This window comes from uncultured Azonexus sp., from assembly GCF_937982035.1.
Taxonomy (GTDB): domain Bacteria; phylum Pseudomonadota; class Gammaproteobacteria; order Burkholderiales; family Rhodocyclaceae; genus Azonexus.
The window spans coordinates 1-42,779 of record NZ_CALJNI010000010.1; the positions used below are offsets into that span (position 1 = coordinate 1).

Below are 42,779 nucleotides of genomic sequence, written 5' to 3' on the forward strand. Positions count from 1 at the left end.
GAAGCCACCACCGATGACGAACCGGCCAGCCACCCCGCATCGCATCGGAAGCGGTAGCCTCGCCCCGATGAGCGCCCAGTACATCTACACCATGCACAAGGTCGGCCGGTTTCATCCGCCCGACCGTGAAGTCCTGAAGGACATCTCCCTCAGTTTCTTCCCCGGAGCCAAGATCGGTGTGCTCGGCGCCAACGGCGCCGGCAAGTCGACCTTCATGAAGATCCTGTGCGGGGCGCTCGAACCCTCGGCCGGGAACGTCTCCAAGGACGTGCACGAGCGCATGGCCTACCTGCGCCAGGACCAGTTCGCCTACGAGGACATGCGCGTCCTCGACGTGGTCATGATGGGCCACGAGGAGCTGTGGAGCGCGATCCAGGAACGCGACGCGATCTACGCCAACCCGGAAGCGACTGAAGACGACTACATGCGCGCCGCCGAGCTCGAAGGCAAGGTTGGCGAATACGACGGCTACACCGCTGAATCGCGCGCCGGCGAGCTGCTGCTCGGTGTCGGCATCCCGACCAGCCAGCACAACGGCCCGATGAGCGAAGTCGCACCGGGCTGGAAGCTGCGCGTGCTGCTCTGTCAGGCGCTGTTTGCCAACCCGGACATCCTGCTGCTCGACGAACCGACCAACAACCTCGACATCAACACCATCCGCTGGCTGGAAGAGGTTCTGAACAACCGCGATTCGACGATGATCATCATCTCCCACGATCGTCACTTCCTGAATCAGGTCTGCACCCACATGGCCGACCTCGACTACGGCAAGATCACCACCTATGCCGGCAACTACGACGACTTCATGGAAGCCGCACAGCAGGCCCGCGAGCGCCAGTCGCAGGCGAACGCCAAGGCCAAGGAACGGATCGCCGAACTGCAGACCTTCGTCCGCCGCTTCTCGGCCAACGCTTCCAAGGCCAAGCAGGCGACCAGCCGTCTGAAACTGATCGACAAGCTCAAGCCGGAAGACGTCAAGCCGTCGTCGCGCCAGTATCCGTGGATCCGCTTCGAGTACGACGAGAAGCAGAAGCTGCACCGCCAGGCGGTCGAGATCGAGAACCTGACCTTCGCCTACGAAGGCGGCGAGCGCAAGATCTTCGACAACCTGACGCTGACCATCAACGGCGGCGAGAAGATTGCCGTGATCGGCGAGAACGGCGTCGGCAAGACGACCTTCCTGAAGCTGCTGATGGGCGAACTGCAGCCGCAGTACGGCACGCTGAAGTGGGCGGAAAAGGCCAAGACCGGTTACTACGCCCAGGACCACAGCGCCGAGTTCGCCGGCACCCAGAGCCTGACCGAATGGATCGTCGGCTACGCCCGCGCCTCGGTCGAGGAAGGCGGCGACCTGGAAACCCTGGTCCGTGGCACCCTAGGCCGCCTGCTGTTCTCCGGCGACGAGCAGAAGAAAGCCGTCAACGTCATCTCCGGCGGCGAACAGGGCCGCATGCTGTTCGGCAAGCTGATGCTGCAGAAGCCGAACGTGCTGGTGCTCGACGAGCCGACCAACCACCTCGACATGGAATCGATCGAAGCGCTCAACAGCGGCCTGGAGAAATTCCCGGGTACCTTGATCTTCGTCTCGCACGACCGCGAATTCGTCTCCTCGCTCGCCACCCGCGTGCTCGAAGTCAAGGGCGACGGCCGCATCGTCGATTACCTCGGCGGCTACGAGGACTACCTGGCCTCGCAGGGCGTCGAGTAAGCCCGGCTAACGCCACTGACAAGCCGAAGCTCAGTCTTCGGCTTTTTTACGGGCATCCAGCCAGTGCAGCAGGCTGGCGAACAGTTGTTCCGGGATGACCGGCTTGCCGATGTGGTCGTTCATGCCGGCGTCGAGGCAGCGTTGCCGGTCTTCGGCGAAGGCATTGGCGGTCATGGCCAGGATCGGGGTGTCGCGGTTCAGGCTGTCGGCGCGGATGGCGCGGCTGGCTTCGATGCCGTTCATCAGCGGCATCTGCATGTCCATCAGGATCAATGCATACGGCGTCAGGCGGGCGAGATCGACGGCTTCCTGGCCGTTGTTGGCGAGATCGATGCGGAGGCCGGTTTCTTCCAGCAAACCGAGCGTGACTTCCTGGTTGATCGGCTCGTCTTCGGCGAGCAGGATGCGGCTGCCGCGGTAGCGGCGGGCGAGTTGTGCTTCGGCCGATTCTCCCGGTGCCACGGCGATGGTCGGCTGAGCATGGCTTGCCGCCTTGAACAGGCGGATGGTGAACCAGAAGCAGCTTCCCTGGCCGGGTGCGCTGTCTACCCCGATCTCACCGCCCATCAGGTGCACCAGCTTCTTGCTGATCGCCAGCCCGAGCCCGGTGCCGCCGTACTTGCGCGTGGTCGAGCTGTCGGCCTGCTCGAAGGCGTTGAACAGCCGGCGTACGTGTTCGGGGTCGATGCCGATGCCGGTGTCGCGGATGGCGAAACGCAGCAGGCTGTCGTCGGCGGTCGATTCGAGGACCGAGACGCTGACGACGACTTCGCCGCGTTCAGTGAATTTGACGGCATTGCCGACCAGGTTGGTGAGTACCTGGCCGAGCCGCAGGGCATCGCCGCTGAAGCTGCCGGCGGCGTCGGGCGGCAGAGGATCGATGCGGAACTCGAGGCGCTTTTCCGCAGCCTTGTGACGCAGCAGGTCGGCCAGGTTGTCGAGCACCTGATCGAGACGGAACTCCGTGTTTTCCAGGCCGAGGTGCTCGGCCTCGATCTTGGACAGGTCGAGGATGTCGTTGAGGATCAGCAGCAGGCGATTGGCGGCTTCCATGGCGCGATCCAGCTGATGCTGCATCTTCTGGTCGGCGACCCGGGCGCGGACCAGCGAGATCATGCCCATGATGCCGTGCATCGGGGTGCGCAGTTCGTGGCTCATGTTGGCGAGGAAGGCGGATTTCGCCTTGTTTGCCGACTCGGCGGCTTCCTTGGCCTGCTGCAGGGTCTGGTTGGCAATTTCCAGGTCGACGTTGAGTGCCTGGATGCGCGCTTCCGAACGCATCCGTTCGGCGATCTCGATTTCCATGCGTTCGTTGCCGCTGCGCAGTTCGGCGGCCTGCCGTTCGAGACTGTCGGTGTGCTCGCGCAGTTGCCGGGCCATGTCGTCGATGGCTTCGTAGAGGCTGGAGACTTCGCGCAGCGGGGTGCTGTCGCCGCCAGTGGGGCGCCAGTTGCCGCCGGCAATGCCGGCAGCGGCGCCGGAGAGCCGGATCAGCGGGCGCGAGATCCAGTCGCTGGCGAGCAGGCCGATGAAAATGCCGAAACCGGTGATCAGCAGGCCGAGATAGATGACGTTCTGCAGCATGCTGCTGGCCAGCGTGTCGAAATGCGATTGCGGCAGGATCAGGCCGATGCTCAGGGCTTGTCCCTGTTCCAGCTGGTGTCGGCGCCAATCGACCAGGTAACGCCGTTTGTCGACGACCACGAAGGCACTGCCTTCGGGTTTGCCGTCGTCGTTCATGACGTCGGCGGCGGCGCGCAACAGGGGATCGTCGCTGCCGGCCAGCGTGATCCGGGTCGTTCCCCCATTGCTCAGGTAGATCGGGTGCGGGCTGGAACTGGCCAGCAGCTTGCCGTTGTTTTCGGCGAGGAAGGCGATTCCCCCGGAGTCCTCGCTCATTTCGGCAAGCAGGGTCGACAGTTGGGACAGGGCGACATCGGCGGTGGTGACACCGATGAAGCGACCGGCCGGATCGTGGAGCGGCGACGACATGCCGATGCCCATGGTGTCGTAAGCGCCCTGGGCGTCGTTGATGGCGTAGCGGTAGGCGGGGTACCAGGCGATGCGGCCGCTTTCGCGGGCGGCGATGAACCATGGACGGGTGCGCGCATCGAAGGCGCTGTTGACCTGGGCAACCAGCGTGGTCGGGCGGGCCGCGTCGTCGACCCGGTAGATGTGCATGCTCCGGTTGTCGGCGATGCGGGCGTGCAGCAGGCGCAGGCCGCGGTCGACGCCGAGTGGCGGCCGGCTGCCGGCGTAGTATTCGCCGTCGGCCATGCCGGCGGAGATGAAGGTCAGCAAGGGTTGCTGGCGAATCTGCAGCAGGAAGTCGCGCATCATCCGCTCCGGTTGAGCGGGATCGAGCAAACCGGCCCGGGCCTGTTCGACATTGAAGGCGACGACCCGTCTGGGGACCTCGAAAAAGGCCGCGACCCGGTCATGGATGCGCTCGCCGAGGGCGTCGGCCATGTTCTGGGCGAAGCGGTCGGCGGCCTGGCGGGCATTGACGTAGGAAATCCAGCCGCTGACGACGACGATGGGCAGCAGCACGAGCAGCAGGGAGCCGATCAGGAAGGTGCGCAGCCCGATGCGGCCGACCCGGGTGACCGGATTGTCGTTGCGGTGGCGGAACAACTGGCGCAGCATCAGGGCCAGGGTCAGCAAGGCAATCACGCCACGGGTCAACCACTGGCGCAGGGTGTTGTAAGGGTCGCCGGCCAGCGGCTGGGCGGCCAGTCGCCATTCACCGCCGGGCAGATTGACGTCGATGGCGACATGCGCCTGCTTGAACAGCGCGGGATCGCCGTAAAACACCTCGCCGTTGGCACCGGAGCCGTCGCGGCCGCGAATGGCCAGGGCGAAGGCGCTGTCGCGACCGATCAAGCCGGCATCGCCGAGTGCGCCGTCAAGGTCGATGGCCGAGGAGACGACGCCCCGGAATTGCTCCGCCTCGCCTTCGCCGACGGAAAAATAGATCGGCGTACGGCTGACCAGGGCGGGGCGGCCGCTCTGCACCAGGTTGATCGGTCCGGTCAGCACCGTGTCGCGGACGGCCAGCATGCGCTCGATGCCGGTCATGATGTAGGGCCGGTTGGCGTAATTCATCCCGTGGACGGCTTCGTTGCCGGCGAAGGGATGGACGAAGACCACCTCGTAATGACGCGACAGCGTCAGGTTGATGACGTTGCGGTGTTCGCGGATCAGCTTGTCGGAGAGTTCGCGCAGGCGGGCTTCGTCGAAGTTGAGGTCGGCCGGTAGGGTGGCGGCGAAATCGTAGTGAATCTGTTTGTGATGCTGCAGGTCGCGTTCGAGGCGCAGCGCCGCCGAGCGTAGCTGCATCTCGGTCTGTTGCAGGTTGAGTGCTTCGACCTGCTGGCGATCGATATGGGTGAGCACAATGGCCAGCAGCCAGCCGCCGATGGCGATGGCCAGCAGTTGCAACCAGGTGCCGGCGGCAAGGTTGCGGAAGGGATTCACGGTTGCTGGCCCAGTCCTTTGCGTAGGCGGTCGAGCAGCCAGGCAAAGCCGACCAGCAGGACGAGGCGCTGCAGCGTGTTGAACAGCAGCGGGCCGCGTTCGAGGCCGCCGGCGCTCAGTTGCCGTTCGGCGAGGTACCACAGCACGGCAGCCAGCACGGCCAGCATGGCGGCGCGTGGCAGGTTGATGAACCAGGCGACGGCAGCGACCGGCAGCAGGAAGAACAGGTGGAATTCATGGCTGGCCGGGCTGTTCATGCGCAGGTAACCGATCAGGCCGGTGACGACGATGGCGGCCGCCCAGATGCCGATCTGGGCCAGGGGTTTGGGGCGTGCGCCGAGGAGGGAATTCAGGTTCATGGCGAGATGTTCGGGTATTCCCGCTCGGCAATCAAGCGCACCCAGGCCAGCGGGCTAAAACTGCTATCGGCGAACAGGGCGACGGCAACCGTCAGCGCGGCCGTGAACAGCGGCGGCAGAAGCAGCAGCCAGGCGGTTTCGCGACGGCCGACCGGGTGGATTTCCTCGTGCGGCCAGTCGGGCGGCGGCAATTTGAGCCAGGCGCGGTGGAGGATGGGCAGGAAATAGGCGGCGTTGAGCAGGCTCGACCCCCACAGCACCCAGATCGCCCAGTCCATGCCGGCGGCGCTGGCGCCGTCGGACAACCAGGCCTTGCTCACCGCACCGGCGGTCAGCGGGGCGCCCATCATGCCCAGGGCGCCGATGGTGAAGGCCAGCGTGGTCAGCGGCATGCGCCGGCCAACGCCGTCCATTTCGCTGACCTTGTGGATGCCCAGGGTCTCGGCGTAATTGCCGGCGCAGAAGAACAGGGTGATCTTCATGATGCCCTGATGGACTAGGTGGACGAGGCCGCCGATGGTGCCGAGCGGCCCGAACAGCGCGACACCGAGGACGATGTAGGAAACCTGGCTGACGGTCGAGAAAGCCAGGCGCTTCTTCAGATCGTTCTGGAACAGTGCCCGGCCGCTTCCCCAAAGAATGGTGACGGCGGCGATGACGGCCAGCGGCAGCAGCAGGCCGAGCGACTGGGCGAACTCGACGCCGTAGATTTCATAGACGATGCGGACGATGCCGAAGGCGCCGGCCTTGACCACCGCGACCGCATGCAGCAGCGCCGAGACCGGCGCAGGGGCGACCATCGCCTGCGGCAGCCAGCCGTGCAGCGGGACGATGGCGGCCTTGACGCCGACCCCGGCGATCAGCAGCGCGAAAATCAGCTGCAGGGTCAGCGGGTCGAGTCCCGGGATGGCGGCGAGCAGGCCGCCCTGGGTGAATTCGCCGGGGCCGGCCAGGTGGTCGAGCCAGACGATGCCGGCGAGCAGCGCGGCGCCGCCGGCCAGGGTGTAGGCGAGGTAGATGCTGCCGCCGCGCATGGCCTGCGGCGTGCCGCGATGGACGACCAGCGGGAAGGTGGCCAGCGTCAGCAACTCGTAGAAGACGAAGAAGGTAAACAGGTTGCCGGCCATGGCGATGCCCATGGTCGCGGTGACGCACAGGCTGAAGAAACCGAAGAAACGGCTGCGATGCGGCGCGTGTTCGAGGTAGCCGATGGCGTATAGGGTGGTGAACAGCCACAGCACCGCCGACAGTGTGACGAAGAGCAGGGCCAGGGCGTCGGCCTTGAAGACGATTTCGATGCCGGGGGCGATGGCATGGCGCAGGCCGTATTCCTCACCGGCGGCGACGCCGGCAATGAGCAGCCCGACCAGCCCGGCCTTGGCCAGCGCCCCGGCGAGGTTGAGCGCAGTGCGCAGGGCGACGCGCTTTTCCGGCAGGGCGAAGATGATCAGCCCCGGTAACAGCGACGAGGCGATCACGGCCAGCGGCAGCCACTGGTTGCTGGTCATGGCTGGACTCCGGCGATCAGGGCGAGCAGCGGGGCCGCGCCTAGGCCGATCAGCACGCTGCCGGCGGCCAGCGCGAACGCCGTCCATTCGAGCAGCGCCGCCGGCCGCTGCGGCAGCGGCACATCGTCGTGCGCGGTCGGGCGGCGGAAAGCCAGGCGCAGCACGCGGAACACGTAGATGCCGGCAAGCAGGCCACCGCTGAGCGCGACGACGACAATCCACGGCTGACCGGCGACGAGCGCGGCGTCGATCAGCAGCCACTTGGCCAGGAAACCGCCCGACGGCGGCAGGCCCATCAGTGTCACTCCGGCCAGCGCGAAGGCGAACAAGGTCACCGGCAGATGCGCGGCCGCACCGGCGACGCCGAGCACCCGGTCGCTGCCGCTGACCTTGATCAGCGTGCCGGCGGCGACGAACATCGCCGCCTTCGCCAGACCGTGCGCCGTCGCTTGCAGGATACCGGCCTGCAGTGCCAGGGCGCCGGTGCCGAGCAGCGGGAAAATCAGGAACAGGTAGCCGAGCTGGGCGACCGTCGAATAGGCAACCAGCATCTTCAACCGGTCGGCGCGGATGGCTCGCCACGACCCCCAGAGGATGGCGGCGGCGCCGAGCGCGGCCGGCACCTGGGCGAGCGCCGGCAGGGCCTCGGTCAGCGCGGCGAAGGGGCCGAGCCAGAGACGCAGGAAGAGGTAGAACGAGGCCTTGACCACCAGCGCCGAGAGCAGCGCCGATACCGGCGCCGGGGCGCCGCCGTGGGCCGGCGGCAGCCAGAAGTGGAAGGGCAGCAGGGCGGTCTTCAGCAGCAGCCCGGTCAGCATCAGGCCGCCGGCCAGCCATACGGCGAGCGGTGCTTCGGCGGTGATCAGGGTTCCGAGCAGGCTGGCCGAGACGGTGCCGTAACTGCCGTAGATCAGCGCCACGCCGAACAGGTAGGCGCCCGAGCCGACCAGCGTCGCCAGCAGGTAGCGCAAGGCGGCGGCGATCTGCGCTGCGCCGCCGCCGGCGGCGACCAGCCCGACGGCGGCCAGGCCGACCAGTTCCAGCGTCACGTAGAGGTTGAACAGGTCGCCGGAGAGGAAGAGCGCATTCATGCCGGCCAAGAGGAAGCCGGTCAGCGGCCAGAAGGCCGGCGGCGTCGCCCGGCTGAAATAGCTGCGGGCGTAGAGCGCCAGCGCCAGCGCGACGCCCTGGGTGAGCAGCAGCATGACCAGCGACAGGCCGTCGGCGACCAGGCGGATACCCAGCGGCTCGGCCCAGCCGCCGGCCAGGTGGCCGCTGCTGCCGTGACTGGCAACGTCGCTGGCCAGCGCGATGACGCACAGCAGCTGGCCGCCGATGCCGGCCAGCGCCAGTATCGGTCCATGGCGGTCGGCGGCGACGAAAGCCAGCGTTGCCCACAACAATGGCAGCAGGATCAGCCAGGCGAGCGGATCGAGCAACGGGGTCATCGGCCGACCTTCCGTCTGTCGTTGGCCATGCGCCGCGCCCGGCTGCCGGCGTCGCCGACGCGAGCGATGTCCTCGCGCCCGGTCAGCGCATGCCAGCGCCGGGCCAGGGTCAGCGCCAGCGCGGTGGCGGCCACGGCGACGACGATGCCGGTCAGCACCATGGCTTGCGGCACCGGGTCCGGCGTGCCGTCGCGCTGGGCCAGCCCGACCAGCACCAGGAAGGCGCCGCTGCCCATCAGGTTGAAGGCGAGGATGCGGCGCAACAAGGCCTTGAGCAGCAGCACGCCGCCGAGCCCGAGGACGAACAGCAGGCAGCCGGTGGCGGCGTAGATCAGGCCGGCGCTCATGCCTTGTCCGTCCGGAGCAGGAAGAAGGCGGCCAGATTGACCGCCAGCGAGACGGTCAGCCCGCTCTCGATCAGCACGATCAGCAGGCCGGCGTGTTCCGGCGGGTAGCGCAGCAGGCCGCCGTTGGCCAGCAACGCGGCGGCAATGGCGAGAAAGAGCAGGAAGCCGCCGGCGATCGCCAGCCGGGGGCCGCGCCGGTCGCGTGGCCAGGGGGCGAGGATTTCGGCCAGGTGCAGCAGCACCGCCGCGGCGGCGAGCACGGCGGCGGCCTGGAAGGCACCGCCGGGGCGGAAGGCACCGGCCCACAGCAGATAGACGGCGGCCAGCACCATCAACGGTACGGCCAGGCGGGCCAGCGTCGGCAGCATGGCGTTGCGGCTGCCGGTCGGCGGTGGCGGCGGCAGGCCGGCGGCGAGCATGCCGAGCAGAGCGATGATCAGGACGGCGACTTCGAGGAAGGTGTCGTAGCCGCGGAAATTGAGCAGCACGGCGGTGACCGGGTGGCTGACGCCGCTGGCGCCGAGGTTGGCGGCGACTTCCCCGGCCAGCTTGACCGGTGCCGGCGGCAGGCCGAGCACGGCGACCAGCAGCGCGGCGGCGAGGCCGAGCAGGGCGACGACGGTCAGGCTGCGGATCGGCGGATTCATGATCGCGGTTCCTCGTCGTCCGGTCGGCGGGCGCGCAGCGCGGCGACCGCGTCGAGCAGCAGGGCGCCGGTCAGGCCGGCGCCGATGGCGGCTTCGGCGAGTGCGATGTCGGGGGCGTCGAGACGGGCCCAGACCAGTGTCAGCAAGAGGCCGAAAACGATGAACAGGATCACCGCCCGGCCGATCTGCGGCGTCGCCAGCGTACGCCAGGCGCTCCACAGCAGGGCGGCGGCGAGCAGCAGGTCGAAGGCGGTGCTCACGGCTGCCGCTCCTTTTGCGTCTCCTGCCAGGGCGCAACGCCCAGGCGTGCGGCGCGGCGGGCGATGCTGTAGCCGACGGCGGCGCTGGCGATCAGCGCCAGCGGCCAGATCGCCAGCAGTTTCAGTGCCACGGCCAGGCTGTCGGCCTGCAGCGCCAGGCCGGCGAGCACGCAGCCGAGCCCGAGGTTGTCGGCCTTGGCCAGCGCGTGCAGGCGGGTGTAGATGTCGGGAAAACGCAGCAGACCGACCGTGCCGGCGAAGAAGAAGGCGGCGCCGGCGAGCAGGAGCAGGGCGGAGAGCAGGTCAGGCAGCATCGTCTTCCTCCCCGGGTTTCTGCCAGGCGCGCTGGGCGAAGGCGATGCCGCTGATGGCGGCGAGCAGGGCCAGCGTCAGGGCGACGTCGACCAGCGCCGGGTGGCCGCCGGCAAAGGCCAGCAGGACGAGGATGCCGACGCCGGTGCTGCCGAACAGCAGCGCCGCCAGCATGCGGTCGGCCGGGCTCGGGCCGCGCGCCGCGCGCCACAGCGCGGCGATCAGGTTGAGCAGCAGGAAGATGGCCAGTCCCAGGCTGAGCGCAGCGATGTCGAGGTTCATCGTGCCTCCCCGAAGACGGCGGCGACGCGATTGGCCAGGCGGGCGGCATCGTCGGCGAGCGGTTGCCGCCGGTCGAGGACATGGACGAGCAGGGTGTCGCCCTGCAGGCGCACCCCGAGCGTGCCCGGCATCAGGCTCAGGGCGGCGGTGAACAGCAGGCGCGGCAGGCCCGGCGGCAAGGTCAGCGGCACTTCGATCAGCGCCGGTTGCCAGTCCGGCCGTCGCTGCAGCGCCAGCCAGGCGACCTGGACGCCGCCGGCCAGTGACTGGCGGACGAACCAGGCGAGGAAACGGAGCAGTCCGCCCGCCGAGATCGGCGGCAGGGTCTTCGCCGGCAGCAGCCACAGGCTGGCGGCGGTGGCGCCGGCAACGCCGGCCAGTGCCAGCGGCCAGGCGTTCAGGTTGCCTTCGGCCGCTACCAGCCAGAGCAGCGCGAAGAAGCCGGCCCGGCGCAGGGCGCTGCGGCTTGTCGCGGCGGAGCTGAACTGTTGGCGGGGTGTCATGAGCGGGCCGGTATCCGATGGGTTTCTACAACAGACCGGTGGCGGCTCAGCGCGTTCCCACCAGCCAGCGCTTTTCCATTTCCATGATCAGGAAGACGACGGCGCCGATCGCCAGCGGTACCAGCCAGTGGCGCAGCGCCAGCGGCGTCGTGCCGAAGGCGCTGTTCATCGGCGGCAGGTAGACGAAGGCCAGTTGCAGCAGGAACAGCACGCCGACGGCCAGCCAGACCGCCCGGTTGGTGAACAGCAGGTCGAGACGCAGGCTGGAGGTGGTCAGGAAGCGGGCGTTGAAGAGGTAGAAGGCCTGGGCGACGACCAGCGTGTTGACGGCCATGGTGCGGGCCAGGTCGATCGGCATGCCGAGTGCCAGCTCGACTTCGAACATGGCGATGGTGGCGCCGCCGATGAGCATCGAGACGATGGCCAGGCGGATGATGAAAGTGCGGTCGAGGATCGGCGTTCCCGGCTTGCGCGGCGGGCGCCGCATGATCCCCGGTTCGGCCGGTTCGAAGGCCAGGGCCATGGCCAGGGTGATGGCGACGACCATGTTCACCCACAGGATCTGCACCGGGGTCAGCGGCAGGGTCAGCCCGAACAGCACCGCCACCAGCATCACGAAGCCCTGGCCGCCGTTGGTCGGCAGGATGAACAGGATGGCTTTCTTCAGGTTGTCGTAGATGGTCCGGCCTTCCTCGACGGCACGTTCGATCGACGAGAAATTGTCGTCGGCGAGGACGATTTCGGCGGCTTCCTTGGTCGCTTCGGTGCCCTTGATGCCCATCGCCACGCCGACGTCGGCGCGTTTCAGTGCCGGCGCGTCGTTGACGCCGTCGCCGGTCATGGCGACGACCTCGCCATTGGCCTGCAGCGCGGTGACGATGCGCAGCTTGTGCTCGGGGCTGGTGCGGGCAAAGATGTCGCAGTCGCGGACGATGCGGCGCAGCGCTTCGTCGTCGGCGGCTTCCAGTTCGGCACCGGTGACGACCTTGAGCGTATCGGCCGTGCCGATGCCCATCTCGATGCCGATGGCGCGGGCGGTGCCGGCGTGGTCGCCGGTGATCATCTTGACCCGGATGCCGGCGCCGTGACACGAGGCGATGGCCTGGATGGCCTCCGGTCGCGGCGGGTCGATGATGCCGACCAGGCCGAGGAAAATCATGCCGCTGTCGAGGTCGTCGATGTCCAGATGCTGGCGACCGTCGTCCACGGGACGGGCAGCGGCGGCGAGCACGCGCAGGCCTTCCTGGCTGAGCCGGTCGATCTCGTGCTCCCAGTAGGCGCGGTCGAGCGCCTGCGGTGTGCCGTCGGCGCCCAGTTCTTCGGCGCAGCGGTCAAGCAGGCGGTCGGGCGCGCCCTTCAACAGGATACGGCGCAGGCCGGACGGGGTGTCGGCCAGCGTCGCCATGAATTTGTTGACCGACTCGAAGGGAATGGTCGCATGCCGGGTGTGCCGGTCGGCCGAGAATCCGGCCTTGTGCGCCAGCGTGCGCAGCGCGCCTTCGGTCGGTTCGCCGGTCACTCGCCACTGGCCGCCGTCCTCGGCGACGTGGGTGTCGTTGGCGACGGCGACGACTTCGATCAGCGCGTGCAGGTGCGCGTGCCCGGCCAGTTCGATCAGTTGCCCGTCGAGCGTGATCTGGCCTTGCGGCGCGTAGCCGGTGCCGCTGACCAGGTAGTTGCCGGCGCGGGTGATGACGTGGCGGGCGGTCATTTCGTTCTTGGTCAGCGTGCCGGTCTTGTCCGAGCAGACGACGGTCACCGAACCCAGCGTTTCGACCGCGGTCAGCTTGCGGGTGATCGCGTTGCAGCGGGCCATACGCTGCACGCCGAGGGCCAGCGTGATGGTCAGGATGGCCGGCAGGCCTTCGGGAATGGCGGCGACGGCGAAGCCGATGGCGGCGAGGAAGACTTCGCCGAGCGGGAAGGCATGCAGACCGATGCCGACCGCAACCATCAGTGCCGCGAGGCCGACGATGACCACCGACAACTGCTTGCTGAACTGCGCCATCTGCCGGGTCAGCGGCGTCTGCAGGGTTTCGACTTCGGCGATCAGGCGATTGATGCGGCCGATCTCGGTGTTCGGGCCGGTGGCAGTGACCACGCCCAGGCCCCGGCCGGCGGCGACCAGGGTGCCGGAATAGGCCATGCAGAAGCGGTCGCCGATGCCGGCGTCGGCGGCGACCGGGTCGGCGCTCTTGTCGCTGGGCACCGATTCGCCGGTCAGCGCCGATTCCTCGATGCGCAGGTTGGTCGCTTCGAGCAGGCGCAGGTCGGCCGGGACCCGGTCGCCCGATTTCAGGCGGACGATGTCGCCCGGCACCAGGCCGTCGGCGTCGATCTGCGTCCATTCGCCCTGGCGCCGGACCTGGGCGCTGGCCGACAGCATCTTGCGGATGCCGGCCAGGGCTTCCTCGGCCTTGCCTTCCTGGATGAAGCCGATGATCGCGTTGATGACGACGACGCCGACGATGACGCCGGTGTCGATCCAGTGACCGAGCAGCGCGGTGATGCCGGCGGCGATCAGCAGGATGTAGATGAGGATGTCGTGGAAGTGCTTGAAGAAGCGCTTGAACAGGCTGTCTCGCGGCGGCGCGGGGAGGCGGTTGGGACCGGTTTCGGCGAGACGGCGGGCGGCTTCCTGCGTACTCAGGCCGTTGGCGTCGGCGGTCAGGTCGGCGAGGACCCGGTCGGTGTTCAGGGCGTGGGGCGGGGTACGATGTGGCGGGGTCACGGGGCCTCCGGGAATGCTTACTGGCAGGTACCCTCGGCGGCAAGGGTGCGGATGATGCGGACGCAGTCGAGATCGGACTGGTGGTAGGCGGATTTGACGTACTCGATGTAGGCCGCCTCCTCGCTCCCGGCCTCGATCGCCAGTCCGGTGACGTAGCTGAAGCGCAGGAAGAGATGGCCGTCGTGCGGTTCCTCGATGCGGATGGTCAGGCTGCCGCCGGGTTGTACTTCGCTCGGTTCGATGTCGAAGCGGACCGCCTGTTCCTCGGTCAGGGTGACGCGGTCGCGGATGCGGGCGGCGCCGAAATCGAGTTCGCGCACGGCGCTGTCGGCTTGCCGCTCGAGCATGGTGAAATCGGCCAGCCCGGGCAGGAACAGCAGCGGATTGTCGACGCGCTGGAGCAGGCCGAGCCAAAGTTGGCGGCGCGTCAGTTGCATGACCAGCGGGTTGCCGGGGTCGTTTATGGCAATCAGATGTTCGAAGTTCATGCGCCGATGGTAGCATCCTCACATGCAACTTGAACGTATCCTCCAAAGCCACGGCTTCGGCACCCGCAAGGCCTGCCGCGCCATGATCCGGCGCGAACGGGTGAGCGTCGCCGGGCAGATTGTCGACGACCCCTTTGCCGATCTCGCCACCGACGGGCTGGTTTTTTCCGTCGACGGGACCGACTGGCCGTTCCGCGAGCAGGCCAGCCTGCTGCTCTACAAACCCGCCGGTTACGAATGCTCGCGCAAGCCGCAGCATCATCCCTCGGTGCTCGAACTGCTGCCCCTGCCGCTGCGTGAGCGCGGCGTCCAGCCGATCGGCCGGCTCGACGAAGACACCACCGGCCTGCTGCTGATCACCGACGACGGGCAACTCAATCATCAACTGTCCTCGGGCAAGCGCAAGGTGCCCAAGGTTTATCTGGCGACGGTCAAGCACGCGCTCGACGCTGCCCAGATCGAACAATTGCTCGCCGGCGTGCTGCTTCACGACGAGCCGGCGCCGATTGCCGCGGCTGCCGCCGAGATCGTCGACGATCATCGGTTGCGCCTGACGGTGACCGAAGGCAAATACCATCAGGTCAAGCGCATGGTCGCCGCCGTCGGTAACCGGGTCGAGTCACTGCATCGCGAGGCGCTGGCCGATCTGCGCCTGCCTGACGGCCTCAAGCCGGGCGAATGGCGCTGGCTGGACGCCGAGGACATGAAACAACTGGGGGTGTCGCCATGACCCTGACCGAAATGCGTTACATCGTCGCCCTGGCGCGCGAGCGCCATTTCGGGCGAGCGGCGGAAGCCTGCCATGTCAGCCAGCCGACGTTGTCGGTGGCCCTGAAGAAGGTTGAAGGACAGATCGGTACCGCGCTGTTCGAGCGCACCGCCAGCGACGTGCGCATCACCGCGCTCGGCGAACGCATCGTCGAGCAGGCCAAGCGCGTCCTCGACGAAGCGGTCAAGCTCGAGGAAATCGCCGAAGCCACCGGCGATCCGATGAGCGGTCAGTTGCGTGTCGGCATCATCTACACCATCGCGCCTTACCTGCTGCCGCAGCTGATTCCGGCGTTGAGCCGGCTGGCGCCGAAAATGCCGCTGTTCCTCAAGGAGGATTTCACGGCCAACCTGATCCCGGCGTTGAAGTCCGGCGAGCTCGACGTGATCGTCATCGCGCTGCCCTTTGCCGAACCGGGGCTGGTCGCCCAGCCGGTCTATGACGAGCCTTTCCGCGTCGTCGTCCCGGCCGGGCACGACTGGGTCGGACGCGAAGACATTCCGGCCGACGAACTCGACGGCCAGAACCTGTTGCTGCTCGGCCAGGGCAACTGCTTCCGCGATCAGGTGCTGGAATCCTGCCCGCGCCTGAGCGGTCAGGATGCGCTGGACCACTCGCTGGAAGGCAGTTCGCTGGAAACCATCCGCTACATGGTTGCCAGCGGCGCCGGCGTCGCCGTGATGCCGAGTACCGCCGCCGACCCGCTGATCGACAAGGAGCCGATGGTGCGCGTGCTACCGTTTGCCGGCCCGCCGCCGGCACGGACGGTCGGCCTGGTCTGGCGGGTGACCTATCCGCGACCCCAGGCCATCGACGTGTTGCGGGCCGCCGTCCTGTCCTGCCAGCTACCCGGCGCCACCCCGCACCGCTGAGGTTTCACGTGAAACGCCTGACTGTCCTCCTGCTGACGTTCCTGCTGGGGACGGTCCTGTCGGGCATGGTCCAGGCGACGCCGGAGCGCATTCGCGTGGTCGGCGACAGGAACTTCCCGCCTTATCTGTTTCTCAGCGCCGACGGTCACCCGGAGGGCTATACCGTCGATCTGTGGCGCCTGTGGGAGCGCAAGACCGGCATTCCCGTCGAACTCAAGGCGATGGACTGGGCCGATGCCCAGGCCAGCCTCCTGGGCGGCGAAGCCGATGTGATCGAGAACATCTACCGGACGCCGGGGCGCGAACCGCTGTATGAGTTTTCCCAGCCGTATTCGACCCAGCGCAGCTTCATTTACACGCACGAGAGCATCAGTGGCGTCGGTAGCCCGGCAACGCTCAAGGGTTTCCTGATCGGGGTCGAGGAGGGCGATGCCTGCGGCGAGGTGCTGGCGGCCCGGGGTATCACGACCTTGCAGCATTACCGCGATTATTCACAGATGATCCAGGCGGCGATCGACCAGGAAATCAAGCTGTTCTGCCTCGACGAAGCGCCGGCCGCCTATTACCTCTACCGCTTCAAGGTTCAGGATCAGTTCCGGCAGGCTTTCGAGTTGTATCGCGGGGAAATGCACCGGGGCGTGCGTAAGGGCGACGGCGAACTGCTGGCCTTGGTTGAAGCCGGCATGGCCTCGATCAGCAAGGAGGAACTGGCCGCGCTCAACGACAAATGGATGGGCAAGCGTTTGTCGCTGGCGCCGTACGCCCGTTTTGTCGGCTTCGGTCTGGCCGCGCTGTTGCTGCTTGGCGCTGTGCTGGCTCTCTGGATTTTCCTGTTGCGCCGGGTGGTCAGCCAGCGCACGGCGGAGCTGGAAATGCGGCGGGCGCAGCTGAATACCGTCGTCAGCACGATTCCCGACCTGGTCTGGCTGAAGGATGTCGAAGGGACCTACCTGGCCTGTAATCGTCGCTTCGAGCAGTTCTTCGGCGCGACCGAGGCCGAGATTGTGGGGCGGACCGATTACGATTTCGTCGACAAGGAACTGGCCGATTTCTTCCGCGAACATGACCGCAAGGCCATGGTTGCCGGCGAGCCCTCGGTCAACGAGGAATGGGTGACTTTCGCCGAGGGTGGCGAACGGGCGCTGCTGGAAACGATCAAGACGCCAATGCGCGATCGCGAGGGCAAACTGATTGGCGTGCTCGGCATTGCGCGCGATATCACCCGCCGCCGACAGGCGGAAAAAGGCTTGCGCGAAAGCGAGGAAAAGTTGCGCATGGCCCAGCTCAGCGCTGCCCTGGGTCTGTGGGAAACCGATCTGAAAAGCGATCTCACTCGCTGGTCGCCCGAAGTCGAAGAGATGTACGGGCTGCCACCGGGCGGCTTCGGCGGTCGTCAGAGCGACTGGATGGCGTTGGTACATCCGGACGACATGAGCGGGGTGCTGCAGGCGATCAGTGCGCATTTCAACAGCAGCGAGCCGTTCTCGATCGAGTTTCGTATTGTCCGGCCCGATGGTGAAATACGCTGGATCGCCTCGCGCGGCCAGGTGCATTTTGACGATCAAGGGCAGCCGGCCAGGATCATCGGGGTCAATTTCGACATCACCGATAAAAAGCGGCTCGACGATGAGTTGCGCCGCTACCGCGAGCAACTGGAAGAAATTGTCGACGAACGCACCCGGCAACTGGCGCAGGCCCGCGACGCGGCGGAGAGCGCCAATCGGGCCAAGAGCGCGTTCCTGGCCAACATGAGTCACGAAATCCGCACGCCGATGAATGCCATCATCGGCATGTCGCATGTGCTCCGCCGCAGGCTCGCCGAACCGGAACTGATCGACCGGCTGGACAAGATCGACGAGGCGGCACGACACCTGCTGGCGATCATCAACGACCTGCTCGACATCTCCAAGATCGATGCCGGCAAGCTGCAACTGGAGCAACGGCCGCTTGAACCAGCCGGCATCATGGACAACATCGTCTCCATGCTGGCGGTGCAGGCGAACGCCAAAGGCATCGAACTGCGGCACCGGGTCGGTGACATGCCGGCCGGCTTGCAGGGCGATGGCGGACGACTGATCCAGGCCTTCCTGAACCTGGCCAGCAATGCCGTCAAATTCACCGAGCGCGGCAGTGTCGAGCTGTCGATCGACTGCGAGCGCGTTGAGGACGGTGCCGCCGTCCTGCGATTCACGGTTGCCGACACCGGGATCGGGATCGTTCCGGAAGTACTGCCAGAGTTGTTCCAGTCCTTTCATCAGGCCGACAACTCGACCGCCCGGCGTTTCGGCGGCACCGGGCTGGGCCTGGCGATCACCCGGCGCCTGGCCCGCCTGATGGGCGGTGATGCCGGGGTCGAGAGCGAGGTCGGGCAGGGTAGCCGTTTCTGGTTTACTGCCCGTCTGGCTGTGGGCGAGGCGGCACAGCCGCTGCCCAAACCGACCGGCGGCGCCTTACGCGCCGACCAGGTGTTGCGGGCCGAATTCCTGGGTAGCCGTGTTCTGGTCGTCGAAGACGATCCGATCAATCAGGAAGTTGCCGTCGAATTGCTGCAGATGGCCGGGCTCGAGGTCGAGGTGGCCGACGACGGGTTGGTGGCAGTGGACAAGGTGGCCCAGGCCCGCCGGCCGTTTGCCCTGATCCTGATGGACCTGCAGATGCCGCGCCTGGGCGGCCTCGAAGCGCTGGCACGCCTGCAACAGATGCCGGAATTCACGACCCCGGTGGTGGCGATGACGGCCAACGCCTTTATCGAAGACCAGCAACGCTGCCGGGATGCCGGCATGGTCGATTTCATCGCCAAGCCGGTCGATCCGGTCCTGCTCTACGAAACCGTGCTCGAGTGGTTGCGTCGGGGGCGGGCGGCGGGCTGAGCGCTCAGGTGCTTTCCCGGATGTCGGCGTCGAGCCGGTTACGTCCCGCTGCCTTGGCCCGGTAAAGCGCCAGGTCGGCCTGTCTCAGCCAGGCTGCCGGATTGTCCGGCTGTTCGGGTATGCCATGCACCAGTCCGATGCTGATGGTGAAGGTGATCGGCTGTCCTTCCCAGGTGATCTGCAGGGCCGCAATATCGCTGCGCAAGGCTTCGAAATGGGCCAGGACTTCCTCTCGGGTGTCACCGCTCATGAAGGCGACGAATTCCTCGCCGCCGATCCGGGCGATGTTGTCGGTCTGGCGTCGCAGGTGCTGCTGCAGGCAGCGGGCCAGTTCGACCAGGCAGTGATCGCCGGCAGCGTGGCCGAGGCTGTCGTTGATCTTCTTGAAGTGATCGATGTCGATCATCGCCGTGGTAAAGGTCTGGGCGTTGCGCTGGCAACGCGAAAACTCGCGGGAAAACTCCTGCTCGAAGAACTGCCGGTTGCCGATCCCGGTCAGCGGGTCGGTGATGTTGAGTTGTGCCAGCTTCTGGTTGGCTTCGGCAAGTTGCCGGTTGAGGCTGCCAAGCTTGCGGTTCCACAGTATCAAAAGGGCCAGTGCGACGAAGATGATGCTGCCCCATCGCCACAACAGGGCGGTATCGATACCCGGTTCGATGCGTATGGTTTGCCAGCGGCTCTCGATGCGCTGGCGATCGGCATCACTCAGGCTGGCGACCATTTTTTCCGCAATCGAAAACAGTTCGGGCAGATCGTTGCGCGTGGCCAGCGACAGCTTGCTGTCGACGGGAATACGGCTGACTACCTTGATATCGGCAAAACCCAGTTCGCGCAGGTGGTAATTCACCGTGCCGAGCGTGCCGATGTACCCTTCCAGCCTGCCCCGCTGGAGTTCGCGCAAGCCCTCCTTTTCGTTGTCGACCTCGACCAGTTCCAGTTGCGGGTAACGACTGCGTAGTTGGTCGGCAATCGCGTGGCCGCGCACGATGCCGACCTGGCGTCCGGCAAAGGCATCAAGGCCTTCGACAAACGGCGTTTCGATCCGCGCGAGAAGGACGTTTGGCGTCGTGTAGTAGGGCGCGGTGAAATTGAGGTGGATGCTCTGCTGCGGGGTCTGCACGGCCATCGTCAGCAGGTCGCAGCGACGTTCCTGGACTGCCTGCAAGGATGTTGCCCAGGTGTTGGTCGGGACAATCTCGTAGGCGATGTCGAACTGCTGGCTCATCCGCTCGAGATAGTCCGCGGCAATGCCGGCGTGGCGGCCGCCATTGAGCGCTTCGATCGGCATCCAGTCGGGGTCGGTACATACTTTCAACGGGCCATGCTGGCGTAACCACGATTTCTCGCCTTCGCTGAGCGCTTGCGGGGCCCCCGAATTTTCGCGGTAGCTGGCACCCAGCCAGCGATTCTCGATGCTGCGTCGTTCAGTCGGCGTGATCGCCGCCAGCGCACTGTCGAAGATCCCGACCAGCGGGGCCAGCCCCGGGCGCATGCCGAAGCGCAGATCTTCGCCGGAGAAATCGGGCAGGATCAGTTCGCCGGCAATCGTGACGTTGGCCAGACCCAGTTCGCGTACCCAGTGATTGCCGTTGTGCAGCGAGGCGATCACGACATCGACGCTGCCGTCGGCCAGTGCCCGGAACATGGCATCCTGCGCACCGTAGGTGACGACTTGCTTGCCGAAGCGCTCGCGCAGGGCCTTTTCGTAAAAAATGCCTTCGCCGATGCCGATTTTCCGCTGACCGAAATCCGGCGGGTCGGTCAGCCGGAAGTTGCGGTCGCGGGTGAAGGCGACGTTGGGGATGACGTGGTAGGGATCGGTGAAACGGGTAAAGGCCAGTCGGTCCGGCTGCCGGGAGATATTGGTCAGGACATCGATTTCGCCGCGGCGAAGCAATTCGATCAGGACCGGCCAGCGGTCGACGACGGGGGTGACCGTCAGGCCGGTCAGATCCTGGATGCGTCCGAGGATGTCGATCGCCAGTCCCTGCGTCTTGCCGCCGTCGGCGAAGCTGAACGGGGCGTAGTCGCGCATGATGCCGACCCTTATCGGGCCGAGACGGCGGAGGTAATCGGTCTGTTCGCGGCTTAGCTGGAAATGCTGTATTTCCCGGTTGCGACGCCCGCCGAACTCCTGCCAGACGGCCAGCATTTCCTGCATGCGGGCCGGGGGAATGGCTGCCAGGCCGGCGGCGATGACCCGATGGGCCTCGGGCTTTTCGCGGCGCACACCGATGCGGAAGTCCTCCAGTTCGAAGCCGTCCATCGCCACGCGCCCGGCCACGCCGATCTGGTTGAAGCCCTCGCCGCGCGCCAGGTAAGCCAGGGTAACTTCCGGTCCGACAATGGCGTCTACCCAGCCGAAGGCCAGGGCGCGGATCAGATTGGGCAATGCATCGTATTCGCTCAGTTGCAGGCCATGGCGCTCAAGCGTGCTCTTGTAGAAGATGTTCTTGACGATGCCGACGCGATGGGGTTTCAGGTCCTCAAGGCTGGAGATCGGCGGCAGGCGGCGGTTCATGTCCTGCATCACGACGGTTTGCCGGTGGTGGTAGGGCTCGGTGAACAGCGTGAAGGGCTTGCGGTCCTCACGCAGCGAAATCTCGTCGATGGCGTCGATTTCGCCCCGGACGAAGGCCGCGTAGATTTCCGGCCAGCTACCGGCCTTGTAGTCGAAGCGCAGCCCGGTTCGTGCCGAAATCTCTTCGAGAACGTCAATCGAGAAACCTTCGAGCCGACCGGCGTGCACCGTCGAATAGGGCGCGTTGTCGGCAATGATGCCGATGCGGACGACGGGCTTTCCTGAAAGCCAGGCTTGCGCGGCTGGGTCTAGCGTGACTTCTGCTGCAGCCGAAGCGCAGCACAGGATCAGGAACAGGGCGCCGAGATGGCGAAGGAAGTTGCGCATCGGCCCAGCTTAGCCGAGCGGCATGCCGGCTGCAAGCAGCCGGCGCGGTGTATCAGGCTTCCGCCTTCTTCTTTGCCGCGGGCTTCTTGGCTGCCGGTGCCTTTTTCTCGAACTCGAAACCAACCTTGCCTTCGGCGACGACCAGATAAGCCGAGAACTTGCGCTTGGTCCGGTTGGAGACGAATTCCTTGAGCAGGTCGGTCTTGCCGGTTTCCAGCATCTTCTTCATCTGGGCGGCGTCGACCGGTTGCTGCAGGATGATCTTGCCCGAGCGGAAATCGCAGGTCTTGTCCGGACCGACCGATTTCTCGCAGACGTAGGAGGTGCCGTGGTCGTAGACATTGGCCGCGCACTTCGGACACTTGCCCAGGCTGTCCTGGCCGGAGAAATCGACCGGTTCGGCGTTGGCTTCGTCGGCTTTGTCCTGGCCGAAATCGAATTCGGGCAGATGCTCGTCGTTGAGTTTGATCGCTGCGGCAAAACTGCGGCCCATTTTGTTGCGGAAGCCGGTCAGCGGGCCGACGTGGCGTTCGGTCAGCAGCGTCTCGATTTCGGCCGGTTCGTACTGCCGGCCGGCGACGATCTTCCACAGCGAATAATCGCAGTCGCTGCACTGGAATTTCTTGTAAGTCTCGCGGATCAGGCCGCCGCACTTGGGGCAGGGGGCGCTGAGGATGCCGAAATCGCCGGGGATCGTGTCGCTGTCGTAGGTCTTGGCGCGTTCGACGATGTGGCGCGTCATCTCGGCGATCTCGCGCATGAATTCGTCGCGCGTGAAATCGCCCTTCTCGATGCGGCCGAGCTTCCATTCCCAGTCGCCGGTCAGTTCCGGCTGGGTCAGTTCCTTGATGCCCAGGCCATTCAACAGCGTCATCAGGTTGAAGGCCTTGGCCGTCGGGATCAGTTCACGGCCTTCGCGCAGCATGTACTGCTCGCCGATCAGGTTTTCGATGATCTGGGCGCGCGTTGCCGGGGTGCCGAGGCCGCGGCCGGCCATCGCCGCCTTCAGTTCCTCGTCGTCGACCATCTTGCCGGCGCCTTCCATGGCCGACAGCAGGGTGGCTTCCGAATAGCGCGGCGGCGGTTTGGTGGCGCTGGCCTTGACCGTGACTTCCTCGGTCTTGACCTTTTCGTCCTTGTCGACGGCGACCAGGTTGCCTTCGTCGCCGGTCTGGCCTTCCTTGCCATGGACGGCAAGCCAGCCCGGATTGACTAGGACCTTGCCTTCCGTCTTGAACGGATGGCCTTCGACCCGGGTGATACGGGTGGTCACCATGTACTCGGCGGCCGGGAAGAACACCGACAGGAAGCGGCGGACGACGAAGTCGTACAGTTTCTGCTCGGCTTCGTTGAGGTTCTTCGGCGCCTGCGGCGTGGGGATGATGGCGAAGTGATCGCTCACCTTCGTGTTATTGAAGATGCGCTTGTTCGGCATGACCCAGTTGCGCGCCAGGACCTGGTGCGCGAACGGCGCGTAGCGGGCGAGCAGGACCTCGTCGTGACCCTTGCCGGCACCTTCGCCGGTGAGCACGCGCATCGTTTCCTTGACCGTGGCGATGTAATCCTCGGGCAGGCAGCGCGAATCGGTCCGCGGGTAGGTCAGCACCTTGTGCTTTTCGTAGAGCGCCTGGGCCAGGCCGAGCGTTGTTTTGGCCGAGAACCCGAAACGGGCGTTGGCTTCGCGCTGCAGGCTGGTCAGGTCGAACAGCAGCGGCGACAGGCGGGTTTCCGGTTTGGCTTCCTCACTGACGATGCCGGGCTTGCCCGAAGTCGCCGCCTTGATCGCCTCGGCCCGGGCGACTTCCCAGAGGCGGTCGGCGCGGGCGTGCTCGTCGTCCTGCTTGCCCTTGAAGCCTTCGTCGAACCATTTGCCGGTGTAGCTGCCGGCCTTGGCAGCGAATTCGGCCTCGACTTCCCAGTAGTCGCGCGGCACGAAGTCGCGGATCTTGCGCTCGCGCTCGACGACGATGGCCAGCGTCGGTGTCTGCACGCGGCCGACCGTGGTCAGGTGGAAACCGCCGGTCTTCGAATTGAAGGCGGTCATTGCCCGGGTGCCGTTGATGCCGACCAGCCAGTCGGATTCGGAGCGGCAGACGGCGGCGTCGGCCAGCCCCTGCATCTCGCTGCCAGGGCGCAGCCGGGCGAAGCCGTCGCGGATGGCCTGCGGCGTCATCGACTGCAGCCACAGCCGCTGCACCGGCTTGCCGGCCTTGGCGTGCTGGGCGATGTAGTTGAAGATCAACTCGCCTTCGCGTCCCGCGTCACAGGCGTTGATCAGGCCGGTCACATCCTTGCGCTTGATCAGTTTGTTGAGCACGCGCAGTCGTGGCGCGCTCTTCTCGATCGGGTTCAGCGCGAAATGCGGCGGGATCACCGGCAGGTGGGCGAAGGACCACTTGCCGCGCTTGACCTCGAATTCTTCCGGACAGGCCAGTTCGAGCAGATGGCCGACGGCCGACGAGACGACGTATTCGTCGTTCTCGAAGTATTCGTCGTGCTTGGTGAAACCACCGAGCGCCTTGGCGATGTCGCTGGCGACGGAGGGTTTCTCGGCGATGATCAGTTTTTTGCTCATGGGGTCTGCCTGTCAGGTGCCGGGCATGATAAGTGGGCGCCCGACGGATTGGCAAGGGCGGACACAATTGATTTCCGGATCAATCGACGCGCTGGTAGCGATTGCCGGGTAGGACGGCGATCTTGCCGGCGAGTTCCAGGCTGAGCAATTCGGTCAGCAGGCTGTCGGCGCCCAGACCGCTGCGCTCGACCAGCTCGTCAAGGCCGCAGGGATCGTGGCCGAGCACGGCGAGCAGCGGATGCCCGGAGTCGCCTTCGGTTCCCCGGGGCTGCCGGCCAGCGGGGCGCCCGCCCAGTTCTTCGACGATGTCGTCGGCGGTCTCCACGAGTTTCGCCCCCTGACGGATCAGTTTGTGGCAGCCGCGGGACTGCGGCGAGTGGATCGAGCCGGGGATGGCAAAAACTTCGCGTCCCTGTTCGCCGGCCAGCCGGGCGGTGATCAGCGAGCCGCTTTCGGTGGCCGCTTCGACCACCAGCACGCCGCGCGACAAGCCGGCAATGAGGCGGTTGCGGCGGGGGAAATTGGCGGCATTTGCCGGGGTGCCGAGCGGAAATTCGGTAACGATGGCGCCGCGTTCGGCAATCGCCAGCGCCAGTTCGCGGTTGCCGGCCGGATAGATGCGGTCGGCGCCGGTGCCGATGACCGCGACGGTGGCCCCATCGGCGGCCAGGGCACCGCGATGCGCCGCCGCGTCGATGCCCAGCGCCAGGCCGCTGACGATGCACCAGCCCTGGCCGGCCAGGGCACGCGAAAATTGTTCGGCATTGCGCAGGCCTTGCGGGGTGGCGTTGCGGCTGCCGACGACGCCGATGGCAGGCCCTTGCAGCAGCGCCGGATTGCCGCGTACGTAGATGAGGCTGGGCGGGTCGGGGATTTCCAGCAGGCCGGCCGGGTAATTTGCATCGGCCAGGGTCAGGATGTGCTGCTCCGGCTGCTCGGCCCAGGCCATGGCCTGGGCGACTCGTTCACCGGGGTTGAAGTCGAGCAGCAGGTCGGCTTTGTTGCCGATCACGCTGCGCACGGCCGTGAGGCTGGCGCTGAAGATGTGGTCGGGCAATCCGAAGGCGGCGAGCAGCTTGCGCTGTGTCTCGCCGCCGATGCCCGGGGCCAGGGTCAGGTGCAGCCAGGCTGCAAGACCCCGGGGCGGGCTCACGGATTGCTGACGGCGTCTCCGATCAGCACCGATTTGGAAGCATCGATTACCAGTGCGTAGGAAACGCGGTTGAAGGTGCGGAAGACGAAGGCCAGTGCGTAGCGTTCATCGGGAATGGTGGTCGATTCGCGCTTCACGTCGTCGTCGAGGTGGACGGCAACGCGTTTGCGATAGAAGGCCACGACATGGCCGACTTCGACACCGTCGTCGGCGCCCTTGTTAAACGTCACCACCGAACTGGCACCGCCTTCGCTGACGCCGCCGTAGATCGACATGATGCGGGCGTTGATCTTCTGTTCCGGCGAGCGCGGGACATAGGCCATGATGGTCGGTTGCGGCGCCGGCTTCAGCCAGTCGCCCCGGGAAATTTCTTCCTTGGCCAGGGTGATGCGCAGGGTTGCCGGCTCGCCGGGACGGGTCAGCTGGGCGTTGCCGAGGAAGAAAGCCTCGTGGGCGAGAATTTCGCCGGTTTCGGGATCGGTCAGCGGTTTGCCGGGACGGAAGACATGCCACTTTTCGACGCTGGCATCCGGAATGCCGCTGGCGTAGGCCGTGTCGCCGCTGCCGAGCAGGATGCGTTCTTCCTGGGTGGCGACGATGCGCGCCGAGGTTTTCTCGACGCCGGCTTCGACAATCAGCGGCTGCGAAATGAAGGGTTCGATGACATTCGGCGGGATGCTCGGAATCACCTGATCGATGGCCGTGGCGTAGGCCTGCGGCTGCAGGCGGCTCTGTACCGGTTTGCCCAGGCGCAGGCGGGGGCTCCCGTCGGACAGGTCGAGCCAGACGATGTCGCCGGGATAGATCAGGTGGGGGTTCTTGATCTGGTCCTTGTTCAGGCGCCAGATTTCCGGCCAGCGCCAGGGTTTTTTCAGGAATTTCCCGGAGATGTCCCACAGCGTGTCGCCCTTGACGACGACGTGCCGGTCGGGTGGATTGCTGACCAGTTCAAGCGGCTCGGCCGCAGTGGCGCAGGCGGCTGTCGCAGCCAGGATGAGCGCGGATATAATGCGAACCATGGGTAACCCCTCACGTACCGGTGGAACGCGCAGCAGCTTGTGTGGTCTTACCGGCGTCTGCAATTCGCGTTCATATCTCGAGAATTGCTTTAGATTCTGCATGTAATCCTCTAAGCAAGCAAGCATTTATTCCCTATTTGCCATGGCCTTATTACCCATTTTGCGTTTTCCCGATCCCCGGCTGAAGAAAGTCGCCGCTCCCGTGACGAAAATTGACGATGGCATTCGTCGGTTGGCGGCCGATATGGCCGAGACCATGTACGAGGCGCCCGGGATCGGTCTGGCTGCGACCCAGGTCGATGTGCACAAGCGGGTGGTGGTGATCGACGTCTCCGAGGACAAGAGCGAACTGCGGGTCTTCGTCAATCCGGAACTCGACAACTGCCTCGGCCTGACCGTCGGTGAGGAAGGCTGCCTGTCGGTGCCCGGCATCTATGACAAGGTCGAGCGTGCCGAGCGCGTCACCGTCCGCTACCTCGACCTTGACGGCAAGCCCCGGGTACTCGAAGCCGACGGCCTGCTGGCCGTATGTATACAGCACGAGATCGATCACCTGAACGGCAAGGTCTTTGTCGATCACCTGTCGCAACTCAAACAGACGCGCATCCGCAGCAAGCTGGCCAAGCAGGCGCGAGTGACCGCATGAGGGTGATTTTCGCGGGCACGCCGGAATTCGCGGCGCAGGCGCTGTCGGCCATCGTCGCCGCCGGCCACGAGGTGGCGCTGGTGCTGACCCAGCCGGATCGTCCGGCGGGCCGCGGCATGAGCCTGCATCCGTCGGCGGTCAAGCAGGTGGCGTTGGCGCAGGGGATCGAGGTCTTCCAGCCGCTGACCTTGAAGGACGCCGAGGCGCAGGCAAAAGTGGCTGCCGTTGGCGCCGAGGTCATGGTCGTTGCCGCGTATGGGCTGATCCTGCCGCAGGCGGTGCTCGACCTGCCGCGTTTCGGCTGCCTGAACATCCATGCCTCGCTGCTGCCGCGCTGGCGCGGCGCGGCACCGATCCAGCGGGCGCTGCTCGCCGGCGACAGCGAAACCGGCGTCTGCATCATGCAGATGGAAGCCGGCCTCGATACCGGTCCGGTGCTGTTGCGCGAGGCCTTCCCGATTGCCGGCGGCGACACTACGGCGACGCTGCACGACAAGCTCGCTGCCTGCGGCGCGAAGCTGATCGTCGATGCCCTGGCGGGCCTGCCGTTACCGGCCGAAGTTCAGCCGGGCGAGGGCGTGACCTACGCCCACAAGATCGAGAAGGCGGAAGCCGCGATCGACTGGACGCGCAGCGCCGCCGAGCTCGATCGCCATATTCGTGCCTTCAATCCTTTCCCCGGTGCGCAGGCGCAGTTTGCCGGGCAGACCGTCAAGCTGTGGGCGGCGCGGCCGGTGGCCGGTCAGGGCGAGCCCGGCTGTGTGCTGACGGTCGACCGTCATTCGGTGGTCATCGCCTGCGGCGAGGGCGCATTGGCCGTGAGTGAGCTGCAGAAGGCCGGCGGCAAGCGTCTGCCGGTCCAGCAGTTCCTGGCCGGTCATCCGCTGCAGCCGGGCGATTGCTTCAGCGGTCGGGACTGACCGCCGGCGGCGTTTCACGTGAAACGCGCCGCCGGTGAATGTCTTCCAGCAGGCGGCCGAGCCGGTAGCCGGCTTCGGCAACCCGGCGTTCCCCGGTCGTCTGCGCCCATTGCCGGTAATCGTCGTCGATCAGCAGACTGACGCTGCCCATGGTTTTCGGATAGGCCCGCTGCAGCAACAGCCGGCTTTCATTGAGCCAGCGCCGGACATCGCCCTGCCGGGGCGCCCGGTGGTCGGTCAGCAATGTCTCGGCCCGCCGTTGCAGGCGTTTTCCGCGCAGGCCGCTCGGGCCGGGCAGGTCGTCCCACCAGGCGTGCAGCTTGACGAAGGGCTGGCGGGCCGACGGGTCTTCGATCAGTACCGTGTTGCCGCCACGGTCATCGCTGTATCCGGCATGGAAGGGCTGATGCAGGTCGGCGACCAGGTGGGCGAGCCAGGGCAAAGCCCAGGAAAGCTCGGCCGGCTGCGTGCTGGTGGCGAGCAGTTCGCTCAGTTCGACGATCTTGCGGTCGATCTGCCCCCGGCCGCGTTTGCCGTGGCGGTCGAAATCGACGTAATGCCAGTCGCCGTGGCGGCCCATGTCGGGAAAGCCGGGCAGGGGCGGGTTGTCTGTCGGCTGGTCGGCAAAGCGCGGATCGTGACGGATGGCATCCGGCCAGGTGCTGGCCTCGGCGAAGACCAGTGCCGGATCGTCGGCACCGGCTTTTTCCCGCCAGCGGCCATGGTCCGGGTGCCCGGCCAGTGCCAGGCGGACGAATTCGCGGGTATCCGGACTCATCTGCTGCCAGGCGATCAGGATGCCGAGCCGGTGGCCGGCGCCGTTCCAGGCCTGGGCGGCGGGGCTCGCGAACAGGAAAATGAGCAGGATGAGCAAAGGGCGCATGCCGGAATTATGCCCCGTGCGATAATCGCCACCTATGTCGCGATTGCCCTTCAATTCACTTGCCTACGCCCTGCGCGAGGCCGCCCGCATCGATGCGGCGGTATTCGCCGGGCAGAGCCTGGCCGACAACCTGCTCGGCCGCGTCGATGCCGGCGCCCGTCCGTCGGTCCAGGATCTCGTGTACGGCAGCCTGCGCGCCTTCGGTCGGGGCGATTTCTTCCTGTCGCGACTGCTGGAAAAACCGCTGGCGGTCGATGAAGTCCGGTCGTTGCTGCTGGTCGCGCTGTATCGCCTGGAAACCCGGCCGGACGCGGCGCATACCGTGGTCGACCAGGCTGTGTCGGCGGCCGGCGAAATCCTGCACGGCAAATTCCGCGGTCTGGTCAATGCGGTGTTGCGCGGTTTCTTGCGCCAGCAGGCCACTTTGACCGCCGATCTGGCCAGCGATCCGGTTGCCGCTACCCAGCATCCCGGCTGGTGGCTGGCGCAGTTGCAGGCCGCCTGGCCGGATGACTGGCAGCGCATCGTCGACGCCGGCAATCAGGCGCCGCCGATGGGTTTGCGCGTCAACCGGCGTCGGATCAGTCGCGATGACTATCTGCGGCAACTGACGGCAGTTGATATTGCGGCCCACCCGGTCGGCGAGGATGGACTGGCATTGGGCAAGCCGCAGCCGGTCGATCGTCTGCCCGGTTTCTTCGACGGCCTGGTCTCGGTCCAGGACCCAGGTGCCCAGCGGGCTGCGGAAATCCTCGCACCGGCAGCCGGCAGCCGGGTGCTCGACGCCTGCGCGGCGCCCGGTGGCAAGACCGCGCACCTGCTCGAACGCGCCGAACTCGACCTGCTCGCGCTCGATCTCAAGCCGGCGCGCTGCCGGCGGGTCGAGGAGGGGCTGGGGCGTCTGCACCTGTCGGCCCGTGTCGAGGCCGCCGATTGTGCCAAGCTGGACAGCTGGTGGGACGGTCGTCCTTTCGATGCGGTGCTGGCCGACGTGCCCTGTACCGCCAGCGGCGTCGTGCGCCGCAATCCCGACGCCAAATGGCTGCGCCGTCCCGAAGATGTCGCCAGCTTTGCCGGTGCCCAGGCGCGCATCCTGGACGCCCTGTGGCAGGTGCTGCGACCCGGCGGTAAACTGCTTTATGCAACCTGTTCGGTCTTCCCGACGGAAAACTCGGTGCAGGTCAGGAATTTCCTCGGGCGCCAGCCGGCGGCGGGGATCGTTCACGAGGAACAGCTTCTTCCCGATGCGGAGCGCGATGGCTTCTATTACTGCCTGCTCGAAAAGCGTGCTTGAGCGTCTGCGCGGCCTGTTGCTGCTGCTGGCTTTCCTGCCGGCGCTGGCCTGGGCGGCGGAAATCGAGGTGCGCAATCCCGGGCTGACGCTGACCGACGAAGGCTATGCGCTGTCGGCGGACTTCCGTTTCGAACTGAGTCCCAGCCTGGAAGAGGCCGTCAATCGCGGCGTCGTGCTGTATTTCGTGGCCGATTTCGAACTCACCCGCGAGCGCTGGTACTGGCTCGACGAGAAACTGCTCAGCCGCAGCCTGACCTATCGTCTTTCCTATCACGCGCTGACCCGCCAGTACCGGCTCAGTACCGGCGGCCTGCATCAGTCCTTCGATAGTCTCGGCGAGGCGCTCGCCGTGCTGCGCCGCCTGCGCAACTGGCTGGTCATTCCCCGTGACGATGCGCGCATCGTAGCTGGTGGCAGCTATCAGGCCGCCATGCGCCTGCAGCTTGATGTCCGTCAGTTGCCGCGTCCCTTCCAGATCAGCGCGCTCGGCAACAAGGACTGGACGCTCACCAGCGACTGGAAAAGCTGGGTGACCCAGTTGCCGTTGTCCCCTGCCGCGGAGGACAAGTGAAACGTTTTGTCGCTGCCGCCGGTGCCCTGGCTGCCGCCATCGGCGGGATACTCTGGTTCCTGTTGCTGATGGCGACGGCGGCCGACACCGTCGTCTTCTCGCGCAACTATCCGCTGCTGATCGCGCTCAATGTCGTCCTGGCGCTCGGCATGGTGGCATTGGTCGGCTGGCAGTTGCGCAGCCTGTGGCGGGATTACAAGGCCCAGGTCTTCGGCGCCCGCCTGAAGCTGCGCCTGATGCTGATGTTCGGTGTCATCGCGGTGTTGCCGGGGGCGCTGGTCTATGGCGTGTCGGTGCAGTTCATGACCCGTTCGATCGAGAGCTGGTTCGACGTGCGCGTCGAGAAGGCATTGGAGTCGGGCCTGCACCTCGGGCGCTCGGCGCTCGACTCGCTGCTGGCCGAACTGAACGCCAAGGCGCGCGACATGGCCGACGAACTGTCGGTGATTCCCGAACCATCCCGGCGTTCGGCCCTGTTCCGGTTGCGCGAGGAAAAAAGCGTGGAAACGGCCGCGCTGTTCGCGGTCAATGGCAGCTTGCTGACCAGCGCTACCGGCGATCTGGTCCTGCTGCCGGCATTGCCCGGTCAGGCCCAGCTCAAGCAGGCGCGTAATCCCCAGGGATTGAGCGGTATCGAGGGCGAGGAAGAATCGATGTTCCTGCGCGTGCTGCTGCCGGTTTCGCCGCGCGAGATGTTCGAGGAGCCGCGCATCCTGCAACTGACCCAGGCCGTGCCGGCCAATCTGGCCCTCGACGCCGAGGCCGTGCAGGCGGTTTATCGCGATTACCAGGAGCTGCAACTGGCCCGTCAGGGGTTGACCCGGATCTATGCCCTGACGCTGACCCTGACGGTGCTGGTCGCGCTGTTCAGCGCTTTTGCCCTGGCCTACTGGATGGCCCGGCGGCTGGTGGCGCCGCTGTACATCCTGGCCGAAGGCACGCAGGCCGTGGCCCAGGGTGATTTCTCGCAGCGCCAGGCGGTCTATAGCGGCGACGAACTCGGGGTGCTGACCCAGTCGTTCAACCGCATGACCCGGCAACTCGACGACGCTCGCCGGGAAACCGACCGGCACCGCGGTGAGCTGGAATCGGCGCGCGGCTACCTGGAATCGATCCTGGCCAACCTGTCGGCCGGGGTGATGGTATTCGACCGGGATTTCCGTCTGCGTACGGTCAACGAAGGGGCGTTGACCATTCTGGAAGACGATTTTTCCGGCCTGATCGGTCTGGCGCCGGAGAACTGGCCGCGCCAGCAAGCGCTGGGGGCCTTCATCCGTCAGAATTTCGCCGCGACCGGCGAACCGGAGTGGCAGGCCCAGCTTGAGCTGGAGCGGCCGAACGGCATGCCGCAGGTGCTGCTGCTGCGCGCCTCGCGCCTGCCGGAGACCAGCGGGGGCGGTGACGTGGTCGTGTTCGACGACGTCACCCGGCTGATCGCAGCCCAGCGCAGCGCGGCCTGGGGCGAAGTGGCCCGGCGCCTGGCGCACGAGATCAAGAACCCGCTGACGCCGATCCAGCTTTCGGCCGAGCGCCTGCAGCACAAGCTGGCCAGCAAGCTCAGCAACGGCGACGCCGAAATGCTGGCGCGCGGCACGCAGACCATCATCGGCCAGGTCCAGGCGATGAAGCGCATGGTCGACGATTTCCGCGACTACGCCCGCATGCCGGCGCCGGAAGTCGCGCCGCTTGACCTCAACGCCCTGCTCGGCGAGGTCATGGGCCTGTACGAAAGCTCGGCGGTGCAGTTCTCGGTCGTGCTGGGCGAGGGACTGCCGCCGGTGCTCGGCGACGCCACCCAGCTGCGCCAGATCATCCACAACCTGCTGCGCAACGCCGAAGATGCCCTCGAAGGCCGCGACGATGGCCGGGTCGAGATCGTCACCGAACCGGCCGGGCGCTGCGCACGCCTGCGCATCACCGACAACGGGCCGGGCTTTCCGGTCGAGCTGCTGCCGCGCATTTTCGAACCGTATGTCACCACCAAGGCCCGGGGAACAGGGCTGGGATTGCCCATCGTCAAGAAGATTGTCGATGAGCATCAAGGTAGTATAGAAATCAGCAATGCACCGGATGGCGGGGCGCGGATCGAGATCCGCCTGCCGCTGGTCCGGGACAAGGAGGCCAAGCATGGCAATCATTCTGGTCGTTGATGACGAAGTCGGCATCCGCGAACTGCTTTCCGAAATCCTCATCGACGAGGGCTACGACGTCCGCCTCGCCGAGAACGCCGGTGCCGCCCGCCGCGTGCGCAACGAGCTGCGTCCGGACCTGGTCCTGCTCGACATCTGGATGCCCGACACCGACGGCATTTCGCTGCTCAAGGAATGGCATGCCGGCGGTCATCTGAACATGCCGGTGGTCATGATGTCCGGTCACGGCACCATCGATACGGCTGTCGAGGCGACGCGTTTTGGCGCCTTCGATTTCCTGGAAAAGCCGATCGGCCTGCAGAAACTGCTGGCCACGGTGCAGAAGGCGCTCAAGCACGACGCGCCGCCGCAGCGTCCGCCGCTGACCCTGGAGGCGTTCGCCCGCCTGCCGTTCGTCAAGGAATTCCGCCGTCGCCTGGAGCAGGCCGCGGCCAAGGCTTCGGTGGTATTGATCAAGGGGGCGACCGGCGGCATGGGCGAAATCGCCGCGCGCACCCTGCTGGCGCCGCGTGCCCCCTGGCTTGACCTGTCCACGGTGAGCAGCGCGCTGACCCAGGAGGCACTGGAAAAGACCAGCGGCGGCATCCTGTTCGTGCCCGATCTGGCGGTACTGGGCAAGATGCAGCAGATGAACCTGGCGTTTGCGCTCGATCGTGCCGAGAAACTTCACCTGCAACTGGTGGTGGCCAGCACCACGCCGCTGTCGGCGCTGTCCGGTTGGGACGCCAAGCTGCTGGCCCGGCTGGGCGAGATCTGGGTGGCGTTGCCGGCGCTGTCGGCACATGCCGACGACCTGCCGGAAATTGCCGCATTGTTGCTGACCAATTTCGTCGAGCGCGGCGAAGTGCCGCCGCGCCGTTTCTCGACCGCTGCCCTCAATGCCTTGCGTACGCTGCCCTGGAAGAAACACCCGGAGGCGAGCTGGAACGTGCTCTACGGGTTGGTGCGCAACCTCGCGCTGACGGCGCTGGACGAGGAAATCGTCGGCGACGACGTGGCCCGGGTGATGCCCCAGGAAATCGAGGACGATGCCCCGGCGCAATCCTTCCTGCCACTGTTCGAGCAGCCCTTGCGCGAAGCGCGCGATGCGTTCGAGAAACTCTATTTCGAACACCACCTGCGCCAGGAGGGCGGCAACATGACGCGCCTGGCCGAGCGCTCCGGGCTGGAGCGGACCCATCTGTACCGCAAGCTGAAGCAGCTCGACATCCGGCTGGGCAAGCGCGGCGAGGAATAAGCATGAAAATCGTCATTCTCGGTGCCGGCCAGGTTGGCGCCAGCGTGGCCGAAGGCCTGGTTTCTGAGGAAAACGACATCACCGTCGTCGATCAGGACCCGACCCGGCTGGCCCAACTGCAGGATCGTCTCGACCTGCGTACCGTCGTCGGCGATGCGGCAACGCCGACGGTGCTGCGCAGCGCCGGCGCCGAAGACGCCGACATGGTCATCGCGGTGACCCAGAGCGACCAGGCCAATCTGGTGGCCTGCAAGCTGGCGCAGTCGGTGTTCAACATCCCGACCCGGATCGCGCGCCTGCGTTCGCGCGATTTCCTCGAAGATGAGTCGCTGCTGTCGGGGGACAATTTCGCGGTCGATTTCGCGCTTTGCCCGGAACAGGTCATCACCGATTACATCCGCCGCCTGATCGAGTTCCCACGTGCCTTGCAGGTGCTCAACTTCGCCCGCGGCCGCGTCTGCCTGGTTGCCGTGCGCGCCTACGAAGGCGGCCTGCTGGTCGGCAAGCCGATCAAGGCGATGCGCGAGCATCTGCCGCCGGAAATCGACGCCCGCATTGCCGCCATCTTCCGCGACAACCAGCCGGTGTTCCCCGAGGGCGACACCGTGGTCAAGGCCGGCGACGAGGTCTTCCTGCTGGCCGCTGCCGAGAACATCCATCCGGTGCTCAACCAGTTGCGCCGGCAGACGGCGCGGGTCGAGCGCATCATGATCGCCGGCGGCGGCAATATCGGCCTGCGCCTGGCCAAATCGCTCGAAGACCGTTACGAGGTCAAGCTGATCGAAGGCCGCCGGCCGCGCGCCGAACTGCTGGCCAACGAACTGAACGACACCCTGGTGCTGTACGGCGACGCCACCGACGAAGACCTGCTGGAACAGGAAAACATTGCCGAGATGGATCTGTTCCTGGCGATGACCAACGACGACGAAGACAACATCATGGCCGGCAGCCTGGCCAAGCGCCTGGGCTGCAAGCGCGTCGTCGCCCTGGTCAATCGTCGCGCCTACGCCGAGATGATCGAGGGCGGACCGATCGACATCGGCATCTCGCCGGCCCAGGTGTCGATCGGCACCTTGCTGGCCTACGTCCGCCAGGGCGATGTCGCCGAGGTGCACTCGCTGCGCCGGGGCGCCGCCGAAGCCCTGGAGATCGTTGCTCACGGCGACCGCAACACGTCCAAGGTGGTCGGTCGGCGCATCGACGAGGTGCAGTGGCCCAAGGGCGTCACCGTCGCCGCCCTGGTGCGCAATTTCGAAGTTCCCATCGTCGTCGGCCAGACCGACGACTGGACGGCAATCACCCGTTACGGCGAGGTGGTCATTGCGCACCACGACACGGTGATCGAGCCGGGTGACCACGTGATCATTTTCTGCACCCGCAAGAAACTGGTGAAGAAGGTCGAAAAGCTGTTCCAGGTCGGTTTCCACTTCGTCTGAGGCCGCATTCGTGACCCGTTTCGCTCCCGTCCATCGCGCGCTCGGCATGATCCTGATGCTGTTCGGCCTGGCCATGCTGGTACCGCTGACCGTCTCGCACATCATGGACGACGGGGCGCAGCGCGTCTACGACGAGGTTTTCCTGCTGACCATGCTGTGCGGCAGCTTCCTCTGGTACCGCTACCGCAATACCCCGCGCGATCTGAACGTGCGCGACGGCTTCCTGCTGGTTGTGCTGGTATGGACGGTGTTGCCGGCTTTCTCGGCCTTGCCGTTCATGCTGCATCTCGGCATGTCGCACACCGACGCCTATTTCGAGGCGGTGTCGGCGCTGACGGCGACCGGGGCGACGGTGATGTCCGGCCTCGACCGGCTGCCGGCGTCGATCAACCTGTGGCGTCACCTGATGCAATGGCTGGGCGGCATGGGCCTGATCGTTCTGGTGGTTGCCATTCTGCCGATGCTCGGCATCGGCGGCCGGCAGATGCTCGCCGCCGAGATTCCCGGTCCGATGAAGGACAACCGGATGACGCCGCGGGTGACCGAGACGGCCAAGGGCCTGTGGATGATCTACGTGTTCATCACTGTCGCCTGCGCGCTGGCCTACCGCTGGGCCGGCATGAGCTGGTTCGACGCCATCTGCCACAGTTTCTCGACCGTTTCGCTCGGCGGTTTCTCGACCCACGATGCCAGCCTCGGCTACTTCAATTCGCCGGCCATCGAGTGGATCTGCATCGCCTTCATGCTCTTTTCCGGGATCAACTACGCCACCCACTTCCTCGCCCTGACCGGGCGTTCGGTGTTCATCTACGGCCGTGACCCCGAAGCCGGCTGGTTTGTCGGCGTGTTGCTGGTCAGCGTCTTCGTGCTCGCCAATTACCTGTGGAAGGAGGGCACCTTCGACGACATGGACACGGCCTTCCGCTACGCCATGTTCAACGTCATCTCGGTGGCGACGACGACCGGCTATTCGACCATGGATTACGGCCAGTGGCCGATGTTCGTTGGCCTGTGGATGCTGTTCCTGTGCAGTTTCTCGACCAGCGCCGGGTCTACCGGTGGCGGCATCAAGATGATGCGGGCGCTGCTGCTGTACAAGCAGGTTTACCGCGAACTGGTCCGCGCCATGCACCCGGCGGCCGTGTACAACGTCCGTCTGGGCGGGGCGACGGCGCCGCAGTCGGTACTGTTCGCCGTGCTCGCCTTCGCCTTCGTGTATATGGTCAGCATCGTCTCGATGACGCTGTTGCTGGCGTTTACCGGGCTCGACATCGTCACCGCCTTCAGTGCCGTCGTGGCCAGCGTGAACAACACCGGTCCCGGCCTTGGCGCGGTCGGTCCGGCGACGACTTTTGCCGTGCTCGAGGACTTCCAGACCTGGGTCTGCATTTTTGCAATGCTCCTCGGTCGGCTTGAGATATTCACCTTGCTGGTCGTGTTGACGCCGGCTTTCTGGCGCAAGTGAAGGCGCCGCCGTCTGCTTTTGCGGAGTTGCGATGAGAATTCCCGTTATTTCCGGTCTCCTTCTGGTCTCGACGTTGCTCGCGGGCTGCGGTGAGCAGGCGGCCGAACCGGCGGCCGTGGCGCCGGCTCAGCCGGCGCTGACGCTGTCTCCGCTCGGCGAACTGGCTTTACGCCCCGAGCGCAACGCGCCGGCCGCCGTGATCGGACGCCACGAAGCCCGGATTTCGGCCGAGGTCGCCGCCACCATCCAGGCGCTGCCGGTCGAGGTCGGACAATCGGTCGCGGCCGGTGGGCTGATCGTCCGTCTCGATCCGCGCGATGCCGCGCTGGCGCTGGAACGTGCCGAGGCGGCGCTGGCCCAGGCCGAGGCCCGGCTGGCGCAGGCCGACGCGCAGTTGCAGCGGGCGCAGACGCTGCGCGAGCGCAATTTCTATTCTCCCGAAGCGCTGACGCTGCGCGAGACCGAGCGGACCGCAGCCGTGGCCGATGCGCGAGCGGCCCGGGCCAGCCGCGATACGGCCCGGCGGGTACTCGACAAGCACAGCCTGCGCGCGCCGTTTGCCGGTGTCGTGCGCGAGCGTCCGGCCCAGCTCGGCGAACTGGCTGCGCCGGGCAGCGTGCTGCTGACCCTGGTCGCCGCGGGCGATCCGGAGGTATCGGCGCAACTGCAGCCACAGGATGCCGAGGTGGTTGCGCAGGCCGGCGAGTGGCTGTTCGAAGCGGCCGGCGTCCGCCATCCCTTACGCCTGATCCGCGTGTCGCCGGCAATGAATCCCGAGTCGCGCAGCGTTGAGGCGCGCTTTGCCTTCGCGGCGGCGGCGCCGGCCGTCGGCCAGTCCGGCCGCCTGCTCTGGCGCGAGACCCGGCCGTGGCTGCCGGCTGACCTGCTGGTGCGCCGCGATGGCCGCTACGGGGTATTCATGGCGGTCGACGGCAAGGCGCGGTTCCACGTGCTGCCCGCGGCCAGCGAAGGGCGGCCGGCGCTGGTCGACCTGCCCGAGGACACCCGGATCGTCGTCCAGGGCCGTCATGCCCTGCAGGACGGAGCGGCGCTGCCGTGAGCCTGTACCGCAAGCTGCTGGAAAACCACCCGCTGGCGAACATCGCCTTCGCGGTGGTGCTGATGCTCGGGGTGTTCGCCTACCTGACCATGCCGCGCGAGCAGGATCCCGAGATCAATTTCAACTGGGTGGTGATCACCACGGTGCTGCCCGGTGCTTCGGCCGAGGACGTGGAAAAGCGCGTGACCGAGCCGCTCGAGGACGCAATCAAGGGCGTCGCCGACATCCGTTTCGTACTGTCGTCGTCGCGCGAGAACGTGTCCAACATCCTGGTCCGTTTCCGCGACATTCCCGCCAGCGTGTTCGACAAGCGCATCAACGACCTGCGCCGCGACATCCAGAACAAGGCCAGCAGCGAGTTGCCCGATGTGGCCAAGGATCCGCGGGTTCTCGAGGTCACCACTTCGAACGGTTTCCCGACGGCGCTGGTACTGGTCACCGGGCAGGCGGCCGACGAGGTGCTGCGCCAGCGCGCACGCCTGCTGAAGAACGAATTCGAGCGTATGAACGGGATCGACCAGGTGTTCGCCACCGGCCTGCAGGACCCGGAACTGCTGGTCGAATTCGACCCGGTGGCGCTGGCCAATCGGGGGCTTTCGGCAACCCAGGTGGCCGACGCGACTCAGGCCTGGTTCCGCGATGTTTTTGCCGGCAAGGTCGAGACGCAGTCCGGCGACGAGCGCAATGCCTGGCTGGTTCGCATCCTCGGCGAGCATGTCGATCCGGCGAAGCTGGCCGACATTCCGGTGGGCAGTGCCCAGGTGCCGCTCGCTTCGGTGGCCGAGGTGTCGCGCGGTCGGGCCAAGGCCGGCAGCCTGGCGACGCACGAGGGCAAGCCGGCGGTGATGCTGTCGATCACCAAGAAGAGCCGGGTCAATACCCTGGACATGATTGCCCGCATCAACGGCTTCATCGCCGAAAAGAACCCTTTGCTGGCCGCCGACGGCATCCGCCTCGAATTGCTCGACGACCAGACCATTCCGACCCGCGAGTCGATCGGCATCATGGAAGCCAACGCCGTTGTCGGCCTGGCGGTGGTGCTGATCATCTGCTGGCTGTTCCTCGGCACCCGCATCGCGCTGCTGGTCGGCATCGGTCTGCCGTTCTCGCTGGCCGGCACCTTCGCCGTGCTGGCGGCCCTCGGCTACACGGTGAATATCTCGGTGTTGCTCGGCGTGGTCATCGTGCTCGGCATGGTCGTCGACGACGCGGTGGTCGTGGTCGAGACCATCTATTACAAGATGCAGCGCGGACTGGCCGCCATCGATGCCTCGATCGAGGCGATGCGCGAGGTGGTGGCGCCGGTGACCTCATCCGTGCTGACGACGATGGCGGCCTTCCTGCCGTTGATGCTGCTGCCCGGCATCGTCGGCAAGTTCATGTTCGTGATTCCCTTCATCATCACGCTGGCGCTGGCGATCAGCCTGCTTGAGGCCTACTGGATGCTGCCCGTGCACGTGGCGGCAGTGGGCCGACGTCCGCCGGCCGACGACTGGCGGGCGCGCTTCAATCACCGCTTGCGGGTCAGGTATTCGCGCCTTCTGCTGGCGTTGCTGCGCCGGCCGCGCCTGTCGCTCGGCGCGGCCGGGCTGGTCTTCGTGCTGGCGGTCGGCGCCGTCGCCGGCGGCGCGGTGCGCATGCAGTTCTTCGCCTTCGATCCGCTGCGCCTGTTCTACGTCAACGTCGATATGCCGGCCGGTGCGCCGATCGAGGAAACCATGGCCCAGGCCAGCCGGGTCGAGGCCGAGGTGCGCAAATACCTGAAGGATGGTGAGGCGCGTAACGTTGCCGCCTACGCGGGGATCAAGTTCACCGATACCGAGCCGCTCTACGGCGACATCTACGGGCAGGTGATCGTTTCCCTGAACCCGCGCGACCAGTTGGGGGACGAGGCGCGCGACGTGCAGGAAATCGTCGCTGCCATGCGGCCGACGGTCGAGGCCCTGCCCGGGCCGGGCAAGATCAGCTTCACCATGATCTCGGGTGGGCCGCCGCTGGAGAAGCCGGTCAAGGTCCGCGTGCGCGGCGACGATCCGCTTGAACTGCGCGCCGCGGCCGATGCCGTGCTGGCGGTTGCCCGGGCCATTCCCGGCAGCAAGGACGTGGTCGACGACGACATTCCCGGCCGTCCGCAACTGGTGCTGACGCTCGACCGCGAGGCGCTGGCCGCCGCCGGTCTCGACGCCGGCCGGGTGGCGCGTCTGATGCGTCTGCATGTCGACGGCGAAATCATCGCCCAGACCCGCGACCAGGGCGAGAAGATCGAATTGCGCGTACGCGCCAATCACGGCGGTCTGGTCGGCCAGGATATCGGCGACCTGCTGGCGACGCCGATTGCCCTGGCCTTGCCCGACGGTCGTCGTCAGACCACCTCGCTGGGCGCGCTGGTGCAGGCCGAGACGCGCACCGGCAAGGGCGTCATCAAGCGCTACAACCTGATGCGCGCGATCACCGTCGAAGCCGACCTGGACAAGGAGATCACCGATACCGTCGCGGCCAACCGCATCCTGCGCGAGGAGTGGCAGAAGATCGCCGCCCAGTACCCAGGCGTCAATCTCGATTTCTCCGGCGAGCTTGACGACATCAACGAAAGCCTCGACGCCATGCTGGCGCTGTTCGCACTCGGTGTCGGCCTGATCTACCTGATCCTGGCCACCCAGTTCCGCAGCTATTTCCAGCCGCTGCTGATCCTGGTCACCGTGCCGCTGGCCTTCACCGGCGTCGTCCTCGGCCTGCTGGTGTCCGGCAATCCCTTATCCCTGTACACGCTCTACGGCGTGATCGCGCTGACCGGGATCGCCGTCAATTCGGCCATCGTCCTGATCGACGCCGCCAACCAGCGCCGGCAGGAGGGCATGGGCGTGCTGCATGCGGCCGTTTATGCCGCCCGGCGGCGTATCGTGCCCATCCTGATCACCTCGGTGACGACCATCGGCGGCCTGTTCTCGCTGGCCTTCGGACTGGCCGGCGAGTCGCTGCTGTGGGGGCCGGTGGCGCAATCCATCGTCTGGGGGCTGGCCTTCTCGACCTTGCTGACGGTGTTCGTCATTCCGTTGCTGTACTGGATGACGATGCGCCGCCGCGTGACCAGCCGGGCGTAAAGGCGGATAATCGCCGTTTCCTGATTTTCTGGCGGAGTAAAGCGTGAGCCGACCCAAGAACGATACCTTCCTGCGTGCCCTGTTGAAGGAGCCGACCGACTACACCCCGCTGTGGCTGATGCGCCAGGCCGGTCGCTACCTGCCGGAGTACTGCGCCACCCGCAAGCGGGCCGGTAACTTCCTGAACCTGTGCAAGACCCCGTCGCTGGCCTGCGAAGTGACGCTGCAGCCGCTGGCCCGCTACGACCTCGACGCCGCCATCCTGTTCTCCGACATCCTCACCGTGCCCGACGCGATGGGCCTGGGCCTGTATTTCGCCGAAGGCGAGGGCCCGAAGTTCGAGCGCCCGCTGCGCGAGGAATGGGCGATCAACAACCTGACCGCGCCCGATCCCTACGACCACCTCGGTTACGTCATGGACGCGGTCGCGGAAATCCGTTGCGCACTCGACAACTCGGTGCCGCTGATCGGCTTCTCCGGCAGCCCCTATACGCTCGCCTGCTACATGATCGAAGGCCAGGGCTCGTCCGACTTCCGCCACATCAAGGGCATGATGTACAGCCGCCCGGATCTGCTGCACAAGATCCTGTCGGTGACCGCCGATGCGGTGACCAGCTACCTGAACGCGCAGATCGATTCCGGCGCCCAGGCGGTGATGATTTTTGATACCTGGGGCGGTTCGTTGTCGGCGGCGGCCTACCAGGAATTCTCGCTGGCCTACATGCAGCGCATCGTCGCCGGCCTGAAGAAGGAAAAGGACGGCCAGCGCATTCCGAGCATCGTGTTCACCAAGAACGGTGGGCTGTGGCTGGAAAAGATCGCGGCCATCGGCTGCGACGGCGTCGGCCTGGACTGGACCATCGACATCGGCGAAGCCCGTCGTCGCGTCGGCGACCAGGTCGCGCTGCAGGGCAACATCGATCCGAACGTGCTGTTCGGCACCCCGGAAACCATCGCTGCCGAAACCCGCAAGGTGCTCGACAGCTACGGTCCGGGCAATACCGGGCACGTCTTCAACCTGGGTCACGGCATTTCCCAATACACCCCGCCGGAAAATGTTTCGGTGCTGGTCGATACGGTCCACAGCCACAGCCGTTCGCTGCGTAAGTGAGGACTCATTTTCCGGGGCGGGGCTTGACTTATTCACAGAATTTCCTGCCCCGGAATAAAAAAGTCCTGCAACCTGCTTGACAAGCGGGTTATTGTGTAAGTTGTTGTTATAAAAGCTTTTTGTGATTTGCACAATATTTCGGCAAGGTAACAAAATCCTTACGAAACGCCCACTTAGCTTTTTTCCCCCTTGGCAATCCACAAAGTTATCCACAGCTTTTGTGGATTCTCCCCGGAAGCCCTTGTTGCGACTGGCAATGCACGGCGGGTAGTGGCGATCGCTTGCCCTCACCGGCCGCGGGCGCTAGAGTCTCGCCTTTCAGCATTCGGGAGTACGGGCGCGTGTTTGCGATCATCCAGGCCGTGGGCTGGCCGATCTGGCCATTGTTGCTGGCATCCGTCATCGCCGTCGCGCTGATCATCGAACGCTCGCTGACCCTGCGCCGCGCGCGCGTGGTGCCCTACGATCTGCTCGAGAAGGTCATTGCCGACTACCGTGCGCACGGTGCCCCGCCCGAAATGATCACCCGCGTCGCCCGTCATTCCCCGCTTGGCCGTGTGCTTGCGGCAGGACTGCGCAACGTCGCCAGCTCGCGCGAGGTGATGAAGGAATCGATCGAGGACGCCGGTCGCGCGGTCCTGCACGAACTCGAACGCTTTCTTACCACCC

32 protein-coding genes and 1 pseudogene are annotated in these 42,779 nt (G+C 66.1%); 16 read left to right on the top strand and 17 right to left on the bottom strand.

Annotated elements, in window-relative coordinates; all coding sequences use genetic code 11:
- The first annotated feature begins 91 nt into the window (after nt 1-91).
- A complete protein-coding gene (locus Q0799_RS08235; RefSeq protein WP_298397016.1) occupies nt 92-1,708 on the top strand; it encodes an ABC-F family ATPase in 1,617 nt (538 codons plus the stop codon).
- 30 nt (nt 1,709-1,738) lie between these two features.
- On the opposite strand, the gene Q0799_RS08240 is transcribed toward Q0799_RS08235, so the two are convergent.
- From Q0799_RS08240 to Q0799_RS08295, 12 genes are read right to left on the bottom strand one after another with little or no spacing between them, the layout of a single operon-like run.
- The gene (locus Q0799_RS08240; protein WP_298396924.1) at nt 1,739-5,185 is read right to left on the bottom strand and encodes an ATP-binding protein; all 3,447 of its coding nucleotides are present in this window, start codon (nt 5,183-5,185) and stop codon (nt 1,739-1,741) included.
- Complete coding sequence (locus Q0799_RS08245; protein WP_298396927.1) at nt 5,182-5,544, bottom strand: hypothetical protein; 363 nt, start codon at nt 5,542-5,544, stop codon at nt 5,182-5,184. The genes Q0799_RS08240 and Q0799_RS08245 overlap by 4 nt, the downstream gene beginning before the upstream one ends.
- The gene (locus Q0799_RS08250) at nt 5,541-7,052 is read right to left on the bottom strand and encodes a proton-conducting transporter membrane subunit (protein WP_298396930.1); all 1,512 of its coding nucleotides are present in this window, start codon (nt 7,050-7,052) and stop codon (nt 5,541-5,543) included. The genes Q0799_RS08245 and Q0799_RS08250 overlap by 4 nt, the downstream gene beginning before the upstream one ends.
- Complete coding sequence (locus Q0799_RS08255; RefSeq protein ID WP_298396932.1) at nt 7,049-8,500, bottom strand: proton-conducting transporter membrane subunit; 1,452 nt, start codon at nt 8,498-8,500, stop codon at nt 7,049-7,051. Before Q0799_RS08255 ends, Q0799_RS08250 begins: the two co-directional genes overlap by 4 nt.
- Nucleotides 8,497-8,847 (bottom strand): NADH-quinone oxidoreductase subunit K, encoded by a 351-nt coding sequence (locus tag Q0799_RS08260; RefSeq protein ID WP_081700066.1) that lies wholly within the window; start codon nt 8,845-8,847, stop codon nt 8,497-8,499. Before Q0799_RS08260 ends, Q0799_RS08255 begins: the two co-directional genes overlap by 4 nt.
- On the bottom strand, nt 8,844-9,494 hold the full coding sequence (locus tag Q0799_RS08265) for an MnhB domain-containing protein (protein WP_298396943.1): 651 nt from the start codon (nt 9,492-9,494) through the stop codon (nt 8,844-8,846). The genes Q0799_RS08260 and Q0799_RS08265 overlap by 4 nt, the downstream gene beginning before the upstream one ends.
- Nucleotides 9,491-9,754 carry a DUF4040 domain-containing protein gene (locus Q0799_RS08270; protein ID WP_298396944.1) on the bottom strand — a complete coding sequence of 88 codons (264 nt, stop codon included), beginning with the start codon at nt 9,752-9,754 and terminating at the stop codon, nt 9,491-9,493. The genes Q0799_RS08265 and Q0799_RS08270 overlap by 4 nt, the downstream gene beginning before the upstream one ends.
- Nucleotides 9,751-10,068, bottom strand: coding sequence for a monovalent cation/H(+) antiporter subunit G (locus Q0799_RS08275; RefSeq protein WP_298396946.1), 318 nt, complete (start codon nt 10,066-10,068; stop codon nt 9,751-9,753). Before Q0799_RS08275 ends, Q0799_RS08270 begins: the two co-directional genes overlap by 4 nt.
- Nucleotides 10,058-10,348 carry a monovalent cation/H+ antiporter complex subunit F gene (locus tag Q0799_RS08280; RefSeq protein ID WP_298396948.1) on the bottom strand — a complete coding sequence of 97 codons (291 nt, stop codon included), beginning with the start codon at nt 10,346-10,348 and terminating at the stop codon, nt 10,058-10,060. The genes Q0799_RS08275 and Q0799_RS08280 overlap by 11 nt, the downstream gene beginning before the upstream one ends.
- Nucleotides 10,345-10,851, bottom strand: a complete 507-nt coding sequence (locus Q0799_RS08285) for a Na+/H+ antiporter subunit E (protein WP_298396951.1) — start codon at nt 10,849-10,851, stop codon at nt 10,345-10,347. The genes Q0799_RS08280 and Q0799_RS08285 overlap by 4 nt, the downstream gene beginning before the upstream one ends.
- A gap of 46 nt (nt 10,852-10,897) precedes the next feature.
- Complete coding sequence (locus tag Q0799_RS08290) at nt 10,898-13,582, bottom strand: cation-transporting P-type ATPase (protein ID WP_298396954.1); 2,685 nt, start codon at nt 13,580-13,582, stop codon at nt 10,898-10,900.
- 17 nt (nt 13,583-13,599) lie between these two features.
- Complete coding sequence (locus Q0799_RS08295) at nt 13,600-14,070, bottom strand: SRPBCC family protein (RefSeq protein ID WP_298396957.1); 471 nt, start codon at nt 14,068-14,070, stop codon at nt 13,600-13,602.
- Between the two features lie 22 nt (nt 14,071-14,092).
- Between Q0799_RS08295 and Q0799_RS08300 the strand changes: the two genes are divergently transcribed.
- The 3 genes from Q0799_RS08300 to Q0799_RS08310 are packed head-to-tail and all read left to right on the top strand — an operon-like array spanning nt 14,093 to nt 18,581.
- Nucleotides 14,093-14,800 carry a 16S rRNA pseudouridine(516) synthase gene (locus Q0799_RS08300; protein WP_298396960.1) on the top strand — a complete coding sequence of 236 codons (708 nt, stop codon included), beginning with the start codon at nt 14,093-14,095 and terminating at the stop codon, nt 14,798-14,800.
- Nucleotides 14,797-15,711 carry a hydrogen peroxide-inducible genes activator gene (locus Q0799_RS08305; protein WP_298396962.1) on the top strand — a complete coding sequence of 305 codons (915 nt, stop codon included), beginning with the start codon at nt 14,797-14,799 and terminating at the stop codon, nt 15,709-15,711. Before Q0799_RS08300 ends, Q0799_RS08305 begins: the two co-directional genes overlap by 4 nt.
- Nucleotides 15,712-15,719: 8 nt before the next feature.
- Nucleotides 15,720-18,581, top strand: a complete 2,862-nt coding sequence (locus Q0799_RS08310) for a transporter substrate-binding domain-containing protein (protein WP_298396965.1) — start codon at nt 15,720-15,722, stop codon at nt 18,579-18,581.
- A gap of 4 nt (nt 18,582-18,585) precedes the next feature.
- Here Q0799_RS08310 and Q0799_RS08315 read toward each other — a convergent pair whose 3' ends face one another.
- From Q0799_RS08315 to Q0799_RS08330, 4 genes are all read right to left on the bottom strand, one after another.
- Nucleotides 18,586-21,489 carry a transporter substrate-binding domain-containing protein gene (locus Q0799_RS08315; protein ID WP_298396968.1) on the bottom strand — a complete coding sequence of 968 codons (2,904 nt, stop codon included), beginning with the start codon at nt 21,487-21,489 and terminating at the stop codon, nt 18,586-18,588.
- A 52-nt stretch (nt 21,490-21,541) separates the two neighbouring features.
- Entirely contained in the window at nt 21,542-24,064 is a 2,523-nt protein-coding gene (locus Q0799_RS08320) for a DNA topoisomerase III (RefSeq protein WP_298396971.1), read from the bottom strand.
- A 79-nt stretch (nt 24,065-24,143) separates the two neighbouring features.
- Nucleotides 24,144-25,217, bottom strand: a complete 1,074-nt coding sequence (gene dprA / locus Q0799_RS08325; protein WP_298396974.1) for a DNA-processing protein DprA — start codon at nt 25,215-25,217, stop codon at nt 24,144-24,146.
- Complete coding sequence (locus tag Q0799_RS08330; protein WP_298396977.1) at nt 25,214-26,236, bottom strand: LysM peptidoglycan-binding domain-containing protein; 1,023 nt, start codon at nt 26,234-26,236, stop codon at nt 25,214-25,216. Before Q0799_RS08330 ends, dprA begins: the two co-directional genes overlap by 4 nt.
- 142 nt (nt 26,237-26,378) lie before the next feature.
- Here Q0799_RS08330 and def point away from each other — a divergent pair, with 142 nt between their 5' ends.
- Nucleotides 26,379-26,882 (top strand): peptide deformylase, encoded by a 504-nt coding sequence (gene def / locus Q0799_RS08335; protein WP_298396980.1) that lies wholly within the window; start codon nt 26,379-26,381, stop codon nt 26,880-26,882.
- On the top strand, nt 26,879-27,802 hold the full coding sequence (gene fmt / locus Q0799_RS08340; protein WP_298396983.1) for a methionyl-tRNA formyltransferase: 924 nt from the start codon (nt 26,879-26,881) through the stop codon (nt 27,800-27,802). The genes def and fmt overlap by 4 nt, the downstream gene beginning before the upstream one ends.
- Here the strand turns inward: fmt and Q0799_RS08345 are convergent.
- Nucleotides 27,786-28,685 carry a S1/P1 nuclease gene (locus Q0799_RS08345; protein WP_298396988.1) on the bottom strand — a complete coding sequence of 300 codons (900 nt, stop codon included), beginning with the start codon at nt 28,683-28,685 and terminating at the stop codon, nt 27,786-27,788. The genes fmt and Q0799_RS08345 overlap by 17 nt on opposite strands.
- Nucleotides 28,686-28,719: 34 nt before the next feature.
- On the opposite strand from Q0799_RS08345, the gene rsmB reads away from it, so the two are divergent.
- From rsmB to Q0799_RS08395, 10 genes and pseudogenes are all read left to right on the top strand, one after another.
- Nucleotides 28,720-29,979: a 16S rRNA (cytosine(967)-C(5))-methyltransferase RsmB gene (gene rsmB, locus Q0799_RS08350; protein ID WP_298396991.1), complete on the top strand. Its 1,260-nt coding sequence runs from the start codon at nt 28,720-28,722 to the stop codon at nt 29,977-29,979.
- Nucleotides 29,942-30,550 (top strand): DUF4390 domain-containing protein, encoded by a 609-nt coding sequence (locus Q0799_RS08355; protein WP_298396994.1) that lies wholly within the window; start codon nt 29,942-29,944, stop codon nt 30,548-30,550. Before rsmB ends, Q0799_RS08355 begins: the two co-directional genes overlap by 38 nt.
- Nucleotides 30,547-32,700 carry an ATP-binding protein gene (locus tag Q0799_RS08360; RefSeq protein ID WP_298396997.1) on the top strand — a complete coding sequence of 718 codons (2,154 nt, stop codon included), beginning with the start codon at nt 30,547-30,549 and terminating at the stop codon, nt 32,698-32,700. The genes Q0799_RS08355 and Q0799_RS08360 overlap by 4 nt, the downstream gene beginning before the upstream one ends.
- Nucleotides 32,678-33,937, top strand: coding sequence for a response regulator (locus Q0799_RS08365; RefSeq protein ID WP_298397000.1), 1,260 nt, complete (start codon nt 32,678-32,680; stop codon nt 33,935-33,937). The genes Q0799_RS08360 and Q0799_RS08365 overlap by 23 nt, the downstream gene beginning before the upstream one ends.
- A 2-nt stretch (nt 33,938-33,939) precedes the next feature.
- Nucleotides 33,940-35,373: a Trk system potassium transporter TrkA gene (trkA, locus tag Q0799_RS08370; protein WP_298397004.1), complete on the top strand. Its 1,434-nt coding sequence runs from the start codon at nt 33,940-33,942 to the stop codon at nt 35,371-35,373.
- A gap of 46 nt (nt 35,374-35,419) precedes the next feature.
- Nucleotides 35,420-36,838 carry a potassium transporter TrkG gene (locus Q0799_RS08375; protein ID WP_298397019.1) on the top strand — a complete coding sequence of 473 codons (1,419 nt, stop codon included), beginning with the start codon at nt 35,420-35,422 and terminating at the stop codon, nt 36,836-36,838.
- A gap of 31 nt (nt 36,839-36,869) precedes the next feature.
- Nucleotides 36,870-37,898, top strand: coding sequence for an efflux RND transporter periplasmic adaptor subunit (locus Q0799_RS08380; RefSeq protein ID WP_298397007.1), 1,029 nt, complete (start codon nt 36,870-36,872; stop codon nt 37,896-37,898).
- On the top strand, nt 37,895-40,999 hold the full coding sequence (locus Q0799_RS08385) for an efflux RND transporter permease subunit (RefSeq protein WP_298397010.1): 3,105 nt from the start codon (nt 37,895-37,897) through the stop codon (nt 40,997-40,999). The genes Q0799_RS08380 and Q0799_RS08385 overlap by 4 nt, the downstream gene beginning before the upstream one ends.
- A gap of 43 nt (nt 41,000-41,042) precedes the next feature.
- On the top strand, nt 41,043-42,110 hold the full coding sequence (hemE, locus tag Q0799_RS08390) for a uroporphyrinogen decarboxylase (RefSeq protein ID WP_298397013.1): 1,068 nt from the start codon (nt 41,043-41,045) through the stop codon (nt 42,108-42,110).
- Nucleotides 42,111-42,451: 341 nt separating this feature from the next.
- Nucleotides 42,452-42,779 (top strand): annotated as a pseudogene (locus Q0799_RS08395) (MotA/TolQ/ExbB proton channel family protein); the annotation flags it as partial.

Bases quoted from the DNA above. Each gene is read 5' to 3' on its own strand.
- Q0799_RS08235 (WP_298397016.1), top strand. From the start codon at position 92: ATGCACAAGGTCGGCCGGTTTCATCCGCCCGACCGTGAAGTCCTGAAG.
- Q0799_RS08245 (WP_298396927.1), bottom strand. From the start codon at position 5,544: ATGAACCTGAATTCCCTCCTCGGCGCACGCCCCAAACCCCTGGCCCAG.
- Q0799_RS08250 (WP_298396930.1), bottom strand. From the start codon at position 7,052: ATGACCAGCAACCAGTGGCTGCCGCTGGCCGTGATCGCCTCGTCGCTG.
- Q0799_RS08255 (WP_298396932.1), bottom strand. From the start codon at position 8,500: ATGACCCCGTTGCTCGATCCGCTCGCCTGGCTGATCCTGCTGCCATTG.
- Q0799_RS08260 (WP_081700066.1), bottom strand. From the start codon at position 8,847: ATGAGCGCCGGCCTGATCTACGCCGCCACCGGCTGCCTGCTGTTCGTC.
- Q0799_RS08265 (WP_298396943.1), bottom strand. From the start codon at position 9,494: ATGAATCCGCCGATCCGCAGCCTGACCGTCGTCGCCCTGCTCGGCCTC.
- Q0799_RS08275 (WP_298396946.1), bottom strand. From the start codon at position 10,068: ATGCTGCCTGACCTGCTCTCCGCCCTGCTCCTGCTCGCCGGCGCCGCC.
- Q0799_RS08280 (WP_298396948.1), bottom strand. From the start codon at position 10,348: ATGAACCTCGACATCGCTGCGCTCAGCCTGGGACTGGCCATCTTCCTG.
- Q0799_RS08285 (WP_298396951.1), bottom strand. From the start codon at position 10,851: ATGACACCCCGCCAACAGTTCAGCTCCGCCGCGACAAGCCGCAGCGCC.
- Q0799_RS08295 (WP_298396957.1), bottom strand. From the start codon at position 14,070: ATGAACTTCGAACATCTGATTGCCATAAACGACCCCGGCAACCCGCTG.
- Q0799_RS08300 (WP_298396960.1), top strand. From the start codon at position 14,093: ATGCAACTTGAACGTATCCTCCAAAGCCACGGCTTCGGCACCCGCAAG.
- Q0799_RS08305 (WP_298396962.1), top strand. From the start codon at position 14,797: ATGACCCTGACCGAAATGCGTTACATCGTCGCCCTGGCGCGCGAGCGC.
- Q0799_RS08315 (WP_298396968.1), bottom strand. From the start codon at position 21,489: ATGCGCAACTTCCTTCGCCATCTCGGCGCCCTGTTCCTGATCCTGTGC.
- Q0799_RS08320 (WP_298396971.1), bottom strand. From the start codon at position 24,064: ATGAGCAAAAAACTGATCATCGCCGAGAAACCCTCCGTCGCCAGCGAC.
- Q0799_RS08330 (WP_298396977.1), bottom strand. From the start codon at position 26,236: ATGGTTCGCATTATATCCGCGCTCATCCTGGCTGCGACAGCCGCCTGC.
- def (WP_298396980.1), top strand. From the start codon at position 26,379: ATGGCCTTATTACCCATTTTGCGTTTTCCCGATCCCCGGCTGAAGAAA.
- fmt (WP_298396983.1), top strand. From the start codon at position 26,879: ATGAGGGTGATTTTCGCGGGCACGCCGGAATTCGCGGCGCAGGCGCTG.
- Q0799_RS08345 (WP_298396988.1), bottom strand. From the start codon at position 28,685: ATGCGCCCTTTGCTCATCCTGCTCATTTTCCTGTTCGCGAGCCCCGCC.
- rsmB (WP_298396991.1), top strand. From the start codon at position 28,720: ATGTCGCGATTGCCCTTCAATTCACTTGCCTACGCCCTGCGCGAGGCC.
- Q0799_RS08355 (WP_298396994.1), top strand. From the start codon at position 29,942: ATGGCTTCTATTACTGCCTGCTCGAAAAGCGTGCTTGAGCGTCTGCGC.
- Q0799_RS08365 (WP_298397000.1), top strand. From the start codon at position 32,678: ATGGCAATCATTCTGGTCGTTGATGACGAAGTCGGCATCCGCGAACTG.
- trkA (WP_298397004.1), top strand. From the start codon at position 33,940: ATGAAAATCGTCATTCTCGGTGCCGGCCAGGTTGGCGCCAGCGTGGCC.
- Q0799_RS08375 (WP_298397019.1), top strand. From the start codon at position 35,420: ATGATCCTGATGCTGTTCGGCCTGGCCATGCTGGTACCGCTGACCGTC.
- Q0799_RS08380 (WP_298397007.1), top strand. From the start codon at position 36,870: ATGAGAATTCCCGTTATTTCCGGTCTCCTTCTGGTCTCGACGTTGCTC.